Genomic DNA, 56,262 nt, shown 5'->3' with positions numbered 1-56,262 from the left:
ATCCCAAATTAAACTGCTCTCTGCTAATGAATCCCTCCAGCTCCAAATGGCTGTTAAGGATGTACTGACAGCAAAGGAAAATAATATGTTTTTGACTGACATGATGAAGGATCCTAAGTTCGCAGGTGACTTCGCTATGGCCATTCAAAAGGAAACGAAACAAATGTTCAAGGAATTACTGAAGGATCCTACTTACCAGAAATCATTAATCGATGTCATGAAAAATCCCGACTATGAAAAGATGGTTCTTGATGTTATGAAAACCGCGCCGTACCGTCAACAAATGATGACTGTCATGGAGGAATCTATTCAGAGTCCACTCTTCCGTGCACAATTGGTTGAATTACTCAAGTCTGCGATTGCTCAACAAAGCAAACCTGATCAGATGCCTTCTGCGAAAAGCACAGAGAAAAGTGAAGATAAATCCAAAGAAGAAGGGGATAAAAAGGAAGAAGGAGGAGAGGAAAAGAAGAAGGATGACTCCTCAGGAGACTCCGAAAAGCAAGGTGAAGAGAAGAAAGATGGCGGATCCGATTCTGGTTCTTAAACTAAAAAAAGGAAGAGGTTGCAGATTCCCTCTGCTTCCTCTTCCTTTTTACTATTTTTCTAGTTTTGTAATGATTCTATCTGCGATTTCCAAATAGATTTCTCCAGCTTTGGATTCTGCTTTATACACAGATGGCGAGTAATCAATTTCGGATATATGGTTATCCGGTGCTCCTAATGGGATTTGCGCTAACAGCTCACTGTGTAAATCTTCTGCAAGCTTAGCTCCTCCACCTTTACCAAAAATATAATCAATGCTGCCATCTTTACCTTCATAGTAGGACATGTTTTCAACGATACCTAGAATTTCATGATTCGTTTGAATAGCCATTGCGCCTGCTCTAGCAGCTACAAATGCAGCTGTTGCGTGCGGTGTCGTAACAATGACCTCTTTACTTTGTGGGATTAGCTGATGTACATCTAACGCAACATCCCCAGTACCCGGAGGAAGATCTAGCAGGATGTATTCCACATCCCCCCAGTTAACTTCATTGAAGAAATTGCGCAGCATTTTACCAAGCATTGGTCCACGCCATACAACAGGTGCATTATCCTGAACAAAGAACCCCATCGATATCACTTTTACACCAAATTTCTCAACAGGAATAATCACATTCTCGACGAGTTGCGGTTGCTCTTCAATCCCCATCATATCCGGAATACTAAAGCCATAGATATCAGCGTCGATAATCCCTACCTTTTTACCTTTACGAGCTAAGGCAACTGCTAGATTTACCGTGACCGTTGATTTCCCGACGCCACCTTTACCACTCGCAACTGCAATAAACTCAACCGTAGAGGATTGTCCAAGAATCGGTTGCTGGATAGGAGGTTGAACTGGCTTCGGCGGTGTTGCTTGATCCGACTGTTGTTCAGTCCCTTCCAAACGACTTCGCTCATGGTCCGTCATTAATCTAAACCTGATATGGACTTGAGGTATTCCTATATTAGCTAACGATTGCTGAATGAATGCTTTGGCTTGCTCCTTAAATCCTTCATCCTCTGTAACGACGATTAGACTTAAAGATACCGCATCTTCCTTCACCATTACATCACGAATCAAATTTAATTCTACTACACTCTTTTTGAACTGAGGTTCTATTAGCGTATTCAACGCTTCTAGGATTTGATCTTTATGTACCATAGCCACATCACACCTTTATTGGGACATTGTCTTCGCGGCTTTAATTATAACACATTATGAGGCAGAACCCACTTTTTCCCCCGCAAAATATCTCAAAATCCCTTGATACACAGATGCAGCCAACATCTTCTGATAATTGTCATCTGCTAGTAGTTTGGCCTCTTCAGGGTTAGAAAGGAAGCCAACCTCTACGAGTGCGCTCGGAACTTTCAATGTTTTCAACAGATACACGGTCTTATCAGCTAACTTGGCAACACGATCGGTATTCTCTAGATTGCGCCTAAGCTCAGCTTGAATTAATGCTGCTAAGTTTGGATTGTCTGGATTATTTAAATAATAGAACGTTTGTGCGCCTCTCCACTTTTCAGAAGGTATACTGTTTAAATGAATGCTCAAAAACATATCAACATTATTGTTTTGGATTAAGTCTGCACGATTATGCAGATCTTGCGTCTTACGTTTGCTGTAGCCTTTCGTGCCCGACTCAGCGAGGTCTGTATCCGTTTCTCTCGTCAAAACAACGACAGCTCCAGCTTGTTGCAAATAATCACGCAGGCGCAGCGTAATGGCCAAGTTGATATCCTTTTCAATGATACCATCCTTGCTCTCCGCCCCGCCGTCAGGCCCCCCATGACCGGCGTCTAGCGCAATTGTCTTGCCCGATAAAGGGAGCGTCCAATCCGACCATGTTTTCGTTGCAGGGAGCTCGTACGCATAAATAAAGACAACCAATGCAACCAACATGGCTGAAAGCAATAGTTTCATACTACTGTGAAAGGTCAGCCAGACCACTAACCTTTTCTTCCTTTTGCGCATAAAAAATCCACCTCTGTTCCCCTATAGACTCTGTAACATCTATATGGGACAGGGTGGACAAATATACCAGACGTACCTACACGGTGCACTTAAAGATAATGTGCGAGTAATTAGTTTCTACGTACATATCGCGGTAGAATCGCCTCATGAGGCCCTGCATAGCACATAAAAGCCAATTATACTCATCACCTACTTATGAAGACCACATTCTGTTTTCTCACTACTTGCCCAGCGACCAGCACGTGGATCTTCACCATCGGCTACTTGGCGAGTGCAGTGTGTGCACCCAATACTTGGGTAGTTGCGATCGTGAAGTGGGTTATAGATCACATCATTATCACGAATATATTGCCAAACATCCTCTGATGTCCAGTTAGCTAGAGGATTGAATTTGATCAAGCCGAATTTCACATCGTACTCTACTTTCTTAGCGTTAGCACGCGTAGGTGCTTGATCGCGGCGAATTCCCGTAATCCAAGCATCGTAGTTTCTAAGAATATCCGTTAGCGGATCAACTTTACGAATATTGCAGCATTTGTTCGCATCGCTCTTCCATAGTTCGTCACCATGTTCCGCCGCTTGCTCTTCAAGCGTAAGTTTAGGTAAAACCTGAACAAACTTCGTGCCATAATGCTTTTCAAGACGTTCTTTCGTTTCATACGTCTCGTCGAAGTGCACATTTGTATCTAAATAAAAAATATCAACGTTAGGGTTAATTTTTTGTAACATATCGACAAGCACAACGTCTTCGGCTCCAAAACTACATGCTAAGGTCAAACTTCCGAATGTATCTACTGCAAGTTTCAACAGGGCTTCAGGCGACTGATTTTCGAATTCTTCCGCTGCTTTCGTTACAAATGCTTCTTTTTCAAATAGATTCATTGTACGATTCCTCCAATAGTCGATAATCCCGACTGCTATTGTATGATTTATATTTAATTATATCCGACTTCTACAAGGAGTCAATGACTTATTTCCATTTTGGTATTAACTTTAAGATTTGAGGACAGAATCGGGATATCTGGAGGTATAAAAAAAGAAAAACCTTTCCCAGCATAAGCCGAAAAGGTTTTTCTTGCGTGCCAATGGCACAGGATCTTAACGTTTGGAGAATTGAGGAGCACGACGTGCTGCTTTCAATCCGTATTTTTTACGCTCTTTCATACGGGAATCACGTGTCAAGAATCCAGCTTTTTTCAAGGATCCACGGTATTCCGGATCAGCTTTCAACAATGCACGGGAGATCCCGTGACGAATTGCGCCAGCTTGTCCGCTGATTCCGCCGCCATTTGCAAGAACTAGAACATCGTATTGACCGATTGTTTCAGTTAGAGCAAGTGGTTGTTTAACGATTAGCTTCAATGTTTCTAGACCGAAATACTCATCTAGATCACGTTTATTGATGATGATGCGTCCTTCACCCGGTATTAAGCGAACACGCGCTACCGAATGTTTACGACGACCCGTTCCATAATATTGAACTTGTGCCACGAAACGTTCCTCCTTATATTAACCGCGAAGATTCCAGACTTCTGGTAGTTGTGCTTGGTGTGGATGCTCTGCGCCACCGTAGACTTTAAGCTTAGTTTTCAAGCTGTCGCCTAGACGGTTCTTAGGAAGCATACCATGAACTGCGAATTCGATCATACGATCAGGCTTAGTGTTAAGTAGGTCCTGAGCGGAAGTCACTTTCAAACCACCTTGGTACATTGAGTGACGGTAGTACATTTTGTTTTGCATTTTCTTACCTGTAAGCTTAATTTGGGAAGCATTGATAACTACTACGAAATCACCAGTATCTACGTGTGGAGTGAACTCCGGTTTGTGCTTACCGCGGATAATGCTAGCAACTTCACTTGCAAGACGGCCAAGTGTTTGGCCTGCAGCGTCAACAATGTACCATTTACGCTCAACTTCATTTGGCTTAGCCATATATGTGGTGCGCATGCTTAATCCTCCTAAAAATATATCTGAAATACATAAGTTATAGTTGTGTTAGTTTAACATAAGCGATGGATAGTTATGGTCATCTGTGATCAGGGGCTGTGGGGTAGCCGATCACGAAACGCCAAGTTATATTTTACACGATATCGTCTTAAGAATCAAGTGCTGATGTTAACTTTTTAATAGTCAACTTTCCACAGAGTCAAACCCATAGCTTCGGCAGTAGGACCCGCCTGAGAGCGATCTCTGGCCTCGAGAACACGTTGCATGTCGCTAGATGGTCTCTTACCCTCACCAATCTGAATCAACGTCCCTACGATGATCCTCACCATGTTATAAAGAAAACCGTTGCCTGTTATAATCAACCGAATACGATCTACTTTACCAGTCGCCACCAACTCGTCAGATTCCGTCACCATACGAACCTCATATAAGGTTCTCACTTTGATTTCCTTATCCGTTCTCACTGTGCAAAACGAAGTAAAATCATGCTCACCTAGCAGGCAAGGGAGCGCCTCTCTCATGGCTTCCACATTTAGATGTGTGGGGTGATGATACTCGAAGTTGCGGTGAAAGACATCAGGGAAGCGCGCCGAACGAATCGTATAACAATAGGTTTTACGTTTCGCGGCTTTGCGAGAGTGAAAAGTAGGGAGGACTTCTTCCGCCGTATGTGCGACGATGTCCCTGGGTAGTCTAGCATTTAGAGCTAAGCACCATCGTTCCACTGGAATCTTAGAACTTGTTGTAAAATTAATAACTTGCGCTTTCGCATGAACACCGGCGTCTGTACGCCCTGATGAAATGACTTTCACCGTCTCACCTGTCAACAAGAAGACAGCCTGTTCTAACCGATATTGAACCGTGTCTGATCTCGGCTGTATCTGGAAGCCAGAATAAGATGTGCCATCGTAACTTATGGTAAAACGTAGATTTCTCAAGGCTTGTTCCTCCATGAGACATCCTTTCTACCTAGTTCAAATTGCTTCCGCAACTCTATCCACTAGAATGCGATCCAAGACTGCAAAAAAAGGGCTTCACCAGAATCTAGTGATTCCGTCCACCCTTTCCCATCCGTCTTCTATGCGCGATCTACTAGCTCTAGGTAAACCATTGGTGCTGCGTCACCGCGGCGTGGTCCCAGTTTAAGGATACGAGTGTATCCGCCTGGACGCTCGGAGTAGCGAGTAGCCAAATCAGAGAATAGTTTTTGAATCGCATCTTGATTTTCGTTAGCAGCTTCTCTACGAACAAAAGCAGCAACCTGACGGCGTGCGTGAAGATCTCCGCGTTTCGCAAGAGTAATTAACTTCTCAGCGATTGAACGAATTTCTTTTGCTTTTGCTTCTGTTGTTTGAATGCGCTCATGTATGAACAGATCCGTTACCAGATCACGAAATAATGCTTTACGATTACTGGAATCGCGGTTCAATTTTCTGTAGTTCATTGAGTTAACCTCCTTCTGACAAGATTATTCCTCGGTACGTAGACCCAGACCCAGCTCTTCGAGCTTCTCTTGAACTTCTTCAAGGGATTTGCGACCTAAGTTCCGAACTTTCATCATGTCTTCTTCTGTTTTGGTAATCAGCTCTTGTACGGTATTAATCCCTGCACGTTTGAGACAGTTGTAAGAACGAACGGAAAGATCTAGTTCTTCGATCGTCATCTCAAGAACTTTTTCTTTCTTATCTTCTTCTTTTTCAACCATGATCTCAGCGTCTTTTGCTTCATCCGTCAAACCGACGAATAAGAGCAAATGTTCAGTTAAGATTTTAGCGCCCAAGCTTACTGCTTCTTCTGGACGAATACTTCCATCGGTCCACACTTCGAGGGTCAACTTATCATAGTTAGTCACTTGGCCGACGCGAGTATTCTCAATTGCGTAGTTTACCCGAGTAATAGGCGTGTAGATCGAATCAATTGGAATTACACCAATTGGTTGCTCTTCATGCTTATTTTTGTCTGATTGGACGTAACCGCGCCCTCTGCCCGCATGAATCCTCATGTGAAGACGTGCATCTGGAGACAAGGTAGCAATGTGTAGATCCGGGTTAAGGATTTCAACATCACTATCACCACGGATATCAGCCGCAGTAATGTTACCTTCTCCTTCTGCATCAATTTCTAGCACTTTCTCCTCATCGGAGTGAATCTTCAACGATAAACCTTTGAGATTAAGGATAATTTCCGTAACATCCTCAAGCACGCCAGGAATCGTTGAAAATTCGTGCAAAACGCCATCGATTTGGACAGAGGTTACTGCTGCCCCCGGTAAGGAGGACAGTAAGATACGACGTAGTGAGTTTCCTAAGGTTGTACCGTAGCCACGCTCCAAAGGCTCAATGATAAATCTACCATAAGCGCCATCTTCACTTAATGCTACAGTTTCTATTTTTGGCTTTTCGATTTCGATCATGAAATGTACCCTCCATTCAATACGTCGGTTCCCTCTGGATACTTCGTTGAAAATTTCATAGTATGCCTATCCTTCAAACCATTATTCACGATTTTGGAATAATTATACTACAAAGTGATCCTGAATTATACGCGACGACGTTTTGGAGGACGGCAGCCATTATGAGGAACCGGCGTCACGTCTTTAATCAGGTTTACTTCAAGACCTGCTGCTTGCAAAGAGCGGATTGCTGCTTCGCGGCCAGCGCCTGGACCTTTAACCATAACTTCAACAGTTTTCAAGCCGTGCTCCATTGCTGCTTTAGCTGCTTTTTCAGCTGCCATTTGTGCTGCGAAAGGAGTGCTTTTACGGGAACCTTTGAATCCAAGGTTTCCTGAACTTGCCCAAGAAATTGCGTTACCATGCGGATCCGTGATCGTTACGATCGTGTTGTTAAATGTTGAACGGATGTGTGCTACACCGCTCTCAATATTCTTCCGGTCACGACGTTTCGTACGGACGACTTTTTTAGGTTTTGCCATTAGCTCTAACCCCCTTTATTATTTCTTCTTATTAGCTACTGTACGACGAGGACCTTTACGTGTACGAGCATTAGTTTTAGTACGTTGACCACGAACAGGAAGACCACGGCGGTGACGAAGACCACGGTAGGATCCGATTTCGATTAGACGTTTGATGTTAAGGGAAATTTCACGGCGAAGATCGCCTTCTACTTTAAGGGTTTTGTCAATTACATCACGGATTTTGCTCACTTCATCTTCAGTCAAGTCACGAACGCGAGTACTCGCATCGATACCTGTGGAAGCAATGATTTTCTGAGCAGTTGTAGTGCCGATACCGAAAATGTAAGTCAACGCGATTACAACTCGTTTGTCACGAGGTAAGTCAACTCCAGCTAAACGTGCCATCTACAGAATGCACCTCCTTTTAACCTTGTTTTTGTTTGTGCTTAGGTGTTTCACAAATTACCATTACTTTGCCTTTACGGCGAATAACTTTACATTTCTCACAAATCGGTTTTACTGACGGTCTTACTTTCATTTTAAGCCCTCCTTTTCATCGTAAGCAACCATGTTGCGTTTTCGTTAGAAAACTTGCTTCGTAAGCATACGTCTTGAGAGAGTATTACTTCTAAGCCGAACATTTATTTGAAACGGTAGGTTATACGGCCTCTCGTCAAATCATAAGGCGATAATTCTACGGTAACCTTATCTCCAGGCAAAATGCGGATAAAATGCATTCTGATCTTTCCTGAAACATGGGCTAGGATTTTATGACCATTTTCCAATTCAACTTTAAACATTGCATTCGGAAGAGGTTCAATCACTGTACCTTCTACTTCAATTACATCTTCTTTGGCCACAGTCATTCTCCTTTCTCTTGTGCTTCAACTTGCATAAGCTCAACGAATTTGGCGATTGCAAAGCGCAATTTCCCATTAGTAACACGACCTGTTTCCCTAATGCTTGACTCCACTTCACTGCTAATCGTTTCTTGTAAATGAAGATGGTTCAGGTTCTTCTTCTTCGGTTGATCGAATTTGCGATTGACGCCGTCGGCAAGCCAGACAAAGCGATCATCTACAAGACCGACCACGACCGCATATTCTCCTGGATCTCTACCGCGAAGCACCTTTACGATTTGACCCACTTGCGGAATCTTACTATCCACTCAATTCACCTACGATCTAGGCAAAGTTAATATTTCATAACCAGCTGCTGTTATAGCAACCGTATGTTCGAAATGAGCGCATAGGGTACGATCCGTAGTGACGACAGTCCAATCGTCTTCGAGTGTTTGGACAAATCTTTCGCCAACAACCACCATGGGTTCAATGGCTAGGACCATGCCTGGTTTGAGCCTGGGACCTTTGTCAGGAATACCATAGTTCGGAATTTGAGGTTCTTCGTGAAGATCCGTTCCAATACCATGACCGACATACTCTATAACCACGGAGAAGCCTGCGTCTTCAATACAAGTTTGGATTGCATGCGACAACGTGTAGAGTCTAGCATCCGGTTTAGCTTCTGCAATGCCTCGATAGAGTGATTCTTCTGTTACTTTCAGCAAACGCTGAGCAGTTTCAGAAATTTCACCGACAGGATATGTCCAAGCAGAATCTCCATGATAACCTTTATATTGAGCACCAATATCAATACTGATAATGTCGCCCTCTACGAGCTTTCTTGGACCAGGAATACCATGAACTAATTCTTCGTTGACTGAAGCACATATGCTTCCAGGAAAACCATTGTAACCTTTGAAAGATGGAATTGCTCCCTGACTGCGAATGAATTCCTCTGCGATCTGATCAAGTTCTTTCGTTGTAATGTTCGGACGAATCGCCCTTGCCAATAAGCGGTGCGTTTCGGCTACGATACGACCAGCTTCTCGCATTAGGTCTAGTTCAACCTCGGACTTACAAATGATCATTACGCTAGACCTCGTAGCAGTGAGCTAATTTGTTCAGTTACCGCATGAATGTCTTGTTCCCCGTTAACCTCACGCAATAATTCCCTCTTTTGGTAGTAATCCAGAAGTGGAGCCGTTTTGTTGATATATTCATCCAAACGTGTTCCGACTTTCTCTTCCGTATCATCAGATCGTTGGTACAACTCACCGGAACATTTATCGCATACGCCTTCTTGCTGAGGTGGGTTGAAGATGACATGATACGTAGAACCACAGGATTTACAAATTCTTCGGCCAGTTAGTCGTGCTAACAGATAACTGCGATCAACAGCTAGATTGATAACAATCTCAATCTTCTTGCCAAGTGAATCTACGATTTCGGACAATGCATCTGCTTGAGCTACCGTACGCGGAAACCCATCAAGCAAAAATCCTTTATCGCAGTCCGGCTGAGCAAGACGCTCTTTCACAATACCGTTCGTAATTTCATCAGGAACCAGAAGTCCCTTATCAACATATCCTTTAGCTTCAATACCCATTGGAGTACCTTGGCTCATAGCTGCGCGGAACGCGTCGCCTGTCGAAATATGTGGAATTTGAAACTCAGAAACGATTTTTTCTGCTTGCGTACCTTTGCCTGCACCAGGAGGCCCCATAAATATTACGTTCACAATTAAAACCTCCCCATCGCACTCGGCATTACGAACAGCACAATAGGTGCCGATGTCGCAGAACTTGCCCCATCAGAACCTATTAGCTATTTATTGATGAACCCTTTGTAATGACGCTTAATCAATTGGCTCTCGATTTGCTTCATTGTCTCAAGACCAACGCCTACTACGATAAGTAAAGATGTACCACCTATTTGAACCGAACTAGGCAATCCAGCAAGTCCTCCAAATAGCATTGGAAGAATAGAAATTGCTGAGAGAAACAGAGCTCCAGAAAGAGTAATTCTAGTCATTACACGTGTCAGATAAGTCGAAGTTGTTTTACCTGGTCTGATACCTGGTATGTAACCGCCATTCTTCTTCATCTGATCAGCCATTTGAACTGGATTAATTTGTACGAAGGTGTAGAAGTAGGTGAAACCAATAATCAGCAGTACATAAAGTACAATCGCTAATGGTGCAGTTTGGTTAATACTCAAGTTGTTAATAATCCATTCTGCAACTACATTTCCTCTCCAGTAACTTGCAATGGTTGGAGGAAACATCAAAAGTGACAATGCGAAGATTACAGGGATAACACCAGCAGCATTCACTTTAAGTGGAATGTGTGTTGTTTGCCCACCATACATTTTACGGCCAACTACACGCTTAGCATATTGTACAGGTATCTTACGAACACCTTGTTGTACGAATATAACGCCAGCAATAATCAGGATAACAACTGCAGCAATAATGATTAGTTTCACAATGTTCAGGAAAAGCGCTGCATCGGTTGTAAAGAGTGATTTGTAGATTTGTTGAATGCTCGTTGGAATCGCAGAGACGATCCCAGCGAAGATGATAATGGAAATACCGTTACCAATTCCGTACTCCGTGATTTGCTCACCTAGCCACATCAAGAAAGCTGTACCAGCGGTCAATACGATAGCGATTAAAGCGAAAGTCGTAAACCCGGCATCAATGACTAAACCACTGTAAAGGCGGTTAAAGCCAATTGATAAACCGAAAGCTTGAATCAACCCTAGAACAATCGTACCGTAACGAGTCACCTGCGTCATTTTCTTTCTTCCGACATCTCCTTCTTTCGCCCATTGCGCGAAGCGCGGGATGACATCCATGGACAAAAGCTGAACAATGATCGAAGCCGTGATATAAGGCATAATTCCCATCGCGAAGATGGAGAATTGGAAGAGCGCACCGCCGGAGAACGTGTTAAGCAAACCAAAGACATCGCTCTGATTCGCTTGATCTTGAAGTTTCAGAACATCTGTATTAATGTTTGGAACCGGAATAAACGCTCCCAAACGGTAGACGATTAGCAAGATAAGCGTGAAGAGAATCCTTCTGCGTAAATCTTCTACTTTGAAGATGTTGGCTATGGTATTGAACATTAAATCACCTCGGTTTGACCGCCGGCAGCTTGGATTTTCTCAATCGCTGATTGAGAGAACTTATTCGCTTTAACGGTTAATTTTACTGTGATTTCACCGTTTCCTAAAATCTTAATACCGTCTTTAGGAGCTTTAACAATACCAGTCTCCATCAATACTTCTGGAGTAACCTCAGTACCAGCTGCGAAATTGTTCAAATCTTCAAGATTAACGATCGCGTACTCCGTACGGAAACGGTTCGTAAATCCACGTTTAGGTAAACGACGGTACAATGGGTTTTGTCCACCCTCAAATCCAGGACGAACGCCTCCACCGGAACGTGCGTTTTGACCTTTATGTCCGCGAGATGATGTTTTACCCATACCACTACTTGTTCCACGTCCAACACGCTTAGGTGATTTACGAGCGCCAGTAGCAGAACTTAGCTCATGTAACTTCATCGTTGCACACCTCCTCTAGATCTTAAATTCGTATTTCTATGCTTCGATTTCTTTAACTTCTACCAAATGGCTCACTTGATTAACCATACCTCTGATTGCTGCATTGTCTTGGTGAAGAACAGTTTGGTTCAACTTACGAAGACCAAGAGTTTTCACTGTAATGCGTTGCGTTTCAGGACGGCCGATCAAGCTGCGTTTTAGGGTAACCTGTAATTGTTTAGCCATGTTTACCCCTCCTAACCTAATAGCTCTTGAACAGTTTTACCGCGAAGCTTTGCAACTTCTTCCGCTTTTTTCAAGCGGCTCAAGCCTTCAAGCGTTGCGTTAACCATGTTCATGGAGTTCGATGAACCCAGGGATTTTGTCAAGATATCGCCTACACCAGCAAGTTCAAGTACTGCACGAACTGGTCCGCCTGCGATAACTCCTGTACCTTGGGATGCTGGTTTCAATAGAACGCGTCCTGCGCCAAATTTACCAGTAACAAGGTGAGGAATCGAAGTGCCTACGATAGGAACATGAATCAAGTTCTTTTTCGCATCTTCAATGCCTTTACGGATTGCATCTGGAACTTCGGAAGCTTTACCGATTCCTGCACCAACCCAGCCATTGCCATCGCCAACGACAACAAGTGCGCTGAAGCTGAAACGACGTCCGCCTTTTACTACTTTAGCTACGCGATTAATATTTACGACTTTTTCTGTTAGCTCTAAAGTATTAGGATCTACACGCAAGTCTTTTACCTCCTTATTAATGTATTTCTAGAATTCAAGTCCAGCTTCACGAGCTGCATCAGCCAATGCTTGAACACGTCCATGATAAAGGTATCCACCGCGGTCAAAAACCACTTGTACTACACCTTTTTCTTTCGCACGTGCTGCAATCAATGCGCCAACTTTACGAGCAGCTTCAACGTTTCCACCGTTACCTACTTCACTTTTAAGCTCTTTATCTTGTGTTGATGCTGCAACGATAGTTGCACCAGTTGTATCATCGATAAGTTGAGCATACATATGTTTGGAAGAACGGAAGATGTTCAAACGTGGGCGAAGAGTTGTACCTTCAATTTTCTTACGAACACGAAGGTGTCTTTTCAGACGAGCTTTATTTTTATCGCTTTTAGTAATCATCTATACTTACACTCCTTTCATCATCTTATGATGCGAGGCTTATGCTTACGTAGCAAGTTTTCATCAGAAAACTCTTAGCTATTACCCGCGATCTTTCGATCTTATTTCTTCTTACCAGCTTTACCTTCTTTACGAAGAATGCGTTCGCCTTCATACTTGATACCTTTACCTTTATACGGCTCTGGTTCACGTACGGAACGAACTTTCGCTGCCATTGCGCCAACTAGTTCTTTATCAATACCTTTAACGATGATTTTCGTGTTCGAAGGAACATCGAACTCAATGCCGTTCTCAGGGTTGATCTCAACTGGATGGGAGTACCCAACGTTAAGAACTAATTTGTCACCGCTTTTGTTTGCACGGTAACCAACGCCAACTAGATCCAACGATTTCGTGAACCCTTCCGTAACACCACTTACCATGTTGGCAACAACACTACGTGTTGTACCATGCAGGGAACGGTGGAGTTTGTTATCGGAAGGACGCTCAACGGAAATCTCGTTTTCTAGAACGCTAACTTTCATATCAGTATGAAGTACACGGGATAGGGAACCTTTAGGTCCGCTAATCGTGATTTGAGTATTGTCTAGTGTTACATTTACACCACTTGGAATGGTGATTGGCTTACGACCAATACGAGACATGTTTGCACCTCCATTCAATTACAATTGTATTACCAAACGTAGCAGATAACCTCTCCGCCAGCTTTGGATTGACGAGCATCTTTATCCGTCATAACTCCTTGAGACGTGGAGATGATGGCAATCCCTAATCCGCCTAGAACACGAGGGACTTCTTGTGATTTAGTGTAAACGCGTAGACCTGGTTTCGAAATTCTTTTCAAACCAGAGATAACACGCTCATTGTTTGAACCATATTTCAGGAACAAACGAATGATACCTTGTTTGCTATCTTGAACGTACTCAGCATCACGGATAAATCCTTCTTTTTTAAGGATTTCAGCGATTTCCCTCTTCACTTTTGAAGCTGGGATTTCAACTGTCTCATGACGTACGATATTCGCATTACGAATGCGTGTTAGCATATCTGCAATTGGATCTGACATGACCATTTTGTGTAAACCTCCTTCCCGAAAATAGGGTGATTACCAGCTTGCTTTTTTCACGCCTGGAATCTGACCCAAGTGTGCTAATTCGCGGAAACAAATCCGACAAATTTTGAACTTGCGAAGCACTGAATGCGGACGTCCGCAGCGCTCACAACGTGTGTATGCTTGCACTTTAAACTTCGGGGTACGTTGCTGTTTGACTTTCATCGAAGTTTTTGCCACTTAATATAACACCTCCTGATAGGTACAACTGGTAACCTATTTTACGAAAGGCGCTCCGAGTTGTGTTAAAAGCTCGCGAGCTTCCTCGTCGGACTTAGCCGTCGTTACGATAACAATATCCATACCACGAACTTTATCGATTTTATCATACTCAATTTCAGGGAAAATGAGTTGTTCTTTCAAACCAAGTGTGTAGTTACCGCGACCATCAAATGCTTTGTTGGAAATACCGCGGAAGTCACGTACACGTGGAAGTGATACGTTAAACAATTTATCCAAGAAGTGGTACATACGCTCGCCACGAAGAGTTACTTTCGCACCGATTGGCATGTTTTCACGAAGTTTAAAACCCGCAATCGCTTTTTTGGATTTTGTTACAACTGGCTTTTGACCAGAGATTTTTTGAAGATCTTCAACTGCAGTATCAAGTACTTTGGAGTTCGAAACAGCTTCACCAACACCCATGTTGATTACAACTTTCTCGATTTTAGGCACTTGCATAACTGTTGTGTAGTTGAACTTTTGAATTAATGCTGGTGTAATTTCGTTCAAGTAACGATCTTTCAATCTTACTGCCATGATCTAGTTTCCTCCTTTCCATACATGTGTGTATTAGTCGATAACTTCGCCGGATTTTTTCGCGATACGAACTTTCGTTCCGTTATCCAATACTTTGTATCCTACGCGAGTAGGTTTGCCGCTCTTAGGATCAATCAGCATCACGTTAGAAACGTGGATCGCAGCTTCTTGATTCAAGATACCGCCTTGTGGGTTAAGTTGGGATGGTTTCGCATGTTTCTTAACCATGTTTACACCTTCAACAAGAACACGATTTTGACGTGGGTAAGCAGCGATAACGCGGCCTTTCTTACCTTTGTCTTTGCCAGTGATAACGAAAACAGTATCGTCTTTTTTCACGTGCAATTTATTGTTATGAGACTCAAGTCTCTTTTTAAGTCTTGGCATTAGCTTCTACACCTCCTGGGGTTCTCCGGTTCGGAAAACAACATCGTAACACGTCTTAGATAACTTCTGGAGCCAAGGATACGATCTTCATGAAGTCTCTATCGCGAAGTTCGCGAGCAACTGGTCCGAAGATACGAGTACCACGTGGGCTCTTATCTTCTTTCACGATAACAGCTGCATTCTCATCAAATGAGATATATGAACCGTCTTTACGGCGAGCTCCGCTCTTCGTACGAACGATAACTGCTTTAACAACGTCACCTTTTTTGACAACGCCACCTGGTGTTGCTTCTTTTACTGAACATACGATCAAATCACCAATGTGACCAACGCGACGACCAGTACCACCCAAAACGCGGATACACATTAATTGTTTCGCACCTGAGTTGTCAGCGACAGCCAAACGAGTAAATGGTTGAATCATCGTATTCCCTCCTTTCGGGGTTCATATCTAGAATATTAGATAACAACTGCAACTTCAAGAATTTCAACCAATCTCCAGCTTTTATCTTTGGACAAAGGTCTAGTTTCACTGATTTTCACAGTGTCACCAATCTTAGCTTGGTTGTTTTCATCATGTGCTTTAAATTTTTTCGTATGTTTAATTCTCTTGTGATAGAGTTCATGTTTTTTGTAAGTTTCAACAGCAACAACAATGGTTTTATCCATTTTATCGCTGACAACTTTACCGATCAGAACTTTACGATCGTTACGTTCAGCCATCTAAGGAACACTCCCTTCTAGATTTGGTTACCCAATACCCAGTTCTCTTTCACGCAAAATAGTCTTGGCACGAGCGATCTCTTTACGCAAATCACGAATTTGAGTCGGGTTGTCCAATTGACCAGTAGCTAGTTGAAAACGGAGGTTAAAGAGTTCTTCTTTAAAACCATTAACTTTTTGCTCGATTTCAGCAGTGGTTAAGTTCCGGAATTCACTACCCTTCATTTGCTTCACCGCCTACTTCTTCTCTTTTCACGAACTTCGTTTTGATTGGAAGCTTGTGAGCAGCAAGACGCATTGCTTCACGAGCAACCTCTTCGCTTACACCTGCTAGTTCAAACAAAATTTTGCCCGGTTTTACTACAGCAACCCATTTTTCCACGCTACCTTTACCGCTACCCATACGAACTTCAAGCGGCTTTTGTGTAACTGGTTTTGCTGGGAAAATTTTAATCCATACTTTACCGCCACGTTTGATGTAACGTGTCATGGCAATACGAGCTGCTTCGATTTGACGGTTGGAAACCCAAGCCGGTTCAACTGCTTGCAGACCATATTCGCCAAAAGCAACTTCCGTTCCGCCTTTAGCGCGACCTTTCATGTTACCGCGGTGTTCTTTACGGTGTTTTACACGTTTAGGTACTAACATGATTTAATTTCCTCCTTCCGGCTGAGCCTTTTTCTTAGCTGTCGGAAGCACTTCTCCACGATAAATCCATACTTTTACACCAATACGTCCATAAGTAGTGGCTGCTTCAGCCGTACCATAGTCAATATCCGCACGAAGTGTATGAAGTGGAACAGTTCCTTCGCTATATCCTTCCGTACGAGCAATCTCAGCACCGCCAAGACGTCCGCTAGTTGCAACTTTGATACCTTTTGCTCCGGATCTCATCGTTCTTTGCATAGCTTGCTTCATAGCACGACGGAATGAAACACGACGTTCCAATTGAAGTGCAACAGCTTCAGCTACTAGGATAGCGTCAAGATCTGGGTGTTTGATTTCAGAAATGTTGATATGAACTTTTTTGTTCGACATAGCTGCGATGTAGTTACGAATAACTTCAACTTCAGCTCCGCCTTTACCAATAACCATTCCTGGTTTAGCAGTATGAATCGTTACGTTAACACGGTTAGCCGCGCGCTCGATATCGATATGGGAAACTGCAGAATCTTTAAGTTTATTCTTTAAGTATTCGCGGATTTTGACGTCTTCAAGCAGCAGAGTTCCGAAATCTTTTTCTGCAAACCATTTGGACTCCCAATCACGAATGACACCAATTCTAAAACCTATCGGGTGTACTTTCTGACCCACACGTTACCCCTCCTTATTTTTCAGATACCACGATTGTGATGTGGCTGGTACGTTTTTTGATCGCGCTAGCGCGGCCCATTGCACGTTGTTGGAATCTTTTCATTGTTGGCCCTTGATTTACGAAAGTCTCGGAAACAACAAGTTTGTTTGGATCAAGTGAATAGTTATGCTCTGCATTGGCAATTGCGGAATTCAATAGTTTCTCCAAAATTGGAGAAGCTGCCTTCGGTGTATGACGCAAAATTGCGATCGCTTCACCTACCGCTTTTCCCCGAATCAAGTCAACAACTAGCTTTGCTTTACGAGGAGCAATCCGAGCGTGGTTCAATATTGCTTTAGCTTGCATGGTAGTACCTCCTCTCGGTTAAAAATGAATTAACGTTTTCCGGTTTTCTTATCGTCATCGTGACCTTTGTACGTACGTGTTGGAGCAAATTCACCAAGCTTATGCCCAACCATATCTTCCGTTACGTATACAGGCACGTGTTTTCTTCCGTCATAAACTCCGAAAGTGTGACCAACGAATTGCGGGTAAATTGTAGAACGACGGGACCACGTTTTAACAACAACTTTCTTTTCCGCAGTATTTAAGTCTTCTACTTTTTTCAGTAAGTGTCCATCAATAAAAGGACCCTTCTTTAAGCTGCGACCCATGGGTGTTCCTCCCTTCCTTGAACCTCAAGAGAATTCATATATCCTAGATTACTTCGTACGACGACGTACAATGTATTTATCGGATGCTTTACCTTTTTTACGAGTTTTGAAACCAAGCGTCGGTTTACCCCATGGAGACATAGGTGATTTACGTCCGATTGGCGCGCGTCCTTCACCACCACCGTGTGGGTGATCATTCGGGTTCATAACAACCCCACGAACTTGTGGACGATTGCCTTTCCAACGATTACGTCCTGCTTTACCGATTTTCACTAGTTCGTGATCTTCGTTACCAACAGAACCGATTGTTGCACGGCAAACTTTTAGAACTTTACGAACTTCACCAGATGAAAGGCGAATTGTTACGTATGATTCTTCTTTACCAAGCAATTGAGCTTCTGTACCAGCAGCGCGCACTAACTGTGCACCTTTACCAGGTTTCAACTCAATGTTGTGGATAACTGTACCAACTGGAATGTTTTCCAATGGAAGTGCGTTACCTACTTTGATATCAGCTTGTGGTCCAGAAACGATACGATCATCCACTTTAAGACCTTTAGGAGCGATGATGTATGTTTTTTCGCCATCAGCATAATGAATCAATGCGATGTTCGCGGAACGGTTAGGATCGTACTCAACTGTAGCAACGCGTCCTGGTATTCCATCTTTAGTACGTTTGAAATCGATAATACGGTATTTACGTTTGTGTCCACCACCATGGTGACGAACCGTAATTTTACCTTGGTTATTACGACCAGCATGCTTGAACAAAGGTGCAAGCAATGATTTCTCGGGTGTTGATGTTGTGATTTCTTCAAAAGTAGAAACCGACATCGCACGACGAGCTGGTGAGGTTGGTTTGTATTTTTTAATTGGCACTCTGTTTCCTCCTTACTTTGAGAAATGGATTATACTGTTTCAAAGAATTCCAATTCTTTGCTCTCTGCGCTTAGGGACACGATAGCTTTCTTCCAGATGGAAGTATAACCAGAGTGTTTGCCATAGCGTTTAGGCTTAGCTGGCATTCTGAGTGTGTTTACATTTGTAACTTTCACTTTGAAAATAGCTTCGATAGCTTGTTTAATTTCTGTTTTGTTAGCGCGAAGATCCACTTCGAAAACATACTTTTTGTTAGCCATTAGGTCGCTTGTACGCTCAGTGATGATCGGGCGCTTGATAATGTCGCGTGGATTTTTCATTGTGCAAGCACCTCCTCAACTTTCTGTACAGCTTCTTGCGTTAAGATCAATTTGTCATAAAGCATGACATCAAGAACGTTAACTCCATCAGCAGCAACAAATTTCACACCTGGGATATTACGAGCAGACAAAGCTACATTGGAGTCGTTAGGAACGCCTACAACTAGTACTTTTGTATCTACTTTCAGGTTGTTCAGAATTGCAACGAATTCTTTCGTTTTCGGAGCATTCATTTGTAGTTGATCCAGAACGATCAAGTTGTTATCGATAAGTTTCGAGGACAAAGCGGATTTGATCGCTAAGCGACGAACTTTTCTTGGTAATTTGAAACCATAGCTACGAGGAGTTGGTCCGAATACGGTACCGCCGCCTTTCCACTGTGGAGCACGAATACTACCTTGACGAGCACGACCTGTACCTTTTTGTTTCCATGGTTTGCGACCACCGCCGCGAACTTCTGAACGACCTTTTGTTTTGTGAGTCCCTTGACGCACAGCTGCTTGTTGTAAAAGAACAGCTTCGTGAATCGCATGAACGTGAGGTTCAATTCCGAAAACAACATCAGACAGTTCAACTTCTCCTACCTGAGCACCTGTTACATTATATAAAGCTACTTTTGGCATCTGTCTTCCTCCTTTCTTACTTTTTCACAGCAGACTTCACGCTAACGTAGCTGTTTTTAGGACCCGGAATGGAACCTTTAACTAGCAATACATTACGCTCAGCATCTACTTTAATAATTTGAAGATTTTGAAGTGTTACTGTTTCGTTACCCATATGTCCTGGCAATTTCTTACCTTTAGGAACGCGGTTTGCTTGAATGGAACCCATCGAACCTGGTCCGCGGTGATAACGTGATCCGTGTGCCATTGGCCCTGTGGATTGGTTGTGTCTTTTAATGTTACCTTGGAAACCTTTACCTTTGGAAGTACCCGTTACATCAACGAATTCGCCCTCTGCGAACAGATCTGCTTTCAGTTCTTGACCTACTTCATAGTCACCCAACTGAATGCCACGAATTTCTTTAACGTAGCGCTTAGGCGTTGCCCCTGCTTTTTTCGCATGGCCAAGCTCTGGTTTAATGATACGGCTAGCTTTTACATCATCAAAACCGATTTGGATCGACTCATACCCATCGTTATCCACATCTTTCTTTTGCAGTACCACACATGGTCCCGCTTGAATGACAGTTACCGGAACTACATTACCCTCCGGAGTAAACAACTGTGTCATCCCAAGTTTTTTTCCTAAGATACCTTTCATCGTTGACACCTCATTTCCTTCCATTGTTAACTCTATAGTTGTTTTACAGTTTGATCTCGATGTCAACGCCAGACGGTAAGTCCAGACGCATCAAAGCATCAACTGTTTGTGGTGTTGGATTCACAATATCGATTAGACGCTTATGCGTACGCATCTCGAATTGCTCACGCGAATCCTTGTACTTGTGCACCGCACGAAGAATCGTGATGATTTGCTTCTCTGTCGGAAGCGGAATCGGACCGGATACACCTGCACCGGAACGCTTGGCAGTTTCCACGATTTTCTCAGCTGATTGATCAATAATTCTGTGATCATACGCCTTCAAACGGATACGAATTTTTTGCTTTGCCATTTAAAAGTCCCTCCTTCTATCGCCCAATTTATTATCGGACATACTCCGCGAAAATTCTCCAACAGCCATCCCCATGGCAAAGGGGCCTGGTGTGTCGGCAACCTTTCGCATCATCGCAACGTCACAGACCAACGTTTAATATTATATAAAATTATAAAACGAAAAGCAAGTGAAATTTTAGGCATATACACATATTTATTTACACGTGATTTTCTCTTCTATATAAGTAACAATCCGCTGTCGTTTTCTGAATCCGTTTCTACATTATAATAAAAGATTATTATTAAAGCCACTGCATACTGTTTCCAATCGATCTTAGCAGTTGAGCTGCATTAGATTAGCCGCGGTAATCCTACAAAACAAAAAACATCCATCGATAAATCGATGGATGTTCGATCTCTCAAAGAGAGATTATTTTTGAATTGTAGCAACCGCGCCCGCACCAACAGTACGTCCGCCTTCACGAATCGCGAAGCGAGTACCTTCTTCGATTGCGATCGGGTTGATTAGTTCTACAGTAACAGTGATGTTATCACCTGGCATTACCATCTCTGTTCCTTCTGGAAGGTTGATGATACCAGTAACGTCAGTTGTACGGAAGTAGAACTGTGGACGGTAACCAGTGAAGAAAGGCTTGTGACGGCCACCCTCTTCTTTAGTTAGAACGTAGATTTGAGCTGTAAAGTTCGTGTGTGGTTTAACTGAACCTGGCTTAGCAAGTACTTGTCCACGCTCGATGTCTTTACGATCAACACCACGAAGAAGGGCACCGATGTTGTCACCTGCTTGAGCGGAGTCAAGCAATTTACGGAACATCTCTACGCCTGTAACTACGCATTTGCGAGTTTCTTCAGCGATACCAACGATTTCAACTTCTTCTTGAACTTTAACAGTTCCACGCTCAACACGACCAGTAGCAACTGTACCACGACCAGTGATTGAGAATACATCCTCAACCGGCATAAGGAATGGTTTGTCAGTTTGACGCTCAGGAGTTGGGATATAAGTATCAACTTGTTCGAACAACTCGATAATTTTATCAGCCCATGCGCCATCTGGGTTTTGAAGAGCTTCACGAGCTGCTCCACGGATGATTGGAGTATCATCGCCTGGGAACTCATATTCGTTAAGAAGGTCGCGAACTTCCATCTCAACCAATTCAAGCAACTCTTCGTCTTCAACCATGTCACATTTGTTAAGGAATACCACGATGTAAGGTACGCCTACTTGACGGGAAAGAAGAATGTGCTCACGCGTTTGTGGCATAGGGCCATCAGCTGCGGATACAACTAGGATAGCGCCGTCCATTTGAGCAGCACCTGTGATCATGTTTTTAACATAGTCAGCATGTCCTGGGCAATCTACGTGTGCGTAGTGACGGTTAGGAGTTTCATACTCAACGTGAGCTGTGGAGATTGTGATACCGCGCTCGCGCTCTTCTGGTGCTTTATCGATTTGGTCGAATGCTACTGCAGCTCCACCGTATCTTTTGGACAATACTGTTGTGATAGCAGCTGTCAAAGTTGTTTTACCATGATCGACGTGACCAATAGTTCCGATGTTAACATGCGGTTTGTTACGTTCAAATTTAGCCTTTGCCATTTTAAACGATTCCTCCTTAGAGTGACTAGTATTTTTATATTAAGCGCCTTTGCCTTTTGCAATAATTTCTTCTGCAATTGACTTAGGTACTTCTTCATAATGTGAAAGTTCCATAGAGTAAACGCCACGGCCTTGTGTTCTTGAACGAAGTGTAGTGGAATATCCAAACATTTCAGACAATGGCACTTTAGCACGAATGACTTGTGCTCCATGACGGCTATCCATACCTTCAATACGTCCACGACGGGAGTTAAGGTCACCCATAACATCGCCCATGTACTCTTCTGGTACAGTAACTTCAACCTTCATGATTGGCTCAAGAAGAACCGGTTTACATTTTTCTTTCGCTGCTTTAAGTGCCATGGAACCCGCGATTTTGAACGCCATTTCATTGGAGTCAACATCATGGTACGATCCATCAACAACTGTAGCTTTGATATCCACTAGAGGGAATCCTGCGATTACACCATTCTTCATGGACTCTTCGATACCAGCTTGAATAGGTGCGATATATTCTCTAGGAATAGATCCGCCCACAACTTTGTTTTCGAAGACAAAACCTACGCCAGCTTCTTGCGGTTCGAACTCAACCCAACAATGTCCGTATTGACCACGACCACCGGATTGACGAACGAATTTACCTTCAACCTTAGCTGCCGCACGGAATGTTTCACGGTAAGCAACTTGTGGTTTACCAACATTGGTTTCGACTTTGAACTCACGAAGCATACGGTCAACGAGGATCTCTAGGTGAAGCTCACCCATACCTGCGATGATCGTTTGTCCTGTTTCTTCATCTGTGGAAGCACGGAAAGTAGGATCTTCTTCAGCAAGTTTTTGCAATGCGATACCCATTTTATCTTGGTCGGCTTTCGTCTTCGGTTCAACAGCAAGCTGAATAACCGGTTCAGGGAAGACCATTTTCTCAAGAATAACTGGACTTTTCTCATCACAAAGTGTATCACCAGTTGTTGTATCTTTCAATCCAACAGCCGCGGCAATATCACCAGCGTAAACAATGCTGATCTCTTGACGTGAGTTCGCATGCATTTGAAGAATACGACCAACACGCTCACGTTTTCCTTTTGTCGCGTTAGAGACATAGGAACCGGAGTTCAAGGTACCAGAGTAAACACGGAAGAACGTAAGACGACCAACGAAAGGATCTGTCATGATTTTAAATGCAAGTGCTGAGAACGGTTGATCATCAGCAGACTTACGAATCACTTCAGTACCATCGTCAAGTACACCTTTAATATCAGGTACATCAAGTGGTGATGGAAGGTAGTTAATAACCGCATCCAACATCAATTGTACACCTTTGTTTCTGTAAGAAGACCCTACGATTACTGGGAAGATTTTCACTTCACAGACACCTTTACGTAGAGCTGCTTTGATCTCATCAACAGTAAGTTCTTCACCCTCGAGGTATTTCATTGTAAGCTCTTCATCAAGCTCAGCAACTTTCTCGATAAGTTCCAAACGAAGTTCTGCAACTTGATCAGCGAACTCAGCAGGAATCTCGATTTTCTCGATATCCTTACCAAGATCATCTTTGTACATATAAGCAACTTGATCAACTAAATCGATGATACCTTTGAAATCATTCTCAGCACCGATCGGAAGTTGAATAGCTACTGCATTTGCACCAAGTTTTTGACGCATGGATTCAACTACTTGCAGGAAGTCTGCACCGATGATATCCATTTTGTTTACGTAAGCAATACGTGGAACATTGTATTTATCAGCTTGTCTCCAAACTGTTTCGGATTGAGGCTCAACGCCCTCTTTCGCACTAAATACACCAACTGCTCCATCTAACACACGAAGGGAACGCTCTACCTCAACGGTAAAGTCAACGTGCCCCGGGGTATCGATAATATTGATGCGGTGACCTTCCCATTGCGCAGTTGTAGCAGCGGAAGTAATCGTGATTCCGCGCTCTTGCTCCTGCTCCATCCAGTCCATCGTAGCTGCACCTTCGTGCACTTCTCCGATTTTATGAACTTTACCAGTGTAGTACAAAATACGCTCTGTTGTTGTCGTTTTACCAGCATCAATATGAGCCATGATCCCGATATTACGTGTGTTCTTTAAGGAGAACTCTCTAGCCATAGGTCGTTATGTCTCCTTTCTCTTAATTATATTTGAATTCTACCAACGGTAGTGAGCGAAAGCTTTGTTAGCTTCAGCCATTTTGTGTGTATCTTCACGTTTCTTAACAGAAGAACCTGTGCTATTGCTAGCATCGATAATCTCATAAGCCAATCTTTCTTCCATCGTCTTCTCACCGCGAAGACGGGAATAGTTAACCAACCAACGCAAACCTAATGTCGAACGACGGTCAGGTCTAACTTCGATAGGCACTTGATAGTTTGCTCCACCAACACGGCGAGCTTTAACTTCTAGTACTGGCATAATGTTTTTGATAGCAGCTTCAAACACTTCCATCGGCTCTTTACCTGTACGATCTTTCACGAGGTTAAAAGCGTTGTATAGAATCGTTTGTGCTACCCCTCTTTTTCCATCAACCATAATACGATTGATAAGACGAGTAACTAGTTTGCTATTATAAATAGGATCTGGCAATACGTCTCTGCGAGTAACTGGACCTTTACGAGGCATAGTTATCCCCCTTTCTTATAAGAATCATTCCTGATTATTATCTCTTATTTTTTAACTTTCGGACGTTTAGTACCGTATTTGGAACGGGATTGCTTACGGTTGTTAACACCGGAAGTATCCAGCGCGCCACGAACGATGTGATAACGTACCCCTGGAAGATCTTTAATTCTACCACCACGGATCAATACAACACTGTGTTCTTGCAGGTTGTGACCGATACCTGGGATGTAAGCTGTCACCTCTACGCGGTTCGTTAAACGAACACGTGCGTATTTACGAAGTGCGGAGTTAGGCTTCTTAGGAGTCATAGTACCTACACGCGTGCAGACACCACGTTTTTGAGGTGCACTCAAATCCGTTGCTTCTCTTTTCAAAGCGTTAAAACCTTTTTGCAAAGCTGGTGATTTGGACTTATCCACCTTCGCTTGACGACCTTTACGTACTAGTTGGTTAATTGTTGGCATATCGCCACCTCCTCCCTACATTCATAACATGATGTGCTTCTTGCAAGCCCACAGATCCAGGCGAGTCATAAATGAGCAAAGAGAAAGTCTTTGTTATGGATAGCTGTCAAAGTCACTAGTACTTACGCTAGCTTGTTCCACCAACAAAAACGTCTTTAGCACTTATTCATTTACAACAGCTGCTACCGCAGCTCCAACTTCAATTCCACATGCTTTACCTAGCATCTTCATAGAATCTACGTAGGTTACAGGCACACCCTTCTGCGTACAGAGAGCTACCAGATTTATCGTCAATCGCGGATCTGCATCTTTAGAAACAAAAACTTCTATCGCCTTACCTTGCTCGACTGTTTTTGTAACTTTCTTCGTGCCTACACATCTATTCTTGGCCTGTTTGACTATTTCATAAGACATTAGGCACCCCCTTCAAAGAAAGGAAAGAATATCGACTTAGGCACACTTCGATATATTAGCATTTTGATCAGCTAGTGTCAAGGGTTAGTTTGACTTATTCTATAAAAACAGTTAGCTATCATCCATTAAAAAGAGGCAGCCACCTCCATAAACTAGTGGCTACCTCTCTTTGTATATGCGATTACTCTACAGCAACTGTTTCTTTTTCCAAATCTTCATCTAGGACAACAACCTCATTAGGGTTTGTGATTCGAATATTACGGTATCTCGGCATTCCTGTTCCTGCAGGGATCAGTTTTCCGATGATAACATTCTCTTTCAAACCTAACAATTGGTCGACTTTCCCCTTAATTGCTGCGTCAGTCAAGACACGTGTAGTCTCTTGGAAAGAAGCTGCAGACAAGAAGGAGTCTGTTTCTAGAGAAGCTTTCGTGATACCGAGCAAGATTGGACGAGCAACTGCAGGCTCATTACCAGCGAACAAAGCAACTTTATTCGCAGCTTCATACTCGTGAATATCAACAAATGAACCAGGTAGAAGCGTTGTATCACCAGCATCTACGATGCGGATTTTACGTAGCATTTGACGAACCATAACTTCAATATGTTTATCGTTAATTTCTACCCCTTGGTTACGATATACACGTTGTACTTCTTGAAGAATGTAGTTCTGAACGCCGCGAATACCTTTGATGCGAAGCATTTCTTTCGGATCGATAGATCCGTCTGTCAACTCGTCACCAGCTTCAACTTGCTGATTCAACGAAACACGTACGCGAGATCCGTAAGGAACTGCATACACTTTGGATTCCGCTTCACCTTGAACTTCGATTTCACGACGATCCTTAGCTTCACGAATTTCCTTAACCACACCGTCGATTTCGGAAATGATCGCTTGACCCTTCGGATTACGTGCTTCAAAGAGCTCTTGAATACGCGGCAAACCTTGTGTGATATCGTCTCCGGCAACACCACCGGTATGGAACGTACGCATCGTCAACTGTGTTCCTGGCTCACCAATGGATTGCGCGGCAATAATACCAACTGCCTCACCAACCTCAACGAATTGACCAGTAGCCAAGTTACGACCATAACATTTCTTACAAACACCATGATTGGTGCGGCAGCTAAGTACAGAACGAATTTGAAGTTTTTCGATACCTGCTTCAATAATACGATCTGCAATACCTGATTCAATAAGCTCGTTACGTTGTACAATCACTTCACCTGTTTGTGGATGACGAAGCGTTTCATAAGCGTAGCGCCCTTCAATACGATCGTAAAGATCCTCAATAACCTCTTTACCGTCTTGAATTTTGCTAACCATGAAGCCTTTATCAGTTCCACAATCATCTTCACGAACGATAACATCTTGTGCTACGTCAACGAGACGACGAGTCAAGTAACCGGAATCCGCTGTACGAAGTGCTGTATCGGCAAGACCTTTACGCGCTCCGTGCGTGGAAATAAAGTATTCTAAAATTGTCAGACCTTCACGGAAGTTCGATTTAATCGGCAACTCCATAATTTTACCGGATGGATTCGCCATCAAACCACGCATACCGCCAAGCTGTGTAATCTGTGATTTGTTACCCCGTGCCTTGGATTCAACCATCATGGAAATAGAGTTGTATTTATCTAGGGATTTCATCAAAATCTCAGTGATTTCATCCTTCGCTTTACTCCAGATCGCAATAACGCGGTCGTAACGCTCTTCATCCGTAATTAAACCACGACGGTATTGGTTCGTAACTACGCGTACTTTCTCTTCACATTCTTTAAGAATGGCTACTTTTTCAGTAGGAACGACAACGTCAGAAACGGCTACAGTAATACCAGCTTTCGTTGAATACGTGAATCCAAGCTCTTTAATTTTATCAAGAATCATCGATGTTTGCGTCGTGTGGTACTTACGGAAACACTCGGCAATAATTGAACCTAAATATTCTTTACCTACCGCTTTGTTCTCATCACGTTCCAACATGATAGCTCTTAGATCTGCACCTTTTTCAAATACGAAGTGAGCATCTGGAATACCATTCAAAAGGTTCGTTTTGGTCGGCTCATTGATGAACGGGAAATCAGCTGGATAGATTTCGTTCATAATGATTTTACCGATTGTAGTGATCAACATAGCGTTTTGTTGTTTCTCTGTGAAACTTGTTTTGTTCAATGCTCTAGCAGGGATCGCAACACGAGCGTGTAGTGCCATTTTGCCCGATTGGTAGGAAGAAACTGCTTCATGAACGGTTCTAATGATAGAACCAGCACCTTTAGCAAATTTGTTGTCAGTTGTTAAATAGAAGCTTCCCAGAACCATATCCTGTGAAGGCGTAACAACCGGCTTACCGTCTTTCGGATTCAAAATGTTACCCGATGCTAACATAAGCAAGCGAGCTTCAGCTTGTGCTTCAGAGGACAATGGTACGTGAACGGCCATTTGGTCACCGTCGAAGTCAGCGTTGTAAGCTGTACAAACAAGCGGGTGAAGTTTAATAGCGCGGCCTTCAACCAAAATCGGTTCAAAAGCTTGAATACCCAATCTATGCAGCGTAGGTGCACGGTTCAGAAGAACCGGGTGCTCCTTAATAACTTCTTCTAGAACATCCCATACATCAGGACTTACGCGCTCAACCTTACGTTTCGCACTCTTGATGTTATGAGCCAACCCTTTATTCACAAGCTCTTTCATAACGAAAGGCTTGAACAATTCAAGCGCCATTTCCTTCGGAAGACCACATTGGTACATCTTCAGGTTAGGTCCTACTACGATAACGGAACGACCAGAGTAGTCAACACGTTTACCTAGTAAGTTTTGACGGAAACGACCTTGTTTACCTTTCAGCATATGGCTGAGGGATTTCAAAGGACGGTTACCCGGACCTGTTACTGGACGGCCGCGACGACCGTTATCGATCAATGCATCAACCGCTTCTTGAAGCATCCGTTTCTCATTTTGAACAATGATATCCGGTGCGCCTAGGTCGAGCAATCTCTTTAGACGGTTGTTACGGTTGATAACACGACGATAGAGATCATTCAAATCAGATGTCGCAAAACGACCACCGTCAAGCTGTACCATCGGGCGAAGCTCTGGCGGGATTACTGGAAGTACATCCAATACCATCCAACCAGGCAAGTTTTTGGAGTTACGGAATGCTTCCATAACTTCCAAACGCTTAATCGCACGGTTACGACGTTGACCTTGTGCAGTTTTGAGTTCTTCTTTGAGTGTATCTACTTCACGCTCGATATCGATATCGATAAGAAGCTTTTTGACAGCTTCTGCACCCATGCCTGCTTGGAAAGCATATCCGTACTTCTCGCGATAGCTACGGTATTCTTTTTCAGACAAGAGTTGTTTCTTCTCAAGAGGTGTATCACCTGGATCCGTTACTACGTAGGATGCGAAGTAGATAATCTCTTCCAAAGATCTTGGAGACATATCCAGCGCAAGACCCATACGGCTAGGAATCCCTTTAAAGTACCAGATGTGTGAAACAGGAGCAGCAAGTTCAATGTGCCCCATGCGTTCACGACGTACTTTTTGACGGGTTACTTCAACGCCACAACGGTCACAAACAACGCCTTTATAACGAACGCGTTTGTACTTACCGCAATGACATTCCCAATCTTTCGTAGGTCCGAAGATCTTTTCACAGAAAAGACCTTCTTTCTCAGGTTTTAAGGTTCTGTAGTTAATCGTTTCCGGCTTCTTTACTTCCCCACGGGACCAAGAGCGAATTTTATCGGGTGATGCCAAGCCGATTTTCATAAACTCGAAGTTGTTAACGTCCATCAAGGAGCAACCCTCCTTTAAGAAATTTAAACCCACTTTACAGTGAATCGTTCTCGTTCTAAAGCTATGTTACTATTCGTTGACCCCAAGCTCGGAGCCCTCGATGTTTAGGTTTAATTTATCGCTTGTCACTTCGTCGTCGTCATCAGCTTCACGCATTTCGATCTCTTCTTCGTCGCCAGATAGGATTTTAACATCCATACCTAAACTTTGAAGCTCTTTGATCAAAACTTTGAAGGATTCCGGAACGCCTGGTTCTGGAACATTCTCGCCTTTGACAATGGATTCGTACGTTTTCACACGGCCCACAACGTCATCTGACTTAACGGTAAGAATCTCTTGCAACGTATAAGCAGCTCCATAAGCCTCAAGTGCCCATACCTCCATCTCCCCGAAACGTTGTCCACCGAACTGCGCTTTACCACCCAGCGGCTGCTGAGTAACAAGGGAGTAAGGTCCTGTGGAACGGGCATGGATTTTATCGTCAACCATGTGCGCCAGTTTAATCATGTACATGACGCCAACAGTTACTTCGCGTTCAAAGGACTCTCCTGTACGACCATCATACAGAATCGTTTTACCACTGCGTTGCATACCTGCTTCTTCCATGGCATCAAATACGTCATACTCACGCGCTCCATCGAATACCGGCGTTGCTGCGTGGATACCTAAGTACTTGGAAGCCATACCTAAGTGAACTTCAAGTACTTGACCGATGTTCATCCGGGAAGGAACCCCTAGTGGATTCAGAACGACTTCAACCGGAGTACCATCCGGAAGGAAAGGCATATCTTCTTCAGGGAGAATACGTGCTACTACCCCTTTGTTACCATGACGTCCAGCCATTTTGTCGCCTTCGGAAATTTTCCGTTTTTGAGCAATATAGACACGAACGAGTTGGTTCACACCAGGAGGCAGCTCATCGCCGTTCTCACGTGTAAATACTTTCACATCAACAACGATACCATCTGTACCATGCGGTACGCGTAGGGACGTGTCACGAACCTCACGAGCCTTCTCACCGAAGATTGCGTGCAGCAATCTTTCTTCCGCTGTCAATTCGGTTACACCTTTAGGTGTTACTTTACCAACAAGGATGTCGCCAGCGCCGATTTCAGCACCAACACGGATGATTCCGCGCTCATCAAGATTCTTAAGTGCGTCTTCCCCTACGTTCGGGATGTCACGTGTGATTTCTTCTGGTCCTAGCTTCGTATCACGAGCTTCGGACTCATATTCCTCGATATGAATGGAGGTGTACACATCTTCTTTAACTAGCTTTTGGGATAACAAGATCGCATCCTCATAGTTGTAACCTTCCCAAGTCATGAAAGCTACGACTACGTTACGTCCAAGTGCCAATTCGCCTTGTTCTGTCGATGGTCCATCTGCAAGAATATCGCCTGCTTTAATCAATTGGCCCTTTTTAACAATCGGACGTTGATTAATACAAGTACCTTGGTTAGAACGCATAAATTTGTGAAGCTTATATTTGACGATGTTGCCGCTGACTAGCTTGCCATCAACCATTTCTTGGCGACGCAACCAAATTTCATTCGCAGCAGCCTTCTCAATAATTCCATCAAATTTGGAGACAATACATACTCCTGAGTCTTTAGCAACCTTGTGCTCCATCCCAGTTCCTACAAGCGGAGCTTTAGGAATAAGAAGTGGAACAGCTTGACGCTGCATGTTGGAACCCATTAACGCACGGTTGGAGTCATCGTTTTCAAGGAACGGAATTAACGCTGTTGCGACAGAAACAACCTGTTTCGGAGAAACGTCCATATAGTCGACACGTTCAACCGGAAGTGTTAAGTTGTCATCTTTGTAACGAACGATAATCGCATCTTCGACGAATTTATTTTCTTCCGTCAATTTCGCATTCGCTTGCGCGATAACGTAGTTATCTTCTTCATCTGCTGTCAGGTAAGCGATTTGGTCTGTAACCAAACCTGTCTTCGGATCTACCCAACGGTAAGGTGCTTCAATGAAGCCGTACTCGTTAATACGGGCAAACGTAGACAAGGAGTTGATCAAACCAATGTTCGGTCCCTCAGGCGTCTCAATTGGACACATACGGCCATAGTGAGAGTGATGCACGTCACGAACTTCCATCCCTGCGCGCTCTCTCGTCAAACCGCCGGGTCCTAGTGCAGATAGACGTCTTTTGTGCGTCAACTCAGCAAGCGGATTCGTTTGGTCCATAAATTGAGATAGCTGGGAGCTACCAAAGAACTCTTTGATCGACGCGATAACAGGACGAATATTGATCAATGCTTGCGGCGTGATCACGTTAGCGTCTTGAATCGACATACGTTCACGAACAACACGTTCCATACGGGAAAGACCGATACGGAATTGGTTTTGAAGCAATTCACCTACAGAACGAAGTCTACGGTTACCAAGATGGTCGATATCATCCGTATTTCCAATACCATGCAGTAAGTTAATAAAGTAGTTAATGGATGAAATGATATCGGCAGGCGTGATGTTCTTGACAGCTTTGTCAATAACACCGTTAGAAATAACCTTAACTACCTTGCCTTCTTCTGTTGGTGAGTAAACGTTAATGCACTGAACAGGAATTGTATCCGCGCCAGTTACACCTTTAGGAATCGTAAACTCTTTATATCCCGCACCTTTTTCAATAAAAGGAAGGATTTCATCAAGCACACGACGATCCAACAATTGTCCAGCTTCAGCAATGATTTCTCCAGTTTCGGAATCCACCAAAGTTTCAGCCAAACGTTGATTGAACAAGCGGTTTTTGATGTGTAATTTTTTGTTGATTTTGTAGCGACCTACGTTAGCCAAATCATAACGCTTCGGATCAAAGAAACGAGCAACGATCAAGCTTCTTGCATTATCAAGTGTAGGTGGCTCACCCGGACGAAGACGCTCATAGATTTCGATCAACGCTTTTTCCGTAGAATCCGTGTTATCTTTATCTAGCGTGTTACGAATATATTCGTTATCGCCAAGTAGATCTAGAATTTCAGCATCCGTACCAAATCCTAATGAACGAAGCAATACGGTAACTGGAATTTTACGCGTGCGATCGATACGAACATAGATGATATCCTTCGCATCTGTCTCCAACTCCAGCCATGCTCCACGGTTCGGAATCACTGTTGCTGTGTAAGTTTTTTTGCCGTTTTTATCCACTTTCGTGCTATAATAAACACTGGGAGAACGAACGAGCTGGGAGACGATTACACGCTCCGCACCGTTAATAATGAACGTTCCCGTATCAGTCATAATAGGGAAATCCCCCATGAACACTTCTTGTTCCTTGACCTCACCGGTTTCCTTATTAATCAAACGGACTTTGACTCTTAACGGCGCCGCATATGTTACGTCGCGTTCTTTGGATTCATCAACCGAATACTTAGGATCGCCTAAGCTATAGTCAATAAACTCCAGTACTAGGTTCCCTGTAAAATCCTGAATCGGGGAGATATCCTGAAACATCTCACGAAGTCCCTCTTCCAAAAACCACTCATACGATTTTTGCTGGATTTCAATCAGGTTTGGAATGCCCAGAACCTCATTAATTCGTGCATAAGTCCTGCGTTTACGTCGTCCAAATTGAACAAGATGTCCCGCCAACTTTCATTCACCCCTCAACTCTACTCAATAAATAAAAAGAAAGAAGAAAAACTTCGACCGACGTACACTCAGGACGCCTCCGTTAGTGGAGCCCGTCCGAATTAAGCGACTGTATGGATGAAGGTTTTTTTCTGTATTCAATACCATTATCAAGAATTTCTTCCCATCCTGTTAGAATTTCCCAAAATTCAAACATTATACGTTACACGCTCGAATTTTATTCATATCGGCCAAAAAAAAGACTTGACATTTTTACCAACTAAAGACATGTGTCCCATCTTAATACTGACATTTTTTAATAATATCACATTTGAAATGTCAAGTCAAACAAATTTCCACGTATAACCGTGAGACCTTATTTCGTTGCCTTGAGTATCCGGTAACCTTTATCCTTCGAAACCTCCACCACTTCGCTATACATGGTTTCCAGTTTCTTCACAGCCGATGGCGATCCTTGCTTCTTCTGTATAACAACCCACAGAGAGCCGCCATCGTTCAAACAATCAAACGCCTGTTCGAAAATCCGATGAACCGTTTCTTTGCCCGCGCGAATAGGCGGATTGGTCAACACAGCGTCGAACTTCTGATCTTTTACACGTTCCAACAAATCACTTTGTAGAATGGTGACATTCGTAATGCTATTTCGCCGCGCATTTTCTAGCGAAAGTTCAACTGCTCTTTCATTAATGTCGACCATTGTCACATGACCTTTTGGGCACATCACTGCTGCACTCAATCCCATCGGTCCGTAGCCACAGCCAACATCTAGAACACTTGCATCTTCCGATAACGCCATTGTTTCTATTAAATGCTTACTCCCGTAATCAACGCCCTTTTTCGAAAACACACCCGCATCCGTTAGAAAAGTATATGTCTTACCACGAAGTGTTTCCTGCGTAGTATGAACATCACTCTTTACGGTTGGTCGTTGTGTGTAATAATGCTCTGACACGTTTGAATTCCCTCCTTTTTTACCTATAGGAAAATCCAATAACCACGTGCGTTCCTAAGGCTTTCCTAAGGGTAAAAACTTAGGTGCAATTAACGACTTATCTCTAGCTATGCAGCCAACTATGTCGCAAAATAATCCATACTCAAATGTTGAAAAAAACCTCTTGAAGTCAAGCTTCAAGAGGTTTCCTAAGAAAAAGAAATTACTTAACTTCTACGGAAGCGCCAGCTTCAGTAAGCTTAGCTTTAACAGCGTCTGCTTCTTCTTGGCTAACTTTTTCTTTAACTGCTTTTGGAGCTCCATCAACAAGGTCTTTCGCTTCTTTCAGGCCAAGACCTGTGATTTCGCGAACTACTTTAATTACGTTGATTTTGGAAGCGCCAGCGCTTGTCAAGATAACGTCAAACTCAGTTTGAGCTTCTTCAACTGCTACTGCTGCGCCGCCGCCAGCTGCTACTGGAGCCGCTGCTGTTACGCCAAACTCTTCTTCAATTGCTTTAACCAGGTCGTTCAATTCCAAGATTGTCATGCCTTTGATTGCTTCTAGGATAGTTGCATTTGTGCTCATGGTTAAACCTCCATTATCATTAATAAATTATTTTTGGGTTGTAAAACATTCCGTACAAAAAATTAAGCTTGACCTTCAGCTTCTTTTTTCTCTGCAACTGCTTTAACAGCAAGAGCAAAGTTACGAACTGGAGCTTGAAGAACGCTAAGCAACATGGAGAGAAGACCATCTCTGGATGGAAGTTCTGCAAGTGCTTTGATTTGATCGTATCCAACTACGCGGCCTTCGACCACGCCACCTTTTACGCTCAATTTATCATTCTTTTTCGCAAAATCAGTCAAAATTTTCGCTGGAGCAACTAGATCGTCTTTGCTGAAAGCAATAGCAGTTGGACCTGTTAGAAACTCATCCAATGCGCTTAGTTCAGCATTAGCCGATGCGCGTCTAGCCAACGAGTTCTTGAGAACTACGAATTCAATACCAGCTTCGCGCAAGCTTTTGCGTAGCTGTGTTACTTGAGCTACGTTCAAACCGCGGTAGTCCGCTATGATTGTAGAAGCACTAGCTTTAAACTTCTCAGTCACTTCAGCTACTGCTAGTTCTTTCTCTGCAAGAATTTTCGCGTTTGCCATAGTACACCTCACTTCTTATGCATTTATCTTTCAAGATCGCAAACAGTAGGAGCATTAGCATTTCTTATCTATGAATAAGAAATGCCTTCGTAGACGCTACGAAGGCATGATGTGTTCACTTTTTCCCTGATGTACAAAGAAATCGTTATATATATCATAACACCTCGGTAGGAAATTAAGCTGTACAGCACCTACTGTCTACGGTTTGCATATTCATTTTTAGGACCTTTGATAGAGTATCACGCCCAGCAACCGAAGTCAACTGGTAGCTTTTACTTATCTGAAGGATGACAGGTTCACACGTACGCTTGGACCCATTGTGGAAGATACAGCAATGTTCTTCAGGTAAACACCTTTAGCTGCTGCTGGTTTCGCACGAACAAGTGCATCAACCAATGCTTTGAAGTTTTCGTTCAACTTGTCTGCATCGAAAGATACTTTACCAAGTGGAGCATGGATTTGGCCTGCTTTATCAAGACGGTATTCGATTTTACCAGCTTTGATCTCTTGAACAGCTTTGGTAACGTCGAAAGTAACTGTTCCTGCTTTAGGGTTTGGCATTAAACCTTTACCCCCGAGGATACGACCCAGTTTACCAACTTCGCTCATCATGTCCGGAGTAGCTACGCAAACATCGAACTCGAACCAACCTTGTTGAATTTTGTTGATCATGTCTGCATCACCAACAAAATCTGCACCAGCTGCTTCAGCCTCTTTTGCTTTCTCGCCTTTTGCAAATACGAGAACGCGTTTTGTTTTACCAGTACCGTGTGGAAGTACAACAACACCACGAACAGCCTGATCTTGTTTTCTTGGGTCTACACCCAGACGAACTGCAACATCTACAGTTTCATCGAATTTAGCAGGAGCTGTTTTCTTAACAAGCTCGATTGCTTCTGACGGATCATACAAAGTTTCAGCATTTACAAGCTGAGCTACTTCGCGGTATTTTTTACCGTGTTTAGGCATAATATTTATCCTCCTTAGTGGTATTAGCGGATAATCCTCCCACCGAGCGACTTCCATGTTTTCACAGAAAACATTTCTGTAGGCATCGCGCCTACACAGTCGCATTCCTTGCGGAATTAATCTTCGATGACGATTCCCATGCTGCGAGCAGTACCTTCAACCATACGCATTGCAGCCTCAACGGATGCAGCATTTAGGTCAGGCATTTTTTGTTCAGCGATTTCGCGAACTTTAGCGCGTTTCACAGTTGCAACTTTCTTCTTGTTCGGTTCACCTGATCCTTTTTCGATACCAGCAACGACGCGAAGAAGTACTGCAGCCGGAGGCGTTTTAGTGATGAATGTAAAGGAACGGTCTTCGAAAACTGTGATTTCAACTGGAATGATTAGACCAACTTGATCAGCAGTACGAGCGTTAAACTCTTTACAGAATGCCATGATGTTCACACCTGCTTGACCCAATGCTGGACCGATCGGTGGTGCTGGATTTGCTTTCGCAGCTTGAACTTGTAGCTTCACGATTTTAATAACCTTTTTTGCCATGATAGACACCTCCTTGCAGTAATATAGGAGTCTTCGACGAATCAAAGTCTCACTATTCAGGAAAATAATGCGATCCCACTAACGTAGGTCTATCCCAAGGAATAGACCTGGTAGAACCTTTTGGTTGTCACGTTCTTAGAGTTTTTCTACTTGGTCGAAATCGAGCTCAAGCGGTGTTTCTCTTCCGAACATGTTGACATGTACCTTCAGTTTACCCTTATCAGCAATAATCTCTTCGACAGAGCCAACAAAGTTTGCAAATGGACCCACTTTGACGCGTACGGTTTCTTTCAGTTCGAAGTCAATTACTTCCTTCGGTTCTTCCATTCCCATATGCTTCAGAATCGATTCAACTTCCTCAGGTAATAATGCAGTTGGTTTAGAGCCAGATCCTGTAGAACCTACGAATCCAGTTACTCCTGGCGTATTACGTACTACGTACCATGAGTCGTCGGTTTGAATCATTTCAACAAGGACATACCCTGGGTAAACTTTACGCATGACGACTTTTTTCTTGCCGTCTTTGTTCACCAGTTCTTCTTCCATAGGCACAAGCACACGGAAGATCTTGTCCGTCATTTCCATAGACTCAACACGCTTCTCTAAGTTGGCTTTCACTTTGTTCTCATACCCTGAATAGGTATGTACGACGTACCATCTTTTTTCCATGAATAAATTCACCTATAGTCCTGTTTATTTAAAAACAAGGCGCAGCAACTCAGAAATTCCTAGATCCAGCACAAAAAAATAAATAGCAACAAAAGTTACTGTACCTATAACGACAAGCGTATAAGTAGTCATCTCTTTGCGACTTGGCCACTTGACCTTTTTGAGTTCTGACCAACTGTCGGTGAAGAAGGAAAAAGTGGATCCGAAGCTTTGTCTCATTCTAGCCAAGAACGCCACAAACTACACCTCCAAAGAACTACCTAGTCTCGCGATGAGCAGTATGTTCATTGCAAAATTTGCAATATTTCTTCAACTCAATACGGTCGGGATTGTTGCGCTTATTTTTAGTGGATGCATAGTTTCTTTGTTTGCAATTTGTGCACGCTAATGTGATGATGACCCGCATGATGTACACCTCCTACAGACACTTTCTAATTAAAGCCCTTCTAAGCGCATCAAAAAGAAAGCGACTTTTAGGGCTACCTGAAACACTTTATCACAACTGTCCCCCGAGTGTCAAGGTAGAAGTCTCACAAATGCAAGAGTATCACCAGTATAGGCTGTCCCGCGGGTTACTAAACATGTGCAGAAAGAAAAACACCCGTACAGCACTCGCGGCACGGGCATTTCTATAAATCTCTAACTTCTAAATACCGCTCAAGCTTGCGCTTAACACGTTGGAGAGCATTGTCAATTGACTTCACATGGCGATCAAGATCTACCGCAATTTCTTGGTAGGATCTGCCATCGAGATAGAGCATAAGAACTCTACGCTCTAAGTCACTTAAAATTTCTCCCATTTTATCTTCAAGTCCCGTAAACTCTTCTTGATTAATAACTAGTTCCTCAGGATCTGTTACCCGGGAGCCGCTAATCACATCGAGCAGCGTACGATCAGAATCTTCATCATAGATGGGCTTATCCAAGGACACGTAGGAATTAAGAGGAATGTGCTTTTGACGAGTTGCTGTCTTAATCGCCGTGATGATCTGTCGTGTAATGCACAGTTCAGCAAAGGCTTTAAATGAAGCAAGCTTGTCTCCTCGGAAGTCACGAATAGATTTATATAAACCTATCATTCCCTCCTGCACAATATCTTCTCGGTCTGCACCTATCAAGAAATAAGACCGCGCTTTCGCACGAACGAAATTCTTATATTTATTGATAAGATATTCCAAAGCTTCGCTACTGCCTTCACGGACTGCTTCGACAATGTCTTCATCTGGCTTGAGGTCATAATCATACATTCTCAGTTCTTTGAGGTCGACACTCACCAACAATCCCTCCGGCCTGCAAGACTACCCAGATTTCACTATAAAAGTTAGGTTAAGTATACATGATGAAATCTCACACCGTCAACGGGGAACCCCACCATTTCTAGCATTTGGAGGATTACTCCCCTCTTCGCATCCGTTCAAACTGCGCTTTCATTTCGTCGCTCAGCTTGCCATTGAATGGATTGCGTTTGGTTGTTGTCTCTGGCACAATGCGTTCACGGACCTCTTTACGGTTCTGTTTGATTTTCACTAGCAATTCCTTCGCGGGCATGCGGAGTGCCCCTTTGCCAAATATGACATGCTGCTCTATCATATCTGATGTCGCTACGAATATTTCCTTTCGCCGCCCCATTAGACTCGTAACCAAGCGCTCGATTCGCTCATCAGCGGTTTCCTTCTCTTTGGTATAGAGCACGGCTAGTTTATTCTGCACATATTTCTTACCCAGCCCAGGTACCATGTAAGCATCAAAAACCAAGTAGACCTTCATTCCCGAAAAGGATTGAAACTCTGCAAGCATATGGATCAAACCGTCACGCGCACCCTCAAGATCGGTATCCTTTAATTTGCTTAACTCAGGCCAGGCTCCGATAATGTTGTAGCCATCTACAATTAGGATCTGTTCCATCCCAATTAGCTCTTATTGCGCTGTCTTACCACTTCATACATCAATACACCCGCGGCAACGGAGGCATTCAACGAGTTAACATGTCCGGCCATTGGCAGCTTGACTAAGAAGTCGCATCTTTCTTTGATAAGTCGCCCGACACCTTTACCCTCGTTCCCAATAACCAAGGCAATCGGAATTGTAAAATTAGCTTTATATACATCCTGAGCAGCCGAAACATCCGTTCCTGCAACCCAGACGCCTTGTTCTTTCAACTGTTCTATCGTTTGAGCGATGTTCGTTACACGGGCAACAGGTACATACTCAACAGCGCCAGCCGAGGTTTTGGAAACCGTCGCAGTCAAGCCTACGGAACGGCGCTTTGGTATAATCACTCCATGAACTCCCGTACAATCTGCTGTACGCAGAATGGACCCGAGGTTATGCGGATCTTCAATTTCATCCAGAATCAAAATGAATGGCTCTTGGCCAAGCGCCTTCGCTTTGGCTAAGATATCTTCAACTTCCACATACGCATACGCTGCAACTTGTGCAACGACACCTTGATGTTGAAGCCCCTCTGCCATCTGATCCAGCTTACGCTTGTCCGTAAACTGAACGATAATGCCAAGACTTTTGGCTTCTGCCACAATCGGTCCTGCGAATTGCTTCTGAGCACCCTCGGCAATCCATATTTTATTAATCGTCCTTCCAGCACGAAGCGCCTCCAATACGGAGTGCTTCCCGCCGATAATGTCTTCATCCATCCTAATTCCTCCTATAGGTACACACGAATGCTTGTCTATTTCTGTTTGGGGTCATACGAGATCGCAAAGTCTAATATCTCTTTCAATCGCGCATAAGATTGTTTGTAATATAAATATCCGATTAAGCACTCAAACGCGGTGCTGTGCCGGTATTCCAGCACATCCGCGTTTTTGGCTGTTGTTCCTGACTTGGCATTTCGTCCCCGCTTCACGATGTCTACTTCTTCTTCTGTTAGGGTTGGCATCAACGCAGTCAATAATTTGGACTGCGCTTTGGCTGAGACAAATCCCGTAGAAGCCTTGTGCAAGTGGTTCGGACGATGGTTAGCCCCAGAGATGACATATTGCCGGATATAGACTTCATACACAGCATCCCCAATATAGGCCAACACAAGCGGATTTAATAAATTCGGGCTTTTGGAAGGCGGAAAAGCAAATAGGTTAGCGAAATCCTGATTCTGTTCACTCATTTGCGGCGCCAGCGAATACCTTGTGGTGTATCTTCAAGGAATATCCCCTTCTCTGTTAGCAAATCACGAATTTCATCCGCGCGTGCCCAATTCTTCGTTTTGCGCGACTCCGTACGTTCGACGATTAATTGTTCGATCTCTTCATCCAGTAATTCATCGGCTTGCTGTGAAAGAATGCCCAGCGTTGCATCGAATGCCTCTAACTGCGCCATGTATAACTTCAATGCATCCGCATTGACCCGCTCCTGTTGCAGATACAAGTTCGCTTCCGCAACGAGATCAAACACCGCGGTAATGGCATCCGGCGTATTGAAGTCATCATTCATTTTCTCCACAAATTGATTGGAAATGGCCTGCAATTTATCTGCGATACCCGCTTCAACTTCGCCTGTCTCCGATGCAGTAGCAAGGCGGTGCTTCATATTATCGTACGCATTTTGAATCCGTTCCAACGCATTGGCTGCTTGCTTCAAGCTCTCATCGCTGAAGTTTAGCGGATTCCGGTAGTGCGCAGATAACATAAAGAAACGGAATACTTGCGGTTTAATTTGTTTAACCAGATCTCGGATCAAAATACCGTTTCCGAGTGATTTCGACATTTTCTCATTATCGATATTCAGAAAAGCATTGTGCAACCAATAATTGGCCATTGGATGACCGGTTACCGCTTCGGTTTGTGCAATCTCACATTCGTGGTGAGGGAACGTCAAATCTTGCCCGCCTCCGTGAATATCAATCGTTTCACCCAAATATTTGCGCACCATCGCGGAGCACTCAATATGCCAGCCTGGGCGACCTTGGCCCCAAGGGCTATCCCAATAAATCTCGCCTGGCTTCGCCGCTTTCCATAGGACAAAGTCCTGAGGATTCTCTTTGCGCTCATCCACCTCAATACGAATCCCGTGCTGGAGTTCTTCCAGATTTTGCTTAGAGAGCTTGCCGTAATCCGTGAATTTTGACGTTCTATAATACACATCACCACGCGCTTCGTATGCGAAATCCTTCTCCACAAGCGCAGCAATGAAATCGATAATCTCTTGAATATTTTCCGTTACACGCGGATTCAGCGTAGCATCATGAACACCCAAGGCTTGGATATCTTCTAAGAACGCCGCGATGAACGTTTCGGCAAGCTCTGGCACGGAAACCGCCATCTCCTCGGCTTTCCGAATCATTTTATCATCCACATCTGTAAAGTTCGTGATATACGTGACTTCATACTGCTGCGACTCCAAATAACGACGAACAACGTCGAAAAATATAACAGGCCGGCCGTTACCAATATGAATGTAGTTATACACTGTTGGACCACATACGTACATCTTCACTTTACCAGGCTCAATGGGAACAAACTCTTCCTTCTTGCGAGTTAATGTATTATATACTTTGAGTGTCATGTTCTCCTCAATTCTCCATTCTTCTTCCGTTCTTCTTCAAGCTGGTATTTCAAATCATTGATTTGACTCTGTAATTCTTGGAAAATATCGACGATCGGATCGGGCAAATTGCCATGATCTAATCTATTCACACGCACACCGTCTCGTTTCACAAGTTTGGCCGGAATCGTGACGACTGTACTATTGGAAGGAACCTCCTGGATAACTACCGCATTAGAGCCAATACGTGAGTTTTCACCTACTAGGAAGGAACCGAGAATTTTGGCACCAGAACCAATAACTACATTATTGCCAATTGTTGGGTGTCTCTTACCTTTCTCTTTCCCCGTTCCGCCTAAAGTTACTCCTTGATACAGGATGACATCATCCCCGATCTCGCAGGTTTCCCCGATAACAACCCCCATACCGTGATCAATAAACAACCTTTGACCGATCGTTGCGCCTGGATGGATTTCGATTCCTGTCATGAACCGGCTGATCTGAGAAACGATACGTGCCAGTGTATACATCCTTCTTGTATAAAACCAATGCCCAATTCGATGCGACCAAATCGCATGAAGCCCCGAATACGTAAAAACAACCTCAAACCAGCTGCGCGCTGCTGGATCGTTATCGAATACGGCGGATATATCAGATTTGATTGTTGACCACATATGCTCACCTTCTTGCTCTGAATGATGTTGGTATGAAAATAAAAAAAGCCCCTGCAGCCCTAAGGCTGCAGAGGCGTGGTTATCGCGGTTCCACTCTGCTTGGTGACTCGGAAGTCTCCCAACTCAAAATCCCGTAACGTGGGTGTTCCGGCTGCACCTACCCTACTCATGGTGAGTATTCGGCGCGGCTGCTCCCAGGTGCATTTCTGATTACAAGGATTGGATAACTCACAGCCAAAGCCTTACGGCCTTGATTATCCTCTCTGACAAATCCCCACTTAACCATACTCTCCTGATCATGGCATTTCCTATTCATTTACGTTAAGTATAGCGAAAAGAACCTCGCTTTACAATAAGCTCTGTAGACGTGAAACGACTTTTTCTTTTCCAAGAAGGAAAAGAGACACATTCAAATCTGGTCCATGGACTTGACCTGTCAACGCGGAACGAACAGACATGAACAGTTGCTTCCCTTTGAAGCCTGTTTCCTTCTGTACAGCTTTCAGCAAAGCCGGCATCGCTTCAACTGTGAAAGCTTCTGCTTGCTCGACTTGAGCTAAGAAGCTCGTCAACACGACAGGGACATGTTCTTCTTTCAATACGGCCGATGCTTCCTCGTCGATAACTAACTCTTCTTTGAAGAAGAGGCTGGACAATTCCACGATCTCTGCGGCGAAGCGCATGCGATCTTGATTAAGGCCAACAAGTGCTTCTACCCATTGTTGCGCAGCTGCGTCCAAGTCGCCTTGAATGTAGCCCGCTTTGCGTAGATGCGGAACGCAAAGGTCAACGATACGGGAGAGTGGCTCCTTTTTGATATAAGCATTATTCATCCAATTCAATTTATCCATGTCAAACACAGCAGGACTCTTCGATACGCGATCTAGGTCAAACTGGGCAATCAATTCGTCCTTCGTGAACATCTCTTCTTCTCCACCTGGAGACCAACCTAGCAGGGCGATAAAGTTCAACACTGCTTCTGGCAGGTAACCAAGCTCTTTGTACTGTTCGATAAACTGAATGATCGACTCATCCCGTTTACTCATCTTTTTGCGATCCGTATTTAGAATCAAAGATAAATGTGCGAACTCGGGAATCGGCATATCCAGGGCTTCGTACATCAGAACCTGTCTCGGCGTATTGGATAGATGTTCTTCCCCACGAATAACCAAGTTAATTTTCATCAAATGATCATCCACAATGACGGCAAAGTTATAGGTTGGGATCCCATCTGGACGCGCAATAATAAAATCACCAATCCCATTGGAATCGAATTCCACATGTTCGCGAACTTTGTCTTCGATGGCAATGATGCGATCAGCTGGCACACGGAAACGCGTTGAAGGCACACGGCCTTCCGCTTGATACGCAGCAATTTGCTCAGGCGTCAAGTTCCGGCATTTGCCTGAATAGCCACCCATTTCACCGCTAGCTTCTTGTTCAGCGCGCTCTTGCTCTAAATCAGCTTCCGAGCAATAGCAACCATAGGCGTGACCGCTCCCCAACAGTTTATCTAGGTATGTCTTGTAGATATCAAGTCTCTCCATCTGACGGTAAGGACCATAAGGACCTCCGATATCTACGCTCTCATCCCATTCAAGGCCAAGCCATCTGAGACCATTCAACTGATCTTCAACGCCAGACTCCTTGTGACGAGTTTGATCCGTATCTTCAAAGCGCACAACAAAAGCGCCACCGTTCTTACGAGCTAGTAGATAATCAAACAGTGCCGTACGGGCACCGCCAATATGTAAATGTCCAGTCGGACTAGGTGCATAACGCACGCGTAAAGGCTGACTCATTGTAGTATCCCCTTTTCTTCTTCCATGCATGAATACCTGTTATTTTATCACATCACGAATTAAACAAACAACCGATTGTGCGGCAATTCCCTCACCACGACCCGTAAATCCAAGCCATTCTGTCGTCGTCGCTTTGACATTGACTTGGTCAATCTCAGCTTCTAACGCCGCTGCGATAATTTCAGCCATTTGCGGGATGTAAGGTAACATCTTCGGTTTCTGAGCGATAATCGTAGAATCTGCGTTCCCCAATTTATAGCCTTTCTCTTTCGCCAATTGCCATACGCGTTTCAACAAAACTAAGCTATCCGCATCTTTGTACTCGGCCGCTGTATCCGGGAAATGCTTCCCGATATCGCCAAGACCTAGTGCGCCCAAAATCGCGTCACTAATCGCGTGCAGCAGCACGTCCGCATCGGAGTGCCCCAGTAACCCTTTTTCATAAGGAATCGTTACGCCTCCAATGATGCATTTACGCCCCTCTACCAACTGATGAACATCAAATCCATTCCCTACACGTATCATATCTGTTCCTCTCCCCTTACGTTATGTAAAATCCAATCTGCCCATGGTAAATCTTCAGGTGTCGTTATTTTAATATTGTAATAGTCCCCTTCTACCACATGCACTGCAGCGCCCATTCGCTCCACTAAACTCGCATCATCTGTACCCAAGAACTTATCCTGCTGGGCCTGTTCATGTGCTTCCTGAAGGAGTGAAAGACGAAAAGCCTGCGGCGTTTGGATCGCCCACAAGCTTCGTCTATCCGGTGTCGATTGAATGCGCTTATCCGCTGCATCCACAACCTTAATTGTATCCTTCACAGGGACGGCTAAGACAGCTGCCCCTACGTCCTGTGCCTTTTTCAGACACTCGAACATATGTTCTTTCTTTACGAAAGGGCGAACACCGTCATGAACAAGCACCCATTCTGTGTCCTCTTGCAAGGCATGGAGACCTCGTCTAACGGAATCTTGACGCTCCGCGCCTCCGGCTAGCACACACGTTACCTTCGTAAGTGCATAGCTCGTGACATAGTCGTTGCAGCGACTCACATCATCTGCACCAACAACGAGAATAATTTCATCCACTTCATGTATGTTTTGAAATAATTGCAAGGTATGTACCAGAATTGGCTTCTGTCCCAGTTGCAGGTATTGTTTGCTTTCTGTTGTACCCATGCGCGAACCTTTGCCCGCTGCTACGATGATAACTCCTAGCTTCCCCATAAGTCCTCCAACTTGGCGCTTTCAGAGCGAAAGCATTCTTCGTAATCATAGGCCCAAGTTAACTTGAAAGAGCTATGTTACATCTCCTTATCATACTGGTTTTACTGTGCTTTTTCCAATAGTTTCGGTTTCGCAAAAATCATTCGACCCGCTGAAGTCTGCAGCACGCTCGTTACCATTACCTCCAGCGTCATCCCGATGAAATCACGCCCACCTTCGACAACGATCATCGTTCCATCATCCAGATACGCCACACCTTGTCCATGTTCCTTGCCGTCTTTAATGACTTGAACAATAATTTCTTCTCCCGGTAGGACAACTGGCTTCACCGCATTCGCAAGATCGTTGATATTGAGCACCGATACACCTTGTAGTTCGCACACTTTATTCAGGTTAAAATCGTTCGTAATCACTTTCCCTTGAAGCACTTTCGCTAAGCGCACTAACTTGCTGTCCACTTCGGCAATTTCTTCGAAATCCCCTTCATAAATGAGAACTTTCACTTCAAGTTCTTTTTGGATTTTGTTCAAAATGTCCAATCCGCGACGACCACGGTTTCGCTTCAGTAAATCTGATGAGTCTGCAATATGCTGCAGCTCTTCCAAAACGAACTCAGGAATCACCAGAGTCCCCTCGATAAAGCCCGTCTTGCAAATATCGGCGATCCGGCCATCGATGATAACACTCGTATCCAAAATCTTGTGCTCTTCGTAGGGGCGATGTGTCTGCTTCTCAGGCCCTCCAGAGCGACTCTTCGCAATAGCCTGCACAAGCTCTTCCCGCTTGCTGTAGCCGATACGGAAGCCCATAACACCCAACACAGCTGAAACGAGGAACGGTAGGAATGGCCCTGCCCATTTGGCTTGCTCTAGCACAGGGAAAAGCATAACTGAAACAAGCAATCCAATCACAAGACCAAGGGTACCGGAAAGCAAATCGGACACGGGAATATCCGTGACATTGCGTTCTCCTCTCATCAGTAAATTCATACCGATATTAGCTACCCACGCGGAAATCAGAAACATCCCTACTGCACATAAACTATTAATCCAAAATACTTGTCCTGCTGAACTTATGACATCCGTAGTAGAAAGGAACGCATCGCTCCACCTATAACCTAAACTGCCACCCATGATGGCTAAAATGATTTGTACCCATTTCTTCATCACAGATTCACCTCCTGCATCAACTTTTTTTGAGCCTTATTACAATTATGTTCCAATTTATGCAACGTTAATCACTTCTTTAGTCGGAAAATTGAAATATTAGAGGGCATCCATTATAATGAAATGGAAGTTACCAACCAACCAGAGGTGGATGGAATGAGCTCCTTGACTTTAAAGCAGTTCCAAGATCAAGTGTCCGAATTGTTACTCCGTCACCGTAGTCTGCTTGATGTCTTATCCAAATTTCAACAGTCAGGCGCAGCTGCCAACCGCTCCGTGGTAAAATCCATTACGGAATGTGGATGTATTCAGGTACATGCAGCTAAGCAAGAGTATCATCCAGAGATGACCTTGGATGAGGCTAAGGATGTTCTTCGCACCCACGTATCTGGTCACTTATGTGAGCAATGCATCGAGGTCGTAAGTAGCGAGCTAGGCAGGAATCTTTTCTACATGTCTGCGCTTAGCAACATTCTTGATATTAATTTGGAGCAAGTCGTTGAGAACGAATCAAAAAAATGCACAACACTGGGCCTATTCAACATGTCATGATGATCAAAACAAAAAAGCATTTATTTTCTTCCTGAGGGTTCAGGAGAAAATAAATGCTTTTTATTTTCGAACACTGGGCTTACACGTCAGATTTCACTGAGTTGTTGTCGTCCACGCCGCGTCTTTTGTTTTTTCTGCGAAGATTACGGAGACGGATGAAGTATCCATCAACGTTTTTTTTTAGGCCGTAAAGAGCGTACATCAAAAGCGGTACGAAAATCATTTTGGAAATGGATTCTGGCCATTTGATCGCAATCAAAATTGCTGCTGCAACGATAATCGGAGTGATCCAAATCGCTGCTTTAGGAATACCCGCTTTTTTGAAGTTCGGATATTTCACTGTGCTGACCATTAAGTATGACAATAGAATTGTACTTACAAGAAGTACATAAACGTTAATATCGTTCACGAATAGAGCTAATGTACAAAGAACACCGCCTGCGGCTGGAATCGGTAAACCGATGAAATAGCCAGGCGTACCGGCAACAACATTGAATCGAGCTAACCGCAGCGCTCCACAGATCGGGAAGATCGCTGTAACAATCCATGCAAAAGCTGGACTAATGACGGTAGGGTCGTTAAATGCAACTACATACATGATGAAAGCAGGAGCGACACCGAAAGAAATAACATCGGATAAGGAGTCTAATTCTTTACCGAACTCACTTTGAGCGTTCAACGCTCTCGCAACACGTCCATCGAGTCCATCCAATAGCATGGCAACAATGACAAGCACAGCAGCGATGCCGTGTTCTCCACTGAAGGCTAGGATAATCGATAGTACGCCTAGGAATAAGTTCCCTACTGTAAAGAGACTGGGAATTGATTTCGTTAACATATGTTTTTGTCCACCTCTGGATTTACTATACCCTAAACTTGACTTCATGAAACCTCAACAATGATACTTTATGATTGTATCCACTTTAAATATGTCTGTCAATGAACACTTGTTCCTGAATTCTTTTGAGACCTTCCTTTATGGCGCGGGCTCTCACTTCTCCGATTCCGTCAACTTCATCCAATTCCTCGATCGTCGCCATCATCATGTGTGGCAAGTAGCCAAACTTCTCCACTAGATTACCAATAATGATCGATGGTAACCGCGGAATTTTGCCTAAAATGCGGAAACCACGTGGGGAAACCGGCTCTTCTGCAATCGAATTGGTATGAGAATACCCAAGCAACCGAATGATTTGCTGGGGCTCAAGCAGCTCGTCAGAGGACAGGCGCTTCAAACCAGCCTGCATCTCCTTGACTCTTTCCTCTGATAATTCTCTTACATAATCTTTTACGAGTAAACGCGCTTCAAGTTCCGCATTCCCAACAAGTTCTTCTAATTGCATGCTAATTAGGCGTCCTTCATTGCCAAGTTCGTTAATATAACGATTAATTTCCGCTTTAATTCGTAATACCATCTCGAATCTGGCAATGACATTGGTAATATCGTGAAGAGTAACTAACTCCTCAAATTCTGATGCACTCAGATTCGTTAAGGACTGATCCAATACAACCTTGTATCTCTCCAACGTCTGGATCGCTTGATTCGCTTTGGTCAGAATGACACCAATATCTTTCAGCGCATATCTTAAATTACCTTGATAAAGCGTAATGACATTTCGCCTTTGGGAAATGGAAACGACCAATTTATTCGTCTGCTTCGCCACACGTTCCGCGGTTCGATGTCTAATCCCCGTTTCAGAAGAAGAAATCGATGAGTCCGGGATTAGCTGTGTGTTCGCATATAGGATTCGCTTGATGTCCTCGCTAAGGATAATCGCACCGTCCATTTTGGCAAGCTCATATAAATAATTAGGCGAAAAATCGCAATTGATGGAGAACCCGCCATCCACAATTTCAGTTACCTCAGAACTGAAACCTACAACAATCAGGCCACCTGTTTTGGCGCGTAAGACATTCTCCAATCCATCACGAAATGGCGTACCAGGTGCTACCAATTGGAGCAATTGGCTCATCACATCTCGTTTCGTCTCTTCTTTACTCATCTTTTTCCTCCTGAAGGCTTATAGCTTGCAGAACTCACGTTAACCCAGTGCTGCTTTCAACGCCTCTGCCACCGTGTTTACCCCAATAATCTCCATCCCTTTCGGATGTGTCCACCCCTTCAAACTTTTCTCAGGCATAATCACTCTGCGGAAACCAAGCTTCTCTGCTTCCTTCACACGTTGATCAATCCGAGATACACCGCGGACCTCTCCAGTTAAACCGATTTCCCCGAACACAACATCAAAAGGCTGTGTCGATTGATCTCGGAAACTAGATGCGATACTAATCGCAATTGCCAAGTCCACGGCTGGTTCATCCAGCTTGATTCCGCCTGCCACGTTGAGATAAGCATCTTGATTCTGCAAAAACATGCCCATTCGCTTCTCTAAAACTGCGATAATTAACGAGAGGCGATTATGATCAACACCAGTCGCCATCCTCCTAGGAGAAGGGAAATTTGTCGAAGAGACGAGCGCTTGAATCTCCACTAAGACGGGACGTGTCCCTTCCATACTAGCTACAACGGCAGAACCAGCTACACCAAGCGGTCTTTCCGATAGAAACAGCTCAGATGGATTGTTGACCTCTACGAGACCAACCTCTTGCATTTCAAAGATACCGATTTCATTTGTTGAGCCAAAACGGTTCTTCACCGCTCTTAACACACGATAAGAATGATGCCGCTCCCCTTCAAAGTAGAGCACACAATCGACCATATGCTCCAGCATTCTAGGCCCTGCTATTGCCCCTTCCTTCGTCACATGCCCGACTAGGACCGTTGCAATTCCCTTACCCTTAGCTATTCTCATAAAATGGCCTGTGCATTCTCGAACCTGTGAAACGGTTCCAGGTGCCGAAGTAATTGCTGGGTGGAACACGGTTTGAATCGAATCGATCACCAGAAAATCGGGGTTCGTTTCTTGTATAGCTTCCTCGATAAGCTCGAGATTCGTCTCACATAATACATATAGCAGCGGAGAGGTGGCATTTAAACGATCTGCGCGGAGCTTCGTCTGCTTAATCGATTCTTCTCCTGATATATAAAGGACTTTTTGCTGGGCTTGTGTGAGTTCGAAGGACGTTTGTAGAAGCAAGGTTGATTTTCCGATACCCGGATCTCCACCAACGAGGATAAGTGACCCAGGGACAATGCCTCCACCTAGGACACGATTTAGTTCTTTGTTACTTGTAACAACCCTTGGTTCAGAGCTGCTTTCTATATGTATGATGGGGATCGCTTTTTCTTTCGTTTTGGGGATCGAAGATGTCATACCCTGCGTTCGAACGACTGTTTCAATTTCTTCCACCATCGTATTCCACGACTGACAACCTGGGCATTTGCCCATCCATTTCGGTGAATCATAGCCACATTCTTGACAGCTAAATTTGGTTTTTTGTTTACTCATTGAAGAAGTTGCTCCTTAATATCGGGATATCCTTTTTGGCTATCCTTACCAATAAAGTTTACCATTTTTATGTTTCTCATGAAAGTGCCGAAAGAAACAAAATAAACGGCTACTCCATCTTTCATGGACAGGATTCATCATATATTTCCCTAAATTTAAAAAAGCACCTCACTCCACCCTCATCGGATGAAGTGAAATGCTTCTTCACTTTCTCTTATTTCGTTAATGAGACGCCTTCGCCCTTCAGGACAACCAGTTCGCCTTCATTCTCATCAATGGTGAGTGAATCGCCTTTGGCAATATTGCCTCTAAGCAGTTCTTCCGACAAGCGATCTTCGATATGTTTCTGAATCGCTCTGCGCAATGGACGCGCACCATAGGTTGGATCGAAACCTTCCTTGGCCAGGAACATTTTCGCCTTGTCTGTTAACAAGAAATCTACCTCTTGCTCTTTCAGACGCTTGCGCAGATCATCCGCCATTAAGCTTACAATTTGAGCAATATGTGCTTCATCCAAAGAGTGGAATACAATGATTTCATCGATCCGGTTAAGGAACTCTGGACGGAAGCTTTTCTTTAACTCGCCCATAACTTTGTCTTTCATGTTCGTATAGTCTCTTCCAGCATCCAAAGCAGCTGTGAAGCCAAGCGAGGAGTTTTTCTTAATCATGTCCGCGCCGACGTTGGAAGTCATAATAATGAGTGTGTTACGGAAATCAACGGTACGACCTTTGGAATCCGTCAAACGACCATCCTCTAATACTTGCAAAAGGATATTGAATACCTCTGGATGTGCCTTCTCAATCTCATCGAGGAGGACAACAGAATACGGTTTACGGCGGACTTTCTCAGTCAGCTGGCCACCTTCTTCATATCCCACATACCCTGGAGGCGCCCCAACTAAACGGGAAGTCGAATGTTTCTCCATGTACTCGGACATATCGATACGAACAACCGCATTGTCATCTCCGAAGAGGGATTCTGCTAGCGCGCGTGCAAGCTCTGTTTTACCAACACCCGTTGGTCCAAGGAAGATAAAGGAGCCCATCGGACGCTTCGGATCCTTCAAGCCTGCTCTTGCGCGGCGGATCGCACGACTTACCGCTTTGACCGCTTCTTCTTGTCCAATGACGCGCTCATGAAGGATATCTTCCATCTTGAGCAAGCGTTCTGTTTCTTCTTCTGCAAGCTTGCTAACCGGGATTCCCGTCCAGCTCGCTACAATTTGTGCAATATCATCTGGGGTTACTTCTGTATCCAGACGACCTTGTTTTTCTTTCCACTCGTTCTTCGTGGAGTCTAGCTCTTCGCGAAGCTTTTGTTCCGTATCACGAAGTCCTGCTGCTTTCTCGAACTCTTGGCTTTGAACCGCAGCGTCCTTCTCTTTACGGATATTCTCCAGCTTGCTTTCAAGCTGCTTCAATGATGGCGGCGTTGTATACGAACGCAATCTCACCTTGGAACTCGCTTCATCGATCAAGTCGATCGCTTTATCCGGCAAGAAACGATCTGTGATGTAACGATCGGATAGCTTTACAGCTTCTTGAATCGCAGCATCCGTAATTTTCACACGGTGATGAGCTTCGTAACGGTCACGCAAACCATACAGAATTTGAATAGCCTCTTCAGGTGATGGTTGGTCTACCGTAATCGGTTGGAAACGACGCTCTAGTGCAGCATCTTTCTCAATATATTTGCGGTATTCATCGAGTGTTGTTGCACCGATACATTGTAGTTCGCCTCTGGCAAGAGCCGGCTTAAGGATGTTGGAGGCATCAATTGCACCTTCCGCTCCCCCGGCACCGATCAACGTATGAAGCTCATCAATGAACAATACGATATTACCGGCTTGTCGAATTTCGTCCATGATTTTTTTGAGGCGATCCTCGAATTCACCGCGATACTTCGTTCCTGCAACAACGGAACCCATATCCAGCGTCATAACACGTTTATCTTTCAACGTTTCCGGAATTTCATTGTTAATGATTTTCTGAGCTAGGCCTTCGGCAATTGCCGTTTTACCAACCCCTGGTTCACCAATTAGAACCGGATTGTTCTTCGTTCTGCGGCTCAGAACCTGAATGACACGCTCAATTTCTTTGCTACGCCCAATAACTGGATCCAAATGACCCTCTTTGGCGTAGGCAGTCAAATCTCTTGCTAACCCATCTAATGTAGGCGTGTTCACATTCGGATTCGTACCATGGCTAGGCGACACCGTTTCGCTGCTACCCAGTAATTGTAGAACTTGCTGACGCGCTTTGTTTAAGGAAACTCCAAGATTGTTAAGCACTCTTGCAGCTACGCCCTCACCCTCACGGATCAGTCCGAGCAAAATATGTTCAGTCCCCACATACGTGTGACCTAATTTTCTCGCTTCATCCATCGAAAGTTCGATCACTTTCTTAGCTCTAGGCGTATACGCGATGTTAGTCGGTTGTTCTTGCCCTCTGCCAATTAGAGATTCGACTTCATCTTGAATTTTCTCAAGACCAAGGCCGAGCGCAACGAGTGCTTTAGCAGCAATGCCTTCACCTTCACGAATAAGTCCAAGTAAAATGTGCTCTGTTCCAATATTGTTATGTCCCAATCGAACAGCTTCCTCTTGAGCAAGAGAAAGCACCTTCTGCGCACGTTCCGTAAATCTGCCAAACATCATAGCGAACACCTCCAAAAGTAGTATATCTATGGATTTCCTAAAGGATGATTCTTATCTTACTTTATACCCTACCGAATTTCTCGCGAATCAGTTCCGCCCGTCGCATATCCCGTTCATCCGCATTCAGCTTCTCACCTGCATATTGCTGAAGGAATCCAGGCTGCGTCATAACTAACAGTTCATTGAGCACATTGGAGGATACATTGTTGATGATGCCGAGGTCAATCCCCAGCCTTACATCTGACAGCCTTTGAGCAGCTTCCTTAGAGTCTATAATCCCTGCATAGGAGAGGATACCAAGGGACCGATTTACACGATCAATAATCCGCATTCTAGACTCTTGCAATAGCTTATGTCTCGCGGCGCGTTCATGCTCTATAATTTGCCTCGCTACACTATATAAATTATCAATAATCTCTTCTTCCGATTGACCTAACGTAATTTGATTAGAGATTTGGAATAGATTACCTAATGCTTCGCTACCTTCCCCATATAATCCTCTAACCGTCAATCCAACTTGTGTAACAGCGGATAAAATACGATTAATTTGCTGACTTAGTACTAGCGCAGGTAGATGCATCATGACAGAAGCTCGAATCCCCGTGCCGACATTTGTCGGGCAGCTTGTTAGATAGCCTCTTTTTTCATCGTATCCATAATCCATGTGTGTTTCAAAAATATCGTCAATCTGGTTCGCCAGATCCCAAACCTCTTTAATCTGGAAGCCAGGACATAAACATTGTATGCGAAGATGGTCTTCTTCATTGATCATAATACTAATCGACTCATTATCGCTTAAAATAACGGCACCATTCCTGGATTCGTTAGCTAAATTAGGACTAATTAAATGTTTCTCCACTAGCACCATTCGCTCGAGCTCATTCAGCTCTGCTAATGGAATGAGCGAGAAGTTGCTTATCGTCTCCAACTCTTCATTCTCAAGAACTCCAGATAACTGTTCCAGCACTTCTTGGGATTGTTGATTGGTCGCGAGCATGGGATATGGATAATCTCTCAGGTTACGTGCAATTCGGATCCGACTGCTTATGACAATATCCGACTCTGGCCCTTCACCCTTCATCCATTCACTCAAAGCATCTCCTGTAAACCGCTGTAATGTCACTGGATTCACACTCCCTTACAAACTTACATACCCGCAATTTTCTTCTCAATCTCACGAATTTGGTCACGTATCTGGGCAGCCTGCTCGAATTCTTCGCTCTCGATACAGGTCATCATATCTTTCTTCAAAAGATCGATTTCACGCTTGCTTTGAATAATACCGCCACTTCGCTTGGGAACTTTCCCAACATGCACGATATTCCCATGCACTCGCTTGAAAAGAGGATCTAGTTTAACCGAAAAACTCTGATAACAGGACCCACAACCAAACCGACCTAATTTACTGAATTGCGAGTACGTAAGACCGCAGTTATCACAGCGGATAGCCTGAGACTTCGCCGCGGACAGCGGTTCAAAATCAAGTAAGCCTGATAGTAAATTGTGAATCGAAAAGCCGTTCGATGTTCCTGGAATCATCTCGCCCTTCTCGCGGGCACAATTCTCACAAATGTGGAACTCGTTCTTGTCTCCATTCACAATTTTGGTGAAGTGAAGAGTCGCCGGTCGTTTCCCGCATTCCTGACAAACCATTCCATCTGCCTCCTTATCTGCTAAGCAAGGATATCAGCATTGCTTTGAGAATCTTAGCCCGAATTTCATCGCGCAGCGGGAGTTTGAAGGTCAATACATCTCTGGATATCGCTGCCCGAATCAGGTTAGCTTCTCTGGTGGAAATATAATGCCCCTCTTGCAATTGATAAATGAGCCCCTCTGAGGTGACTTGATCAATGTGGGTATGAATCGTACGGAAGATGTGATCTAGAATAGATCCATGACTCTTGAGCTCGATTTTCTGAATCCGAATATAGCCGCCGCCTCCGCGTTTACTCTCTACCACATAGCCCTTTTCCAAGGTAAACCTTGTACTGATGACATAATTGATTTGAGAAGGTACGCATTGAAACTGGTCTGCTAAATCGTTCCGTTGAATCTCGATTGCTCCTTCCGAACTTTGTTGCAGGACATGCTTTAAATACTGTTCAATAATTTCTGATACATTGCGCATCAATTCGGCCTCCCAGATTTCTAGAAGTAAATTGACTTTGACTTTCTTTGACCTTAACTAAATTATAATCATTTCCTTTCTTTTTGACAAGTACTGCTCCTAAAATGTCTTCCACTACGAATCCGATAGCCTTATGTGAACCTTACTATTGTTGACCTTACCTAGGGATTTATTCGAAAGTTATTTAAATAAAAGCTTTTACTGCCGCTCGATTTACCAACATTCTACTTTGTATCACATATCCCGCTACTTCAATTGTGGAACCTCGGGGTCTAAATGTACACATTGATTCCATTGATTGAAATAGATGGATTTTGTACAGTTAATTCAGCTGTATTTGCCTCATTGGGCGATATAAATGGATTTTGTACAGCTAATTTCGATGTTGGAGTCAAAAATCAAGAGTTCAGCTATTTTTAGCTGTAGGTTTTCCATCTAATTCATTTTTTTCGGGCAAATCGATGATATTTACTGTAGTTTCTACAGCTATTTCGGTTTCATCGGGATCTACCGTCACCGATAGAACGCAAAAAAGAGTCTTACCTAGATTTCTCTAAGTAAGACTCTTTCAGTTGCTTGGCAACGTTCTACTCTCCCAGAACCCTGCGGTTCAAGTACCATCGACGCTGGAAGGCTTAACGGTCGTGTTCGAGATGGGAACGCGTGGATCCCTTCCGCCATCAT

At 43.9% G+C, this 56,262-nt stretch carries 71 protein-coding genes, 1 rRNA gene and 1 other annotated feature (1 of these 73 only partly in view); of the genes, 2 read left to right on the top strand and 70 right to left on the bottom strand.

The genetic code is table 11. The features are described from left to right. A protein-coding gene (gene gerD, locus AC58QM_RS34525; RefSeq protein WP_497289200.1) for a spore germination lipoprotein GerD crosses the window boundary here: on the top strand, positions 1-547 show its 3' portion. Its footprint begins 236 nt before the window's first position; the window shows 547 of its 783 coding nt (coding positions 237-783); its start codon lies beyond the left edge, outside the window; its stop codon occupies positions 545-547. A 51-nt stretch (positions 548-598) separates the two neighbouring features. Here the strand turns inward: gerD and salA are convergent, their stop codons facing one another. The 62 genes from salA to AC58QM_RS34215 form a co-directional block, all read right to left on the bottom strand. Continuing rightward, positions 599-1,690: an iron-sulfur carrier protein/transcriptional regulator SalA gene (gene salA, locus AC58QM_RS34520; protein ID WP_497289199.1), complete on the bottom strand. Its 1,092-nt coding sequence runs from the start codon at positions 1,688-1,690 to the stop codon at positions 599-601. A gap of 54 nt (positions 1,691-1,744) precedes the next feature. Next, positions 1,745-2,506 carry an N-acetylmuramoyl-L-alanine amidase CwlD gene (gene cwlD / locus AC58QM_RS34515; RefSeq protein ID WP_497289198.1) on the bottom strand — a complete coding sequence of 254 codons (762 nt, stop codon included), beginning with the start codon at positions 2,504-2,506 and terminating at the stop codon, positions 1,745-1,747. A gap of 189 nt (positions 2,507-2,695) precedes the next feature. Continuing rightward, positions 2,696-3,388: a phosphoadenylyl-sulfate reductase gene (locus tag AC58QM_RS34510; RefSeq protein WP_497289197.1), complete on the bottom strand. Its 693-nt coding sequence runs from the start codon at positions 3,386-3,388 to the stop codon at positions 2,696-2,698. Between the two features lie 216 nt (positions 3,389-3,604). Further along, a complete protein-coding gene (gene rpsI, locus AC58QM_RS34505; RefSeq protein WP_028557465.1) occupies positions 3,605-3,997 on the bottom strand; it encodes a 30S ribosomal protein S9 in 393 nt (130 codons plus the stop codon). A gap of 18 nt (positions 3,998-4,015) precedes the next feature. Further along, positions 4,016-4,453, bottom strand: coding sequence for a 50S ribosomal protein L13 (gene rplM, locus AC58QM_RS34500; protein ID WP_497289196.1), 438 nt, complete (start codon positions 4,451-4,453; stop codon positions 4,016-4,018). Between the two features lie 176 nt (positions 4,454-4,629). After that, positions 4,630-5,391: a tRNA pseudouridine(38-40) synthase TruA gene (gene truA / locus AC58QM_RS34495; RefSeq protein WP_497289195.1), complete on the bottom strand. Its 762-nt coding sequence runs from the start codon at positions 5,389-5,391 to the stop codon at positions 4,630-4,632. 140 nt (positions 5,392-5,531) lie between these two features. Beyond that, positions 5,532-5,897 (bottom strand): 50S ribosomal protein L17, encoded by a 366-nt coding sequence (gene rplQ / locus AC58QM_RS34490; protein WP_057304263.1) that lies wholly within the window; start codon positions 5,895-5,897, stop codon positions 5,532-5,534. Between the two features lie 24 nt (positions 5,898-5,921). Further along, a complete protein-coding gene (locus AC58QM_RS34485) occupies positions 5,922-6,866 on the bottom strand; it encodes a DNA-directed RNA polymerase subunit alpha (RefSeq protein WP_056618255.1) in 945 nt (314 codons plus the stop codon). A gap of 125 nt (positions 6,867-6,991) precedes the next feature. Further along, a complete protein-coding gene (rpsK, locus tag AC58QM_RS34480; protein ID WP_028557470.1) occupies positions 6,992-7,387 on the bottom strand; it encodes a 30S ribosomal protein S11 in 396 nt (131 codons plus the stop codon). A gap of 18 nt (positions 7,388-7,405) precedes the next feature. Further along, positions 7,406-7,774, bottom strand: a complete 369-nt coding sequence (gene rpsM, locus AC58QM_RS34475; protein WP_028557471.1) for a 30S ribosomal protein S13 — start codon at positions 7,772-7,774, stop codon at positions 7,406-7,408. Positions 7,775-7,793: 19 nt separating this feature from the next. Further along, positions 7,794-7,907, bottom strand: a complete 114-nt coding sequence (rpmJ, locus tag AC58QM_RS34470) for a 50S ribosomal protein L36 (protein WP_171632730.1) — start codon at positions 7,905-7,907, stop codon at positions 7,794-7,796. A gap of 103 nt (positions 7,908-8,010) precedes the next feature. Further along, the gene (gene infA, locus AC58QM_RS34465; protein ID WP_009676800.1) at positions 8,011-8,229 is read right to left on the bottom strand and encodes a translation initiation factor IF-1; all 219 of its coding nucleotides are present in this window, start codon (positions 8,227-8,229) and stop codon (positions 8,011-8,013) included. Between the two features lie 2 nt (positions 8,230-8,231). Further along, a complete protein-coding gene (locus AC58QM_RS34460; protein ID WP_497289194.1) occupies positions 8,232-8,537 on the bottom strand; it encodes a hypothetical protein in 306 nt (101 codons plus the stop codon). A gap of 9 nt (positions 8,538-8,546) precedes the next feature. Next, positions 8,547-9,299 (bottom strand): type I methionyl aminopeptidase, encoded by a 753-nt coding sequence (gene map / locus AC58QM_RS34455; RefSeq protein ID WP_497289193.1) that lies wholly within the window; start codon positions 9,297-9,299, stop codon positions 8,547-8,549. After that, a complete protein-coding gene (locus AC58QM_RS34450) occupies positions 9,299-9,949 on the bottom strand; it encodes an adenylate kinase (protein WP_497289192.1) in 651 nt (216 codons plus the stop codon). The genes map and AC58QM_RS34450 overlap by 1 nt, the downstream gene beginning before the upstream one ends. 86 nt (positions 9,950-10,035) lie before the next feature. Beyond that, positions 10,036-11,340: a preprotein translocase subunit SecY gene (secY, locus tag AC58QM_RS34445; protein ID WP_497289191.1), complete on the bottom strand. Its 1,305-nt coding sequence runs from the start codon at positions 11,338-11,340 to the stop codon at positions 10,036-10,038. After that, positions 11,340-11,780 carry a 50S ribosomal protein L15 gene (rplO, locus tag AC58QM_RS34440; RefSeq protein ID WP_310502666.1) on the bottom strand — a complete coding sequence of 147 codons (441 nt, stop codon included), beginning with the start codon at positions 11,778-11,780 and terminating at the stop codon, positions 11,340-11,342. The genes secY and rplO overlap by 1 nt, the downstream gene beginning before the upstream one ends. A 36-nt stretch (positions 11,781-11,816) precedes the next feature. Beyond that, positions 11,817-12,005, bottom strand: a complete 189-nt coding sequence (gene rpmD, locus AC58QM_RS34435; protein ID WP_310502667.1) for a 50S ribosomal protein L30 — start codon at positions 12,003-12,005, stop codon at positions 11,817-11,819. Positions 12,006-12,016: 11 nt separating this feature from the next. Continuing rightward, complete coding sequence (gene rpsE / locus AC58QM_RS34430) at positions 12,017-12,514, bottom strand: 30S ribosomal protein S5 (RefSeq protein ID WP_056618277.1); 498 nt, start codon at positions 12,512-12,514, stop codon at positions 12,017-12,019. 27 nt (positions 12,515-12,541) lie between these two features. Further along, complete coding sequence (rplR, locus tag AC58QM_RS34425) at positions 12,542-12,910, bottom strand: 50S ribosomal protein L18 (RefSeq protein ID WP_057313450.1); 369 nt, start codon at positions 12,908-12,910, stop codon at positions 12,542-12,544. A gap of 101 nt (positions 12,911-13,011) precedes the next feature. Beyond that, entirely contained in the window at positions 13,012-13,554 is a 543-nt protein-coding gene (gene rplF, locus AC58QM_RS34420; RefSeq protein ID WP_497289190.1) for a 50S ribosomal protein L6, read from the bottom strand. A gap of 29 nt (positions 13,555-13,583) precedes the next feature. Continuing rightward, complete coding sequence (gene rpsH, locus AC58QM_RS34415; RefSeq protein ID WP_028557481.1) at positions 13,584-13,982, bottom strand: 30S ribosomal protein S8; 399 nt, start codon at positions 13,980-13,982, stop codon at positions 13,584-13,586. Positions 13,983-14,015: 33 nt separating this feature from the next. Next, complete coding sequence (locus AC58QM_RS34410; RefSeq protein WP_028557482.1) at positions 14,016-14,201, bottom strand: type Z 30S ribosomal protein S14; 186 nt, start codon at positions 14,199-14,201, stop codon at positions 14,016-14,018. Between the two features lie 36 nt (positions 14,202-14,237). Next, entirely contained in the window at positions 14,238-14,780 is a 543-nt protein-coding gene (gene rplE, locus AC58QM_RS34405; protein ID WP_056618284.1) for a 50S ribosomal protein L5, read from the bottom strand. A gap of 33 nt (positions 14,781-14,813) precedes the next feature. Continuing rightward, on the bottom strand, positions 14,814-15,167 hold the full coding sequence (gene rplX, locus AC58QM_RS34400) for a 50S ribosomal protein L24 (protein ID WP_081787661.1): 354 nt from the start codon (positions 15,165-15,167) through the stop codon (positions 14,814-14,816). Positions 15,168-15,222: 55 nt separating this feature from the next. Then, positions 15,223-15,591 (bottom strand): 50S ribosomal protein L14, encoded by a 369-nt coding sequence (rplN, locus tag AC58QM_RS34395; RefSeq protein WP_028557485.1) that lies wholly within the window; start codon positions 15,589-15,591, stop codon positions 15,223-15,225. A gap of 35 nt (positions 15,592-15,626) precedes the next feature. Beyond that, a complete protein-coding gene (gene rpsQ / locus AC58QM_RS34390) occupies positions 15,627-15,890 on the bottom strand; it encodes a 30S ribosomal protein S17 (RefSeq protein ID WP_068661882.1) in 264 nt (87 codons plus the stop codon). A gap of 27 nt (positions 15,891-15,917) precedes the next feature. Beyond that, on the bottom strand, positions 15,918-16,115 hold the full coding sequence (gene rpmC, locus AC58QM_RS34385) for a 50S ribosomal protein L29 (RefSeq protein WP_028557487.1): 198 nt from the start codon (positions 16,113-16,115) through the stop codon (positions 15,918-15,920). Continuing rightward, complete coding sequence (gene rplP, locus AC58QM_RS34380; protein ID WP_028557488.1) at positions 16,105-16,539, bottom strand: 50S ribosomal protein L16; 435 nt, start codon at positions 16,537-16,539, stop codon at positions 16,105-16,107. Before rplP ends, rpmC begins: the two co-directional genes overlap by 11 nt. 3 nt (positions 16,540-16,542) lie before the next feature. Further along, a complete protein-coding gene (rpsC, locus tag AC58QM_RS34375) occupies positions 16,543-17,205 on the bottom strand; it encodes a 30S ribosomal protein S3 (RefSeq protein ID WP_028557489.1) in 663 nt (220 codons plus the stop codon). A 13-nt stretch (positions 17,206-17,218) separates the two neighbouring features. Continuing rightward, a complete protein-coding gene (gene rplV, locus AC58QM_RS34370) occupies positions 17,219-17,551 on the bottom strand; it encodes a 50S ribosomal protein L22 (RefSeq protein WP_028557490.1) in 333 nt (110 codons plus the stop codon). A gap of 29 nt (positions 17,552-17,580) precedes the next feature. Continuing rightward, a complete protein-coding gene (gene rpsS, locus AC58QM_RS34365; RefSeq protein WP_068661880.1) occupies positions 17,581-17,859 on the bottom strand; it encodes a 30S ribosomal protein S19 in 279 nt (92 codons plus the stop codon). A 48-nt stretch (positions 17,860-17,907) separates the two neighbouring features. Continuing rightward, positions 17,908-18,738 (bottom strand): 50S ribosomal protein L2, encoded by an 831-nt coding sequence (gene rplB, locus AC58QM_RS34360; RefSeq protein ID WP_068661879.1) that lies wholly within the window; start codon positions 18,736-18,738, stop codon positions 17,908-17,910. A gap of 29 nt (positions 18,739-18,767) precedes the next feature. After that, positions 18,768-19,058 carry a 50S ribosomal protein L23 gene (gene rplW, locus AC58QM_RS34355; protein WP_056618288.1) on the bottom strand — a complete coding sequence of 97 codons (291 nt, stop codon included), beginning with the start codon at positions 19,056-19,058 and terminating at the stop codon, positions 18,768-18,770. Continuing rightward, complete coding sequence (gene rplD, locus AC58QM_RS34350) at positions 19,055-19,681, bottom strand: 50S ribosomal protein L4 (protein WP_028557494.1); 627 nt, start codon at positions 19,679-19,681, stop codon at positions 19,055-19,057. The genes rplW and rplD overlap by 4 nt, the downstream gene beginning before the upstream one ends. 16 nt (positions 19,682-19,697) lie before the next feature. Beyond that, on the bottom strand, positions 19,698-20,321 hold the full coding sequence (rplC, locus tag AC58QM_RS34345) for a 50S ribosomal protein L3 (RefSeq protein ID WP_056618299.1): 624 nt from the start codon (positions 20,319-20,321) through the stop codon (positions 19,698-19,700). Between the two features lie 43 nt (positions 20,322-20,364). Beyond that, positions 20,365-20,673, bottom strand: a complete 309-nt coding sequence (gene rpsJ, locus AC58QM_RS34340; RefSeq protein ID WP_028557496.1) for a 30S ribosomal protein S10 — start codon at positions 20,671-20,673, stop codon at positions 20,365-20,367. Between the two features lie 411 nt (positions 20,674-21,084). Then, positions 21,085-22,275: an elongation factor Tu gene (tuf, locus tag AC58QM_RS34335; RefSeq protein WP_068661877.1), complete on the bottom strand. Its 1,191-nt coding sequence runs from the start codon at positions 22,273-22,275 to the stop codon at positions 21,085-21,087. 39 nt (positions 22,276-22,314) lie between these two features. Further along, complete coding sequence (fusA, locus tag AC58QM_RS34330) at positions 22,315-24,390, bottom strand: elongation factor G (protein WP_497289189.1); 2,076 nt, start codon at positions 24,388-24,390, stop codon at positions 22,315-22,317. Between the two features lie 39 nt (positions 24,391-24,429). Then, entirely contained in the window at positions 24,430-24,900 is a 471-nt protein-coding gene (rpsG, locus tag AC58QM_RS34325; RefSeq protein ID WP_028557499.1) for a 30S ribosomal protein S7, read from the bottom strand. Between the two features lie 44 nt (positions 24,901-24,944). Then, a complete protein-coding gene (gene rpsL, locus AC58QM_RS34320; protein WP_028557500.1) occupies positions 24,945-25,364 on the bottom strand; it encodes a 30S ribosomal protein S12 in 420 nt (139 codons plus the stop codon). A gap of 162 nt (positions 25,365-25,526) precedes the next feature. Then, a complete protein-coding gene (locus AC58QM_RS34315) occupies positions 25,527-25,778 on the bottom strand; it encodes a ribosomal L7Ae/L30e/S12e/Gadd45 family protein (protein WP_310502671.1) in 252 nt (83 codons plus the stop codon). A gap of 181 nt (positions 25,779-25,959) precedes the next feature. Then, positions 25,960-29,580, bottom strand: coding sequence for a DNA-directed RNA polymerase subunit beta' (gene rpoC, locus AC58QM_RS34310; RefSeq protein WP_497289188.1), 3,621 nt, complete (start codon positions 29,578-29,580; stop codon positions 25,960-25,962). 69 nt (positions 29,581-29,649) lie between these two features. Further along, on the bottom strand, positions 29,650-33,189 hold the full coding sequence (gene rpoB, locus AC58QM_RS34305) for a DNA-directed RNA polymerase subunit beta (protein ID WP_056618311.1): 3,540 nt from the start codon (positions 33,187-33,189) through the stop codon (positions 29,650-29,652). Between the two features lie 355 nt (positions 33,190-33,544). Further along, positions 33,545-34,141 carry a class I SAM-dependent methyltransferase gene (locus AC58QM_RS34300; RefSeq protein WP_497289187.1) on the bottom strand — a complete coding sequence of 199 codons (597 nt, stop codon included), beginning with the start codon at positions 34,139-34,141 and terminating at the stop codon, positions 33,545-33,547. 202 nt (positions 34,142-34,343) lie between these two features. Beyond that, positions 34,344-34,709, bottom strand: coding sequence for a 50S ribosomal protein L7/L12 (gene rplL, locus AC58QM_RS34295; protein ID WP_057313458.1), 366 nt, complete (start codon positions 34,707-34,709; stop codon positions 34,344-34,346). 62 nt (positions 34,710-34,771) lie between these two features. Further along, positions 34,772-35,281, bottom strand: coding sequence for a 50S ribosomal protein L10 (gene rplJ, locus AC58QM_RS34290; RefSeq protein ID WP_497289186.1), 510 nt, complete (start codon positions 35,279-35,281; stop codon positions 34,772-34,774). 68 nt (positions 35,282-35,349) lie between these two features. Further along, positions 35,350-35,503, bottom strand: a sequence feature (ribosomal protein L10 leader region). A gap of 54 nt (positions 35,504-35,557) precedes the next feature. After that, the gene (rplA, locus tag AC58QM_RS34285) at positions 35,558-36,250 is read right to left on the bottom strand and encodes a 50S ribosomal protein L1 (RefSeq protein WP_028557507.1); all 693 of its coding nucleotides are present in this window, start codon (positions 36,248-36,250) and stop codon (positions 35,558-35,560) included. A gap of 116 nt (positions 36,251-36,366) precedes the next feature. After that, positions 36,367-36,792, bottom strand: coding sequence for a 50S ribosomal protein L11 (rplK, locus tag AC58QM_RS34280; RefSeq protein WP_028557508.1), 426 nt, complete (start codon positions 36,790-36,792; stop codon positions 36,367-36,369). A gap of 135 nt (positions 36,793-36,927) precedes the next feature. Continuing rightward, on the bottom strand, positions 36,928-37,461 hold the full coding sequence (nusG, locus tag AC58QM_RS34275) for a transcription termination/antitermination protein NusG (RefSeq protein WP_028557509.1): 534 nt from the start codon (positions 37,459-37,461) through the stop codon (positions 36,928-36,930). A gap of 24 nt (positions 37,462-37,485) precedes the next feature. Then, positions 37,486-37,698 (bottom strand): preprotein translocase subunit SecE, encoded by a 213-nt coding sequence (gene secE / locus AC58QM_RS34270; RefSeq protein WP_047683213.1) that lies wholly within the window; start codon positions 37,696-37,698, stop codon positions 37,486-37,488. Positions 37,699-37,717: 19 nt separating this feature from the next. After that, positions 37,718-37,867, bottom strand: a complete 150-nt coding sequence (gene rpmG / locus AC58QM_RS34265; RefSeq protein WP_079418041.1) for a 50S ribosomal protein L33 — start codon at positions 37,865-37,867, stop codon at positions 37,718-37,720. Positions 37,868-38,090: 223 nt separating this feature from the next. Further along, positions 38,091-38,735 carry an RNA polymerase sporulation sigma factor SigH gene (gene sigH, locus AC58QM_RS34260; protein ID WP_028557511.1) on the bottom strand — a complete coding sequence of 215 codons (645 nt, stop codon included), beginning with the start codon at positions 38,733-38,735 and terminating at the stop codon, positions 38,091-38,093. Between the two features lie 118 nt (positions 38,736-38,853). After that, positions 38,854-39,366 (bottom strand): NYN domain-containing protein, encoded by a 513-nt coding sequence (locus tag AC58QM_RS34255; RefSeq protein ID WP_497289185.1) that lies wholly within the window; start codon positions 39,364-39,366, stop codon positions 38,854-38,856. Positions 39,367-39,371: 5 nt separating this feature from the next. Beyond that, entirely contained in the window at positions 39,372-40,112 is a 741-nt protein-coding gene (rlmB, locus tag AC58QM_RS34250; protein ID WP_497289184.1) for a 23S rRNA (guanosine(2251)-2'-O)-methyltransferase RlmB, read from the bottom strand. A 35-nt stretch (positions 40,113-40,147) separates the two neighbouring features. Beyond that, the gene (locus AC58QM_RS34245) at positions 40,148-40,582 is read right to left on the bottom strand and encodes a Mini-ribonuclease 3 (RefSeq protein WP_497289183.1); all 435 of its coding nucleotides are present in this window, start codon (positions 40,580-40,582) and stop codon (positions 40,148-40,150) included. Beyond that, positions 40,579-41,979, bottom strand: a complete 1,401-nt coding sequence (cysS, locus tag AC58QM_RS34240; RefSeq protein ID WP_497289182.1) for a cysteine--tRNA ligase — start codon at positions 41,977-41,979, stop codon at positions 40,579-40,581. Before cysS ends, AC58QM_RS34245 begins: the two co-directional genes overlap by 4 nt. Next, positions 41,976-42,632, bottom strand: coding sequence for a serine O-acetyltransferase (gene cysE / locus AC58QM_RS34235; RefSeq protein WP_497289181.1), 657 nt, complete (start codon positions 42,630-42,632; stop codon positions 41,976-41,978). The genes cysS and cysE overlap by 4 nt, the downstream gene beginning before the upstream one ends. Before the next feature lie 347 nt (positions 42,633-42,979). After that, entirely contained in the window at positions 42,980-44,434 is a 1,455-nt protein-coding gene (gene gltX / locus AC58QM_RS34230; RefSeq protein ID WP_497289180.1) for a glutamate--tRNA ligase, read from the bottom strand. A 39-nt stretch (positions 44,435-44,473) separates the two neighbouring features. After that, on the bottom strand, positions 44,474-44,959 hold the full coding sequence (ispF, locus tag AC58QM_RS34225; protein ID WP_436240459.1) for a 2-C-methyl-D-erythritol 2,4-cyclodiphosphate synthase: 486 nt from the start codon (positions 44,957-44,959) through the stop codon (positions 44,474-44,476). Beyond that, entirely contained in the window at positions 44,956-45,663 is a 708-nt protein-coding gene (gene ispD / locus AC58QM_RS34220; protein ID WP_497289179.1) for a 2-C-methyl-D-erythritol 4-phosphate cytidylyltransferase, read from the bottom strand. Before ispD ends, ispF begins: the two co-directional genes overlap by 4 nt. Before the next feature lie 101 nt (positions 45,664-45,764). Beyond that, a complete protein-coding gene (locus tag AC58QM_RS34215) occupies positions 45,765-46,832 on the bottom strand; it encodes a PIN/TRAM domain-containing protein (protein WP_497289178.1) in 1,068 nt (355 codons plus the stop codon). A 153-nt stretch (positions 46,833-46,985) separates the two neighbouring features. Between AC58QM_RS34215 and AC58QM_RS34210 the strand changes: the two genes are divergently transcribed. Continuing rightward, entirely contained in the window at positions 46,986-47,381 is a 396-nt protein-coding gene (locus AC58QM_RS34210; protein ID WP_065858819.1) for a nucleoside triphosphate pyrophosphohydrolase family protein, read from the top strand. 79 nt (positions 47,382-47,460) lie between these two features. Here AC58QM_RS34210 and pssA read toward each other — a convergent pair whose 3' ends face one another. The 8 genes from pssA to rrf form a co-directional block, all read right to left on the bottom strand. Next, the gene (gene pssA, locus AC58QM_RS34205) at positions 47,461-48,219 is read right to left on the bottom strand and encodes a CDP-diacylglycerol--serine O-phosphatidyltransferase (protein WP_310502685.1); all 759 of its coding nucleotides are present in this window, start codon (positions 48,217-48,219) and stop codon (positions 47,461-47,463) included. Positions 48,220-48,304: 85 nt separating this feature from the next. Then, positions 48,305-49,384 carry a DNA integrity scanning diadenylate cyclase DisA gene (gene disA / locus AC58QM_RS34200; protein ID WP_310502686.1) on the bottom strand — a complete coding sequence of 360 codons (1,080 nt, stop codon included), beginning with the start codon at positions 49,382-49,384 and terminating at the stop codon, positions 48,305-48,307. 39 nt (positions 49,385-49,423) lie between these two features. Beyond that, positions 49,424-50,791 (bottom strand): DNA repair protein RadA, encoded by a 1,368-nt coding sequence (gene radA / locus AC58QM_RS34195; protein WP_497289177.1) that lies wholly within the window; start codon positions 50,789-50,791, stop codon positions 49,424-49,426. A 214-nt stretch (positions 50,792-51,005) separates the two neighbouring features. Beyond that, entirely contained in the window at positions 51,006-53,450 is a 2,445-nt protein-coding gene (gene clpC, locus AC58QM_RS34190; RefSeq protein WP_497289176.1) for an ATP-dependent protease ATP-binding subunit ClpC, read from the bottom strand. A gap of 61 nt (positions 53,451-53,511) precedes the next feature. Next, positions 53,512-54,573 (bottom strand): protein-arginine kinase McsB, encoded by a 1,062-nt coding sequence (gene mcsB / locus AC58QM_RS34185; protein WP_497289175.1) that lies wholly within the window; start codon positions 54,571-54,573, stop codon positions 53,512-53,514. A 23-nt stretch (positions 54,574-54,596) separates the two neighbouring features. After that, on the bottom strand, positions 54,597-55,103 hold the full coding sequence (mcsA, locus tag AC58QM_RS34180) for a protein-arginine kinase activator protein McsA (protein WP_056618372.1): 507 nt from the start codon (positions 55,101-55,103) through the stop codon (positions 54,597-54,599). 13 nt (positions 55,104-55,116) lie between these two features. Continuing rightward, positions 55,117-55,578: a CtsR family transcriptional regulator gene (locus tag AC58QM_RS34175; protein WP_497289174.1), complete on the bottom strand. Its 462-nt coding sequence runs from the start codon at positions 55,576-55,578 to the stop codon at positions 55,117-55,119. A gap of 574 nt (positions 55,579-56,152) precedes the next feature. Beyond that, positions 56,153-56,262, bottom strand: a 5S ribosomal RNA gene (rrf, locus tag AC58QM_RS34170); the annotation flags it as partial.

It is taken from the genome of Paenibacillus sp. J22P165 (assembly GCF_059692015.1).
Note: the sequence above shows the minus strand (reverse complement) of the source record. Positions and strands in the feature narration are given on the sequence as shown.

What these genes read in the sequence shown, in the direction of transcription:
- rpsL (WP_028557500.1), bottom strand. Translation starts at nt 25,364, where the DNA reads ATGCCAACAATTAACCAACTAGTACGTAAAGGTCGTCAAGCGAAGGTG.
- rplO (WP_310502666.1), bottom strand. Translation starts at nt 11,780, where the DNA reads ATGAAGTTACATGAGCTAAGTTCTGCTACTGGCGCTCGTAAATCACCT.
- AC58QM_RS34255 (WP_497289185.1), bottom strand. Translation starts at nt 39,366, where the DNA reads ATGGAACAGATCCTAATTGTAGATGGCTACAACATTATCGGAGCCTGG.
- salA (WP_497289199.1), bottom strand. Translation starts at nt 1,690, where the DNA reads ATGGTACATAAAGATCAAATCCTAGAAGCGTTGAATACGCTAATAGAA.
- rpmJ (WP_171632730.1), bottom strand. Translation starts at nt 7,907, where the DNA reads ATGAAAGTAAGACCGTCAGTAAAACCGATTTGTGAGAAATGTAAAGTT.
- cwlD (WP_497289198.1), bottom strand. Translation starts at nt 2,506, where the DNA reads ATGCGCAAAAGGAAGAAAAGGTTAGTGGTCTGGCTGACCTTTCACAGT.
- rplX (WP_081787661.1), bottom strand. Translation starts at nt 15,167, where the DNA reads ATGCCAAGACTTAAAAAGAGACTTGAGTCTCATAACAATAAATTGCAC.
- map (WP_497289193.1), bottom strand. Translation starts at nt 9,299, where the DNA reads ATGATCATTTGTAAGTCCGAGGTTGAACTAGACCTAATGCGAGAAGCT.
- gltX (WP_497289180.1), bottom strand. Translation starts at nt 44,434, where the DNA reads ATGAGTCAGCCTTTACGCGTGCGTTATGCACCTAGTCCGACTGGACAT.
- ispD (WP_497289179.1), bottom strand. Translation starts at nt 45,663, where the DNA reads ATGGGGAAGCTAGGAGTTATCATCGTAGCAGCGGGCAAAGGTTCGCGC.
- nusG (WP_028557509.1), bottom strand. Translation starts at nt 37,461, where the DNA reads ATGGAAAAAAGATGGTACGTCGTACATACCTATTCAGGGTATGAGAAC.
- rplL (WP_057313458.1), bottom strand. Translation starts at nt 34,709, where the DNA reads ATGAGCACAAATGCAACTATCCTAGAAGCAATCAAAGGCATGACAATC.
- rplM (WP_497289196.1), bottom strand. Translation starts at nt 4,453, where the DNA reads ATGCGCACCACATATATGGCTAAGCCAAATGAAGTTGAGCGTAAATGG.
- rpsQ (WP_068661882.1), bottom strand. Translation starts at nt 15,890, where the DNA reads ATGGCTGAACGTAACGATCGTAAAGTTCTGATCGGTAAAGTTGTCAGC.
- AC58QM_RS34245 (WP_497289183.1), bottom strand. Translation starts at nt 40,582, where the DNA reads ATGAGTGAACAGAATCAGGATTTCGCTAACCTATTTGCTTTTCCGCCT.
- cysE (WP_497289181.1), bottom strand. Translation starts at nt 42,632, where the DNA reads ATGTGGTCAACAATCAAATCTGATATATCCGCCGTATTCGATAACGAT.
- mcsA (WP_056618372.1), bottom strand. Translation starts at nt 55,103, where the DNA reads ATGGTTTGTCAGGAATGCGGGAAACGACCGGCGACTCTTCACTTCACC.
- AC58QM_RS34210 (WP_065858819.1), top strand. Translation starts at nt 46,986, where the DNA reads ATGAGCTCCTTGACTTTAAAGCAGTTCCAAGATCAAGTGTCCGAATTG.
- AC58QM_RS34485 (WP_056618255.1), bottom strand. Translation starts at nt 6,866, where the DNA reads ATGATCGAAATCGAAAAGCCAAAAATAGAAACTGTAGCATTAAGTGAA.
- rpsM (WP_028557471.1), bottom strand. Translation starts at nt 7,774, where the DNA reads ATGGCACGTTTAGCTGGAGTTGACTTACCTCGTGACAAACGAGTTGTA.
- cysS (WP_497289182.1), bottom strand. Translation starts at nt 41,979, where the DNA reads ATGACACTCAAAGTATATAATACATTAACTCGCAAGAAGGAAGAGTTT.
- rpmC (WP_028557487.1), bottom strand. Translation starts at nt 16,115, where the DNA reads ATGAAGGGTAGTGAATTCCGGAACTTAACCACTGCTGAAATCGAGCAA.
- rplJ (WP_497289186.1), bottom strand. Translation starts at nt 35,281, where the DNA reads ATGGCAAACGCGAAAATTCTTGCAGAGAAAGAACTAGCAGTAGCTGAA.
- rplE (WP_056618284.1), bottom strand. Translation starts at nt 14,780, where the DNA reads ATGGCAGTAAGATTGAAAGATCGTTACTTGAACGAAATTACACCAGCA.
- AC58QM_RS34315 (WP_310502671.1), bottom strand. Translation starts at nt 25,778, where the DNA reads ATGTCTTATGAAATAGTCAAACAGGCCAAGAATAGATGTGTAGGCACG.
- rplQ (WP_057304263.1), bottom strand. Translation starts at nt 5,897, where the DNA reads ATGAACTACAGAAAATTGAACCGCGATTCCAGTAATCGTAAAGCATTA.
- rpsG (WP_028557499.1), bottom strand. Translation starts at nt 24,900, where the DNA reads ATGCCTCGTAAAGGTCCAGTTACTCGCAGAGACGTATTGCCAGATCCT.
- rplK (WP_028557508.1), bottom strand. Translation starts at nt 36,792, where the DNA reads ATGGCAAAAAAGGTTATTAAAATCGTGAAGCTACAAGTTCAAGCTGCG.
- tuf (WP_068661877.1), bottom strand. Translation starts at nt 22,275, where the DNA reads ATGGCAAAGGCTAAATTTGAACGTAACAAACCGCATGTTAACATCGGA.
- rplP (WP_028557488.1), bottom strand. Translation starts at nt 16,539, where the DNA reads ATGTTAGTACCTAAACGTGTAAAACACCGTAAAGAACACCGCGGTAAC.
- rpmD (WP_310502667.1), bottom strand. Translation starts at nt 12,005, where the DNA reads ATGGCTAAACAATTACAGGTTACCCTAAAACGCAGCTTGATCGGCCGT.
- secY (WP_497289191.1), bottom strand. Translation starts at nt 11,340, where the DNA reads ATGTTCAATACCATAGCCAACATCTTCAAAGTAGAAGATTTACGCAGA.
- rplR (WP_057313450.1), bottom strand. Translation starts at nt 12,910, where the DNA reads ATGATTACTAAAAGCGATAAAAATAAAGCTCGTCTGAAAAGACACCTT.
- rpsH (WP_028557481.1), bottom strand. Translation starts at nt 13,982, where the DNA reads ATGGTCATGTCAGATCCAATTGCAGATATGCTAACACGCATTCGTAAT.
- rplF (WP_497289190.1), bottom strand. Translation starts at nt 13,554, where the DNA reads ATGTCTCGTATTGGTCGTAAGCCAATCACCATTCCAAGTGGTGTAAAT.
- rplW (WP_056618288.1), bottom strand. Translation starts at nt 19,058, where the DNA reads ATGAAAAATCCACGCGACATTATCAAGCGCCCGATCATCACTGAGCGT.
- rpmG (WP_079418041.1), bottom strand. Translation starts at nt 37,867, where the DNA reads ATGCGGGTCATCATCACATTAGCGTGCACAAATTGCAAACAAAGAAAC.
- rplD (WP_028557494.1), bottom strand. Translation starts at nt 19,681, where the DNA reads ATGCCAAAAGTAGCTTTATATAATGTAACAGGTGCTCAGGTAGGAGAA.
- rplN (WP_028557485.1), bottom strand. Translation starts at nt 15,591, where the DNA reads ATGATTCAACCATTTACTCGTTTGGCTGTCGCTGACAACTCAGGTGCG.
- clpC (WP_497289176.1), bottom strand. Translation starts at nt 53,450, where the DNA reads ATGATGTTTGGCAGATTTACGGAACGTGCGCAGAAGGTGCTTTCTCTT.
- rplC (WP_056618299.1), bottom strand. Translation starts at nt 20,321, where the DNA reads ATGAAAGGTATCTTAGGAAAAAAACTTGGGATGACACAGTTGTTTACT.
- rplV (WP_028557490.1), bottom strand. Translation starts at nt 17,551, where the DNA reads ATGCAAGCTAAAGCAATATTGAACCACGCTCGGATTGCTCCTCGTAAA.
- disA (WP_310502686.1), bottom strand. Translation starts at nt 49,384, where the DNA reads ATGAGTAAAGAAGAGACGAAACGAGATGTGATGAGCCAATTGCTCCAA.
- AC58QM_RS34510 (WP_497289197.1), bottom strand. Translation starts at nt 3,388, where the DNA reads ATGAATCTATTTGAAAAAGAAGCATTTGTAACGAAAGCAGCGGAAGAA.
- rplA (WP_028557507.1), bottom strand. Translation starts at nt 36,250, where the DNA reads ATGCCTAAACACGGTAAAAAATACCGCGAAGTAGCTCAGCTTGTAAAT.
- fusA (WP_497289189.1), bottom strand. Translation starts at nt 24,390, where the DNA reads ATGGCTAGAGAGTTCTCCTTAAAGAACACACGTAATATCGGGATCATG.
- AC58QM_RS34175 (WP_497289174.1), bottom strand. Translation starts at nt 55,578, where the DNA reads ATGCGCAATGTATCAGAAATTATTGAACAGTATTTAAAGCATGTCCTG.
- rlmB (WP_497289184.1), bottom strand. Translation starts at nt 40,112, where the DNA reads ATGGATGAAGACATTATCGGCGGGAAGCACTCCGTATTGGAGGCGCTT.
- rpsK (WP_028557470.1), bottom strand. Translation starts at nt 7,387, where the DNA reads ATGGCAAAACCTAAAAAAGTCGTCCGTACGAAACGTCGTGACCGGAAG.
- rpsJ (WP_028557496.1), bottom strand. Translation starts at nt 20,673, where the DNA reads ATGGCAAAGCAAAAAATTCGTATCCGTTTGAAGGCGTATGATCACAGA.
- ispF (WP_436240459.1), bottom strand. Translation starts at nt 44,959, where the DNA reads ATGATACGTGTAGGGAATGGATTTGATGTTCATCAGTTGGTAGAGGGG.
- pssA (WP_310502685.1), bottom strand. Translation starts at nt 48,219, where the DNA reads ATGTTAACGAAATCAATTCCCAGTCTCTTTACAGTAGGGAACTTATTC.
- radA (WP_497289177.1), bottom strand. Translation starts at nt 50,791, where the DNA reads ATGAGTAAACAAAAAACCAAATTTAGCTGTCAAGAATGTGGCTATGAT.
- rpsS (WP_068661880.1), bottom strand. Translation starts at nt 17,859, where the DNA reads ATGGGTCGCAGCTTAAAGAAGGGTCCTTTTATTGATGGACACTTACTG.